The following is a 56312-nucleotide window of genomic DNA, read 5'->3' on the forward strand; positions in this document are numbered from 1 at the left end:
AGGAGCAGGACGTTGGGATCCTCTGCCATGGCTTCGTCCAAGGCGCGATTCAAGGCCTGCCAGTACAGCATGGTCGTCATACCCGCCCCCTTCCAAAGAAATCCTCATGGCGCCGGTTTTTGGTAAAGATCGTTTGCGCATCTGCAAGACTGGGCGCAGGGGCTGCCTGGGCTGCCGCCAGGGCACTCTGCATCTCCGCCGCAACTTCGGCCTGTAACCCCTTCAGATCTTCGTTGCTGAGGTGCCCGGCAGCACAGCAATGCGCCTGGAATTGCCGCACACAATCCCCGGCGGGGCAATTCGCCCGTCCCGCCACTTCTCCTTCGAGGGTGTTGATGGGGTCTTGTTGCTCGTAGGCCTGCACCTCGCTGGTGGGGCGATAGGCACCGGGGTCTGCCATGGAATGACCACGATAACGGTACGTCTCTAATTCGAGAAATTGCGGACCATCACCAGCGCGAATACGTGCTAGTGCCTGGTGGCTGGCCTGCTGTACCGCCAGCACATCCATGCCATTCACCCGCTCCGCAGGGATGTTATAGGCACGAGCGCGGCGGTAGATCTCGACCACGGCGGAATGGCGATGGATTTCCGTACCAATCTGATAATGATTGTTTTCGCAGACGAAAAAGATCGGCAGCCGCCAGAGCGCGGCCATGTTAAGGGATTCGTGAAAGGTCCCCTGATTGGTCGCGCCATCACCAAAAAAGCACAGCACTGCCTCGGGCAACTGACGGTAGGCAACGGCGTAGCCCGCCCCAAGGGCGATGGGAAAGGTCTCGCCAACAATCGCGTAACCGCCTAGGAAGCGCCGCTCCGCATCGAAGAGATGCATGGAACCGCCCATGCCCCCGCTGGCCCCGGTCTTCTTGCCAAAGAGTTCCGCCAGGATCGCGGCGGCGGGAATGCCCCGCAGCAGGGCATGGACATGCTCGCGATAGGTGCTGACGACATAGTCGCCGGGCTCCGCACAACTCAAAACTCCGGCTGCAACCGCTTCTTCGCCCGGATACAGATGTAGAAAACCGGCGATGTTGCCGGCGGCGTACTCCCGCGCGGCGGTTTCCTCCAGCGCGCGGGCGCGCAGCATTTGGCGCAGCAGAAAGATGGGGTCGGCGTTTGTCGTCATGCCTTACTCTCCGGCAGGAATTCGTCCAGGGCGCGGGTCAGAGGAACCAGATACATCAAGGCCGGCCCGCCATGCATGAGCACCGCCTGAAAGCCAGCGCTCATGATTTCATCGCGGCTTGCTCCAGCCTTGACCGCGCCATGCACGTGCAGGGCAATACACCATTCACACTGGGCTGCCACCGCCAAGCCCACATTGATCAGTTCCTTCTGCGCCTTGCTCAGGGCAGGGCTACCTTCCGCCTTGCCCATGAAGGCCAGAAAGCTGTTGATTTCCGCGGGGTACTGCTCCTTCAGCCGCGTGGTCAGTTCCTCAATCTGGGTAATACGATCCTGCATTTCTGACATTACACCCTCCCTTGGCCAGGAATTCCGATCTTGCCCTCGGATTTCAGCCTAGTCCGTAGGGATGAATTCGGCAAGTGTATCGAATATCGAGAAATGCGGCCTTCAATCTTCCAGAGCGGCGGGATTGATTTTGGGTGGCGCTGCTACTGTGGGTCGCTGCCAGTTGTATTCCTGTCTTTGTTCCGAACCCGTGCTTGTGTATTTTGTATACGACCGATATTTTGCCAATTCCCGCTGAAGCTCCTGCTCTGCTTTGATGAAATCAATAGTGTTATGTTTTTTATTTTGCATGACAGCTTCTTTGGCTTTCTCGATACCTTTTTTTATCGCATTTGGATTCAAATCAGGAATGCGCAGGCTGACGTCTGCAAGAACCATTACGCCACTGGGCTGGATCTCTGCAAACCCTCCCTCGATAAACAACACTTCCGCCAGACCATCAGGAAAATGGGCGCGCAGCTCCCCCGCTTGCAATATGGACAGCAGTGGGGCATGACGCGCAAAGATGCCAAGTTCGCCCAGTTCGCCGGGTAAGACGACAAAGGTACAGTCTCCCGAATACACCAACCCATTCACGTCAACTACCGATAATGAAAAGGTACGATTTGCATTCATTATGCAAGCCTTGCTTTTGGCGGATTCAGTTCTGGAATAGTTCGGAGTGCAGCACAATACTCCTCCCGGTCATTTCTTTGGGCTTTGCCAGGCCCAACAAATCCAGGACGGTCGGTGCCACATCGGCGAGCCCGGCGCCGATACTGAGATGCGCGTTCGGTTCTCCCAGAAGTAAAAAGGGTACGGGATACACCGTGTGCTGTGTATGGGGTTCGCCACTCAGCGGATCGACCATCTCGTCGCAATTTCCATGGTCGGCGGTAAGAATGACCCGATAACCCTGGGCCAAGGCGGTCTGTACCACGCGATGAAACTGCAGATCGAGGGTTTCTACCGCCTCGAGAATGGCGGGGATCTTGGCCGTATGGCCCACCATGTCGCCGTTGGCAAAGTTCACCAGCACAAAGGCATAGCAATCTGCCTGTAAGGCGGCAATGATGCGATCGGCCACGGCTGGTGCACTCATCTCCGGTTGTAGATCATAGGTGCTGACCTTGGGGGAGGGGATGATTTCTCGTTCTTCCAGCGGAAAGGGCGTTTCCCGTCCCCCGTTGAAAAAATAGGTCACATGAGCGTATTTCTCGGTTTCGGCGCAGTGGAACTGCGCAAGACCCGCATCGGCAAGGACCTCGGCCAGCACCTTGCGGGGAATCTCGGTCGGAAACAGTACGGGTAGGTCGAATGTTTCATCGTAAGAGGTCATGCAGGTACTATCGTGTGCCCGGTAGTCACCCCGATCGAAAGAGGAAAAACTGGGCAGGGCGATGGCCGCGCAGAGCTGACGCATGCGGTCCGAGCGAAAATTGAAAAAGAATACCGGCTCATCAGCGGCAATATATGCCTTGTCAGGATCACCGATGACGGTAGGCTGAATGAATTCATCGCCTCCATCCCGTTTCCAGCCTTCCCGCACCGCACTTTGGGCATCGGTTGCCTGCTCTCCCTGCCCGTGAATGATGGCTTGCCACGCCTTTTCCGTACGCTCCCAATGTTGGGCGCGATCCATGGCATAGTAGCGGCCGGAGAGAGTGGCAATGTGGCCTTTTCCCAGCTGGGTAAGGGCCTCCTCCAGTTGCGCGATAAAGCGATCGGCACTCCGGGGCGGGGTATCCCTGCCATCCGTGATGCAATGAATAACGGGTTCCATGCCCGCCTTGACCAGTAGTGGCAAGAGGCGCAGGAGATGCTCGATATGGGAGTGCACGCCACCATTCGACGCCATCCCGATCAGATGAATGCGCTTGCCAGCGTGCAAAAGGACCTGCCAGTTGGAAAGCTGTTCCAGACTGCCATCGGCAATGGCGTCGGCAATGCGCAGCAGATCCTGTTTGAGGATGCGCCCCGAACCCAAGGTCAGATGCCCTACCTCGGAATTGCCAAATTGCCCATCAGGAAGACCCACGGCGCGTCCCGAGGCCTGCAGGGCAGTGTGAGGATGACTGGCGAAATAATGATCGAGGTGCGGGGTACGGGCCTGAGCCCATCCATTGAAGGCACGATTGGGATTCAGGCCAAAGCCGTCAAAGATCACCAACAAAACTTTCTTCTTTGTCATCCCGCTGCCCCGATATTCGCCCACGTTTATGATCGTTACGTCTGCAGTGATTTCTCGATATCCAACACCTGTCGGGTGGTGGCGAGAATAGTATCCGGGTTCAAACTAATCGAATCGATACCCAGTCGCACCAGATATTCCGCCATCTCTGGATAGTCGGATGGTGCTTGACCGCAAAGGCCGGAGTGGATGCCGTTACGTCGACAGCCTTCTACCGCTTGGCGGATCAGCTCCTTGACGGCAGGATCGCGCTCATCATAATCAAAAGCAACGATGGCAGAATCGCGATCTACGCCGAGGGTCATCTGCGTCAGATCATTACTCCCGATCGAAAAGCCGTCGAAGCGTTTGGCGAATTCATCAATCAGCACGACATTGCTGGGAATTTCGCACATGGCGTAAATCTGCAAACCATTCTCCCCACGGCGCAAGCCGAACTCCGCCATTTTCGCCAGCACCGCATCGGCTTCCTGCAGGCGCCGGACAAAGGGAATCATCACGATGACATTGTCCAGCCCCATATCCTCGCGCACCCGGCGGATGGCAGCACATTCCAGGCGAAAACCCTCCTCGTAATTGGGGTGCGCATAGCGTGAGGCACCACGGAAACCGAGCATGGGATTGTCTTCCTCTGGCTCGAAATCCCGCCCGCCCATCAGTGCCGCATATTCGTTGCTCTTGAAGTCCGAGGTGCGAAGCACCACCGGCTTGGGGTAGAACGCCGCAGCGATGGTGCCCACCCCTTCCGAGAGCAGGCGCACGAAGTAGTCCTCCGGATTGGCATACTGCGCGGTGCGCCTTTTGATCTCACGGCGCACCTTGTCGTCATGGACGCGCTCCGGATGCAACAGCGCCAGAGGATGGATCTTAATGGCATTGGCAATGATGAACTCCATGCGTGCCAATCCCACGCCATCATTCGGCAGAGCCTGCAGCTGAAAGGCGAGTTCGGGATCGCCAAGATTCATCATGATCTCGGTCTTGGGGCGCTGCAGACCAGAGAGATCGGTTTCGATCATCTCGAAGCGCAACGCACCCGCATACACGTTCCCCACCTCGCCCTCGGCGCAGGAGAGGGTGACCGCTTCACCGTGCGGTATCTTGCTCAAGGCGTCGGCGGCTCCCACCACGGCGGGAATACCAAGCTCCCTGGCGATGATGGCGGCATGGCAAGTGCGTCCACCCCGCTCGGTGATAATACCCGCTGCAAGTTTCATCACCGGTTCCCAATCGGGGGTGGTATTGTCCGCTACCAGGATCTCGCCGGGCTGAAACTCGCTGAGTTCCTCCAAGGTCGCGATGTGATGCGCTGCACCTACGGCAATCTTGCTGCCGACGGCGCGTCCCGAAACCAAGATCGATCCGCGCTCGCGTAAATAGAATTCCTGCAGAACTTGACCTTTGCGCTGGGAAGCCACCGTCTCGGGTCGTGCCTGCACGATGTATACCTGCCCATCATCCCCGTCCTTGGCCCATTCCATGTCCATGGGACGACTTTCCCCTGCCCGCTGACTATAATGTTCCTCGATTTTGATGGCATAGTCGGCAAGGGTAAAAATATCCTCGTCATCGATGGAAAAGCGCTGTTGTTCGGTCGCTGTGGTGGCGATATTGCGCACCCCCTGGCGGGTATCTCCGCCGGCATACACCATTTTCAGCTTCTTGCTACCGAGCACCCGGCGCAGGATGGCGCGTTTACCGCGTTTGAATCCGGATTTGAAGACATAGAATTCATCTGGATTGACCGCACCCTGCACCACATTCTCCCCCAGACCGTAGGAAGAAGTGATGAACACCACGTCACGAAAACCGGTTTCCGTATCCAGAGAAAACATTACGCCGCTACTGGCGAGGTCCGAGCGCACCATTTTCATAACCCCAATGGACAAGGCCACATGAAAATGATCGAAGCCTTCATCCATGCGATAGTGTATCGCGCGATCAGTGAACAGACTGGCGAAGCAGCGTCTGCAGAAATCGAGTAAATCCGCTTCGCCACTCACGTTCAGATAGGTGTCCTGTTGACCGGCGAAGCTCGCGGTGGGCAGATCCTCCGCTGTCGCAGAGGAGCGAACAGCCAGGGACAGATGATCACCATATTCGGCGCGCAGGCGACCATAGGCTGTCAATATTTCTTGTTTTAGCTGGTCTGGCAGCTCGAGTCCGTAGATCAATTCGCGCGCCGCCTTGCCCCGCCGGGCAAGATCCGCCACTTGCTTGGGGAGCAGACCATCCAGGATGCGGTGCAACTCGGGCCAGGCATGATTCCGATCCAGCAAATCGCGATAGGCCTGCGCGGTGATGGCAAAACCATTGGGTACGCGCACCCCCATGGGTCGCAAAGCGCGATACATTTCCCCCAGAGACGCATTCTTGCCGCCAACCAGGGCAATATCCTCGATACCGATTTCCTCGAAAAAGCGGATGTATTCCATGATGATCCATCCTTCATTAGATAAGCTACTATGAAGATAGACCCCGACCAGCGCTACCGCAAGGGCGTCTCGGTCTGCAGGGAATGCTCCTGAGCCTGGGGCGTCGCGAAGGACCCCCAGCTGCGCCGTAATTCCGGCAGAGGACGCTGCAGGAGATTTTCCAGACGCTCGATTTCGGGCTCAAACTGCGCGATTAACCAGATTTTGGCCGATACATCCATGGCCGGCTTAGGTTCTTCTCGGAGAAACAGGTGGCGCCAGATATATTCACCCCAGCGCTGTGGGAATAAATATTCACCGATATAGCGACTGAACGGGTTCCCGGCCAAGCGCCGTGCCCAATTTCCCCGTGGGCTGGCATAATGATTATGCGCCGTACGAAAGTTGATATGCGCAAACGGTGTTGGGGAAATTTCCAGGAATTGAGCGATGTCTTGCAAGATCTGCAAGGGTTTACGCTTCAGATCCTCGAGCAGAAGTACTTTGACGCTCCGGCGGCCAAAAAGGGAAAAATAGCGTTGAATCTGGTCATGATACATCCCCAATTCAACATACAACTGCGAAATTCCCCAGCCCTTATCGACTCTTTCCCAATCTTTATGCAGCGCCGCTGTGAAGTTGAGATCCGTGACTCCCTCATTGAAATCCATCAGATATTGCGCGTAGGCTCGTTGCACAGGATCACGTAGGATGATGATGATCTTTGCCTGCGGAGAATGCAGGGAAATCTCCTGCGCCGCGATCTCTGACCACAGATAGGAGGGGCTGGCGTCGCCGCAATATTTGCTGCCATCGCAGGTGCCATATAAGCGGAGGTAATCGTCCTCTGTGGCAATGTAGCGTATACAGTGGCGTTGTTCTGGCGCTGGATGCGGATGGGTAAAATAATGGGGTTCCTTCATCTCCGGGAAGAAAATATCGGGATGTTGTTTCAAGTACGCCCAGAGTGATGTCGTTCCACTCTTTACCGCACCAACCACAAACAGGTTTGGCCAAAGTTTTTTTTGCATATCAATTCGTTGGTAGCGTATGAAAATCGAATCCAGCGTGTTGGAGTGTCTGTGCCAGAATTGTGGGGGAGAGATTCGCGGGCAATGGACCCAGACGCAGACGGTACGCCCAAGCGCCGTGCTCCAGTCCCAGTACGATGCACAGGCTGGCAATGCCTGCGTGCCGCGCCTCATACAGCGCCGACGCGGCGCTCGTGGCGCGGGAATAGGCAGCTGTCCAGAGATAGTGCGCTGCGTTGTCGTTCGTCTCGAGCTCTGGTGCTGTGGCATTGGTCGCTGCCGGAGCGATATCAGACACCGCAATGGGCGTACTGTGCTCTACGCCGAGCGCAGCAGCGGCCCCTGCACCCAGCTGTAGCAGCCCATAACTGTCTTTGGGACTTTTGCGGTCGATCAACGCAACGATGGAAATCTGGTTGCTGAGGTTCGTGATGCGCGCACAGGAGGGTACAGGAAGCGTCGCGCTGGCCGCCGTGAGTTGGGTGGACGATAGCGCGTTTGTCCCGCTCTCGCTCGCGTTCCAGCCGTACCAAGTGGCTATACCCCGCTGTGGGGCGGTCGCGGAAGCTGGGCCTGGGGCCAATTCGCAAGCGCTCTGCACGATCGGAGGAGGGGGGCTAGCGAAGGCCGTTGCCGAGCAGAGGAGCAGAGCGCCAAACATGGGAGCAGAGGACCTCACGTTGGCAGGTCTCAGGGCAGCATCTCGCGCAAGACTTGCAAGTAGATCTGCGGCAAGCGTTCCAAATCGGCCAGCGCGATGTGTTCGTCAATTTTATGGATCGACGCATTCACCGGGCCCAGTTCCACCACTTCCCCGCCGAGCTGGGCGATGAAGCGCCCATCGGAAGTACCGCCACCGGTAGAAAGGCGGGCGGGCCGTCCCATCACCTGAGTGATGCCGCTCTGTACAGCCTCCAACAACCGTCCTGGCGCAGTATAGAAAGGCGGTCCGGAAAACTGCCAGTTGAGTTCGTAGCGGAGCTCAGCACTATCGAGAATCTCGACTACCGCTGCCTGCAAGCCCTCCACGGTGGAAGCGGGAGAAAAACGGAAATTGAACTGCACGTCCAGGGTGCCGGGGATGACATTGGTGGCACCGGTGCCCGCGTGGATATTGGAAATCTGTAGACGGGTCGGGGGGAAATCCGGACTGCCCGCGTCCCAGCTGCGCTCGACCAGCGCATGTAAGGCGCCAAGGGCGCGGTGGATGGGGTTGTCCGCCTTTTCGGGATAGGCCACGTGACCCTGCACGCCCAAAATGCGCAATTGCGCATTGAGAGAGCCGCGACGTCCATTCTTGACCACATCCGCCAGACTCTCCTCCGAGGAAGGTTCGCCCACCAGACAGTAGTCGATACGCTCGCCACGCGCGCGCAATTGCTCCACCACATGCCGGGTGCCGTGGGTCGCAATGCCCTCTTCATCGGAGGTGATCAGGAAGGCAAGACGTCCCGTGTGACTTCGATTTTCCTGGAGGAAATCCTCCGCTGCCACCAGCATCGCCGCCAGACTGCTTTTCATGTCTGCCGCACCGCGACCGTAGAGCTTCCCGTCGCGGATCGTCGGCAAAAAGGGATCGCTGTGCCAGGCATCCAAGGGGCCTGGTGGTACGACATCCGTATGGCCAGCGAAGCAAAAAATTGGCCCATTGACGCCGTGTACCGCCCAGAAATTATCGACGCCTTCTGCTGGCATCCGCTCAACCGAGAAGCCGAGCTCTTCCAGACGTCCGATCATCCAGTCCTGGCAACCCGCGTCCTCCGGCGTCACCGACGTGCGGGCGATCAGTTCCTGGCTATAGTCCAGAACGCGCATCAGAGATCTCGCAGGATCTCGTTGATCCCGACCTTACTCAGGGTCTTGGCATCGACCTTCTTGACGATGACCGCGCAGTAGAGACTGTAACTGCCGTCTTTGGAAGGGAGATTGCCAGATACCACTACCGAACCTGCGGGTACCCGACCATAGCTGATTTCGCCAGTGCTGCGATCAAAGATGCGGGTACTGGCACCGAGGAAGACGCCCATGGAAATCACCGATCCTTCTTCCACAACCACACCCTCCACGACTTCCGAACGCGCGCCAATGAAGCAATTGTCTTCGATAATCGTCGGATTGGCTTGCAAGGGCTCCAGTACGCCGCCAATCCCCACCCCACCAGAGAGATGGACGTTTTTGCCGATTTGCGCGCAGGAACCTACCGTTGCCCAGGTGTCGACCATAGTGCCTTCGTCGACGTGCGCACCGATGTTGACGAAGGAGGGCATGAGCACGCAGTTGCGCCCGATGAAGGCACCCTTGCGTACCGTCGCTGGTGGTACGACGCGGAAACCGCCAGTACGGAAATCATTGCTGTTGTAATCGCTGAATTTGCCCGGCACCTTGTCATAAAACTGCGTTTCCCCGCCATTCATACGGAAATTATCCTGTAAGCGGAAGGAGAGCAGCACGGCCTTTTTGATCCACTGATGCGTCTGCCACTCGCCCTGGATCTTTTCAGCGACCCGCAGGACACCTTTATCCAGCCCTTCGATGACTTGCTGCACCGCCTCTCGCAGCTCCGCAGGTGCATGTTTTGGGGAGAGTTCGGCGCGCTGTTCCCAAGCCGTATCGATGATGTTCTGTAATCCAGTCACTAGCGATTTCCTGTGTGTTAAGGTTCAAGAAGAGGATTGGAGAAAATGACGGATGCGCAGCAGGCCCTCACGGCAAGTGTCGAACTCGCCAACCAGGGCAATGCGGACGCGATCGGCGCCGGGCTGCTGACCGTGGGCGTGCCGCGATAGGTAGGCTCCGGGCAGGCAGCGGACGTGCTGTGCAGCAAAGAGGTCCTGGGTGAAGGACTCGCCGTCACCGACCTGCAGCCAGAGATAGAAACCTCCGTCCGGTCGCTCGATGGGGAGAAGGTCGCCCAGAATTTCTGCCGCCGCCGCGAACTTATCGGTATAGTCCTGCCGCATGGCAAGCACATGCTTTTCGTCCGCCCACGCCGCCGCAGATGCCGCCTGGATGAAGGGCGGCATGGCGTTACCCAGGTAGGTACGATACAGCCGAAAGGCGGCAAGGAGATGCGCATCGCCAGCGATGAAACCGCTGCGCGCCCCCGGGATACTGGAGCGCTTGGAAAGGCTATGAAACGCCAGCACCCGGTCGAGACTGCCACTGCGTGCGGCGGCGCCGAGTACACCCGCCGGGGGGTGGTCGAAATAGATTTCGCTGTAGCACTCATCCGCTGCCAGAATAAACCCGTGTAGGCGCGCCTGCGCGATCAGAAAATCCCAGTCTGCCGCACTGAGTGCCGCACCGGTGGGATTGTGCGGGCTGTTGACGTAGAGGAGGGAGCAGCGTTGCCAGATTTCTTCAGAAACAGCGCCAAAGTCGGGCTGCCCCGTCGCGGTGCAATTTAGATAGTATGGCTGTGCGCCGGCGAGTAGCGCGGCACCCTCGTAGATCTGGTAGAAAGGATTGGGCAACAGAATCAGATCCTTGCCCGCGCTGCTGTCCACCAGAGCCTGCGCGGCACTGAACAGGGCCTCGCGACTGCCGTTGGCGGGGAGAACATGCCGGTCTGCTTGCAGAAAGTTCTTGGGCAGCGCAAAGCGATGTGTAGCCCAAGCGACAATCGCACTACGTAATGCCTCGGAGCCAAGAACCTTGGGATACTCGGCGAGCCCGTGGAGGTGTTCGATGACGCTTTCCACCACAAAAGCCGGCGCCGGGTGTCGTGGCTCGCCAATGGAAAAATCAATAAGCGGAAGGGATGCGGGGGCCGTGTCCGCCAACAGATCGCGCAAGCGCTCAAAGGGATAGGCCTGCAGTGACGCCAACCGTGGGTTCATTCTACAATCGCCTCCCCACACGGGATGCCACGAGATCAGAGTGCGTAATAGTCATCGACAAAAGTTTGGGCCAAGCGGGCAGCGCTGACAAGTGTCCTTCATTTCTCGTCAGAGGCAACTGCTTCCCGTTCTGAGCCTGGTCCTCGGTGCTGCGCTGTGGGGCACCTATTGGTGGCCTTTACGTTTTTTTACGGTGCATGGCTTTGGTGGGCCTTGGCTCATTGTCGTGACCTATCTTTTCCTTGGTCTCGGCGGCGGCCTCTTGTTATGGTTTCGCGGTGCCGGGATTTGCTGGCGCAGCAGTTGGCGATCGCTCCTGCTTTTGGCCCTCTTTGGTGGTTGGACCAATGTGGCCTTCATGCTTGCTCTCTTCCGGGGTCAGGTCGTCATCGTTCTCCTGCTGTTCTATCTCTCCCCGGTATGGGCCGTATTCCTGGCGCGCCTCATTCTGCATGAGCAGATTGGCTGGCGTGGCGCGCTTGCGGTAGCGCTTGCGGTAAGTGGCACTGCACTGGTTGTGCTACAAGGGCACGGGATTGGGCAGGACGCAGATCTGCTCACGCTGTTCTTTGCCGTCAGCAGCGGTTTTGCTTTTGCGTTGAGCAATATCGTGTTGCGCGGCGCGCAGGAGCTACCAGATCGAACCCGCGCCGTAGCAATTTGGTGGGGTTGCGCCATCATCGCCCTGGCCTTTGCGCTGCCCGAGAAATGGCCCAGCAATGCCCATTGGCCGGTGCTCTTCGTACCACTCTTCGCGTGGTTCTGGGTGGGTTTCGCCACGGTGAGTACCGTCTACGGCGTCAGTCGTCTACCCATTCGGCTCTCGGCCGTGATCATGCCCATCGAAGTCATTGTTGGCGCCGTTTCGGCATGGATTTGGGCCGACGAGGCGATGACGATCATTGAAATCTTTGGCGCGATGCTGATTCTTTCTGCGTCCTTGGTGCAGTTAGGGTAGCAGGAGGCGGGAGCCTAATTTCCGGGAATCGCTGACGATTGCATCGGCCGCCCACGAGTCCGGCGGGTCGCTCTCCGGGCAATAACCCCAGGCAGCAGCCCAGGCGGGGCAGCCCGCTGCATGTGCAGCCTCGACATCGCGCCGATCATCGCCCAGGAATACGGTCTGCTGCGGCTGCGTATCAAGCGCACGTAAGGCGTATTGTACCGGCAAAGGGGAGGGTTTAGGCGCTGCTGTGGTATCACCGCCAACAACAATGGCCGGAGCGAAGGGTAGGGCGAGGGTATTGAGCAAATCCTGCGCCAGTTCTTCGGTTTTGTTGGTCACGATTCCCCAGGGAATGGCGCGCTTCTGCAGTTCCTGTAGAACTGTCAGAATTCCGGGAAAGAGCTTGCTTTGTTGATGCGCGCGCCGACGATAATGATCCAGGAACGCGAGCCGCAACTCCGCATACCCTGGTTCGTCGGTGCGGATGCCAAACGCTGTGCCAAGCAGTCCAGGAGCACCATGGGATGCCATTTGCCGCATCATAGAAAAGGCAGGAATGTTCTGTCCACGTTCTGTGGCCAGGTCCTGAACGGCGCCAACCAAGTCCGGAGCGGTATCCACCAGGGTGCCATCAAGGTCAAAGAGCACTCCCTGCCAGCTTGTCATGTCGGCCTCCGACAGTGGCAGAGGTAATTGACGCTGACATCGTCCGTCAGGCAAGCGTTATGACGCCAAGGATCGTAGTGTAACCCGCGCACATCTTGTATGCGCAGACCAGCAGATCGGACCATCTCGAGTAGTTCGCTGGGGCGCAGGAACTTCTCGTAGTCATGTGTTCCACGCGGTAGCAAACCCAGAATATATTCTGCCCCCACAATGGCATAGAGATAACTTTTCGGGTGTCTGTTCAAGGTCGAGAGGAAGACATTCCCACCGGGTTTGACGAGTTTGCCGCAAGCGGAGACGATGCTCGCGGGGTCCGGAACATGTTCCAACATCTCCATGCAAGTAACGACATCGTAGCTTGCGGGCTCGGCAGCGGCCAACTCCTCCACGGCAATCACGCGATACTGCAGCGTAACGGATTCTTCCTGCGCATGGTGGCGGCCCGCCGCAATGGCGTCTTCGGCTAGGTCGATGCCCAGGACCTCGGCACCTTGCCGTGCCATGGCCTCGCTCAGGATACCAGCACCGCAGCCCACATCCAGTATCCGTTTACCTCGTACACCGCCGGCGACGGATTGCTGCAGATATTCCAGACGCACCGGATTGATCTCGTGCAGCGTATGCAGAGGTCCTTGAATATCCCACCAATCATTGGCTAATGATTGAAATTTTCGTATTTCGCCTGGATCCAGGTTGCTGCTCATCCGTGCCCCCTTGCGATGCGTTCTCCCCACTCCTGCGCTTGCTGCGCAAGATCCTGTTCATCCCAATCCTCGCCCTGGCCGTCGCGTATCTTTTGTATGCCTGCCACCCATACCGAGCGAATCTGGTCGCGGCTCGCACAGTACACCAGCTGCGAAAGAGGATCGTAGACTGGGCGAGTGGCCGGGTGATCCAAGGATACGGCAATACAATCGGCTGCTTTGCCAGGCTCGAGGCTGCCAATTTCCTCATCCCAATGGAGTGCCTTCGCGCCACCCAGCGTCGCCAGATACAAGGCCTGCTCTGCCGGCAGGGCAGTGGGATCGCCTGCATGCCCCTTGGCGAGCAGGGCAGCAGTACGCAGTTCTCCGAGCATGTCGAGGTCGTTATTGCTGGCCGCGCCATCGGTCCCGAGGCCAATGTTTTGTCCCTGTTCCAAAAGCGTTGCGATGGGCGCGATCCCGGAGGCCAACTTGAGGTTGGATTCCGGGCAATGGGCAATTTGTAACCCTGTTTCCTTGCAAAGAGCGAGGTCATTAACATCGAGCTGGGTCATGTGTACGGCAAGAAATTTGTGATCGAGCAGACCCAGATCGTGCAGGCGTCGCAGAGGACGCCGATCATCGCGAACCATGGCATCCTGGACTTCGCTTGCCGTTTCATGGACGTGCATCTGCAGGAAAACGCCTTGTTCCCTGGCCAGGGCGGCTGCCTCGCGCAAAGGGCCATCGCTCACCGTGTAGGGAGCGTGGGGGGCAATACTATGGCGCAGCAGGGGAGACTCACTCCTTGCGGCCAGATGCGACGCCGCTAGACGCAATGCATCTTCGGCGTTGCGGGTGTAAGTGGTAGGAAAGTCGATGATGACATGGCCAAGAACCATGCGCATCCCCATTTGCTGGGCAACATCCGCTGCCTCTTGCGGGAAAAAATACATGTCGTTGAAGCAGGTCGTGCCGCCGCGCAGCATTTCCGCGATCGCCAGACGGGTGCCCATACGCACAAAATCAGGGGCGACGAAGCGCCCCTCTGCCGGCCAGATATGCTCTTGCAGCCAGACCATCAGCGGCAGGTCGTCGGCCAGGCCACGCAGAAGGGTCATGGCGGCGTGGGTGTGAATATTGACAAAACCGGGCAGCAGGATTTGCTGTGGCAGGATATGCAGGAGCGCCTGCGGATAGCGTTCGCGTAAGGCCTTGTGCGTGTCGCGGGCGATGATGCGACCATTTTGGATGGCGATGCCCTGTTGCGGAAAGACCCCTCTGGGCACGATCGGAATAAGCCAGTCCGGTAAGAGAAGTTCTACCTCAGAATGCGAACGTTCCGCCATATGACCTCCCCGCTGAGATTTGCGGGGAGTGTAGCATCAACGAGCGGAAGTCTCAGCCCAGTCGTGCGCGTAGAGCCTCTGCATATGCCCAGACGGTTGCGGAGTAGTTGATGCTGGGGTTGTATCCCATGATGGCGTAAAAATTAGGGTAAGCGATGAAAAAGCGCTCCCCGCGTTCGGTGCGCAGCCGCAATATCCCTACGCGGGTATTGGCAGGAACCGGTGTCGGTTGCAGGGGCCGGATACCGGCCCGCTCGATTTCCTGCAAAGGATAGCGACCTTGCAGTAACTGGTCCGCCTGTACGGTGCTACCGACCACCGCTTCGCGCAGTACCGGCTGACCCGGTTGCCAGCCATGGGCAAGGAAAAAGCGCGAGGTGGAAGCCATGACATCCGGCACCGATCGCCAGAGATTGGGCGGGCTGCCGCCGGGTGGATCGTGCCATACCGCCCCATATTTCAGGTAACTACTGGCAAGGAACTGCGACATTCCCATCGCACCCGCCTCAGAGCCCCGCAGGGAGGATACGGGCACACTCAGTTGGTGTGCCAAACGAATCGTTTCCGCGCTCTGATACAAGAAAAATGCGCGACGAGCCGGCAATCCTAAAGCAAGAGATAAATTCGCGTCTAACACTGGGAAATTACCCTGGAAAGTGCCAAAACCGGTTTCAATGTTGAGAATTCCCAAGAGGATCTCTGGGGATACCCCATACCGGTCAGCAACTTGCGCGATGATATTGCGATGTTCCTGCCAGAATTCCATCCCGCGTTGCAGTCGGTCTGGGCGCAAAAATCGATCTCGGTAACGCCACCAGGGGTAGGGACGGAGGGGCTGCGCTGATGGAGGAGGGGGTGTCATCAACGCCAACGCGCGGGCATTGAACCGCGCATTGTACAGGGCTGGCAACACCCATTTTTCTGGCAAGTGATATTGGAGTTGCAGGGTACAGGCAAATTCCCGCAGTAAAGGCTGGTAGTTTGCTGGAAATCCAGGAAAGGACAGTGTCTGGGAACAGTCCACTTGGCGACGAAGGGAAAGTCGAGGTGCTGGGTTCTGCCGCGCAGTTTGCACTGTAGGGGGCTGAGGTAAGGTCGCCGCTGGCGCTGCCACCGCCACTTGTTCTGGGGGGATTTGCACTTGGTTGGCGCAGGCACCCAAAGCCAGTGTTACGGCCGTCACAAGGAGAATATGCACGCCCTGTCGCGCAGGGTCTATGCGGAGAAAGTTATTGATTGAGCACATGATCATTCAAGGATTGCATGGCAAGGAGTTCCGTAGGCATCGGGCGACGAATGCCGTCGAGTCGTTGCGCCCAGTAGGGGTTGCGCAAACTCTGTACGGTGATGCCGGCATGCCGATTGAGGGCGCTGACAAATTGATCGCCACCAATATAAATACCGACATGCGTAAAGGGTGCGCCCATGGTATCAAAAAAGACGAGGTCCCCTTTGCGAATGTGCGCAAAGCTGACCGAGGGTAGGGCCATCGCTTGAGCGCGCGCGGTACGTGGCACCACAACGCCGGCTTCCTTCAGTACGTACTGAATGAGGCCACTACAGTCGAACCCGTGATGACGACTTTCTCCGCCCCAAACGTAGGGTTTTCCGATTTGCGCAATGGCATTAACCAATACCGCATCCAAGACCGTTGCTTCTCGTGGCGTGTTGTAATACGAGTAATTTTGGTATGGAGTGACCGTCGGTCCTTGTGCCGTCTGTTGCCAACCTCCACCCGTATCATACTCTGCACATCCGCCCAGCATGAGTGCGGAAAGTAAGAGGCCAAATCCAAGCTGCCGAGAGTACCTATCCACAGTTTTATCATTACGCATGCCTTCATCCTGTTATCATCCCGGATCTTTGCTGATATATAGAGGAAAAGAATTTTTTTGGCAACTGTATAGGAGATATTGTTCTGATCGTATTGCCGAGCACCGTAACGAGATACAACAGAATAATAATATTGAAGTTATGGTAGTACTGTAACTTTATTTCTGGTGCAAAGAGATTGAATATTCTTTGCTGCGGGATGGGGTGGCTGCCATGGACACCATAATGGAAGCGCTGAGAGGTGATAGGGGGCGGACCTAGCCTGTCGGTCCGTGCCGCATATATGATTTAACATAATAATTATTATACGACATTATGGCAACTGCTCGCTGCCTAGCCTATCTAGCCTTGTGTCACCGCAACATAAGGCCAACGCATGAGAAATCCACGAATAGAGCTCCGGCAGTACGGAAACAACCTACAAATCATCATCAACATTCCCTGGGCAGAGATTCATAAGCCCGCACCCATCCCTGCAGGAAGAAACCAGATCCTGCCATCTAGGAACATCTCAAGGCCCGAGTATGGGCAGCCTACCAGGACACCGGAAATGTCAGTGCGACCGCCAAGAAATGTCATTTCGTTTATCACATCGCCCATGAGATCTCCGTGCAGAAATTGCACGAGAGCGACGCGAAAAACGGATTAAAACAAAGACTAAGCATTGCAACTTCTCGCCAGAGGAGAATCTGCGCGAAGTGTCGCGGCCGTGGTCGGGAAAAGTGAGCGCACCCTCTATCGATGGATGAGAAATTCTGGCACGGCTCAACAAGCATAGCTTGCAGTCGCAATACTAGGCGAGCAAAGGTAGGGCCTATGGTCTCGTCGGCCTGAGAGAACGCCAAAAGAGATAGTGGCCAGATGCGATGCTCTCGACCGGCTACGCCAAGCCCCTGCCCCGCTAAGGTCTCGCCCGTTTGGGACTTCGTCGCCAACGGGACCGCACATTGAACTGGAGAAGCAACAGAGGAGCGGGCTAGGTTGTCGGGTCTGCCAAACTAAGGGTAGCCTGTCCAGCGGGTGATGGAGCGCCCCTGATAGTGGCAAATCGGACCACCGTCAACCGTCGCACAATCTCGAGCAGGAATCAGGACGGTAACATCCGCAGCCGTCTGTGCGACGTAATCCGGATGCCCCATATTGAATGTACCCACTAGGCGGAGCGTATTCGATGGAGGAAACGCGGCGGACGTGCCAGCAGGATAGTAGGGGTGGACCGGAACTGGATGATATTGCGCGGTGATCTTCTGATCCACTTTGGCTATTTCATGTAAGAAGTACGACGCCAAGGCCAAACGGGCAACGAAAATCACGGCACCCAAAAGCAACAGCGTAAGCAGTACCGGCGCCCACGGAAACGGACGGCGAGAAGGTTGCTGCAAATAGATAGTGATATCGCCGCCAGTCGGAGACGGTGCAGGTTGATCAGACTGCCGCGCAGGTACGAAGAGCTGGTATTTGTCGTCTTCCATCGGTAACTCCCACACGCATCAAGCCATGAGTCGAGATTAGACCCGATTGTCTAATCCTGCAAAATTGCACGCTGAAGGCCTCGACTATCGAGCAGCTACCGCAAGACCCGCAATCGTGGACTGGCCAGGAATGGCGCCCAACCTTAGAAGTTACCCAGCCTTGCGCTGCGTGTCTGGTAAATAATCTGTACTCTGCCGTGGGCACATGCTGCAACTAGCGCAAAAACTGGTGCGCGATCCGCTGGGTAGCAGGCAGAGCGGCAATACCGTCAGACGCTCGGAATCTGAATATTCCTTGGGCACGGCACTCACTTGCTGCTTGATAACGAAGTTCAGGTAGTGCTCGACGGTCTCTACCGACAAATCGGCGACCTCCCCAACGCGCGCTTCAAGCCATTGACGAGCTTTATCTTTTCCAGAAAAGTGAATGATTAGATGCCGAAAAAGATCTGTTCCCAAGGAAATTGCCAAGGCTGGGCCACCCGATTCGCCACGATACTCGAGAAACACTCGAGAATTCTCCTCAGGCAGTGTGGCCTGTACCGTTGCCTCTTGTAATGCACGCTCGACCCCAGGTTCCATGGACTGCCCCTCGCTCTGCTCAGCTTATCTTTCCAGTATAGCACCAGATCAGACGGATGTGTTGTCCATCCAAAAAAATAAATGCTTTTTGCTTCAATATAATAGAGATCCGCATGGCCTCTGCCAGGGACAGATTTGCTACCCAGAAGTGCCTTTCCCACCAGACATCCGTGCCACCCCACATGGGTACAGCCGGATGACCCGCAAGAGCTCGCAACAGGCGATGGTCCCACTTTCGATTCACGATTTCTGATCGTCGCTGCGATGCGGGATTCCAAGCGCTCAGGATAGCGCCGCGCCAGCGGGTTTTTTCATTGATGCGGAATACAATTCCTTTTTTATCAATAAAATAAATAGATCTTCTATATAATTTGTCGAGCGGCTCTGGATCTTGCCCTATGCCTTGAAAAGTCCGTTCTGATCCCCCTGCGCCGCGCGCTGACGGAGGCTTGTTTGGCGCAGCGGAGAGAAAGCGATAGCGTCTGTAGATCAATGGGTTTCGGGCTGATTATTCAGCGGGAAGTGTTGCAGTACGCTGTTCATAACGTGTCCGTTCTCGAGCAAAGAGGCTCGACGGCATAAACCACGCCAGAAACAGGCTGGGTATCGCCGCCGCGAAGCTCAAAAGAAAGAAATGCGCGTAGCCCAGATCTACGACCAGAAAACCACTGTAGCTGCCGGCAACGGTCGCCGCGAGGGACATCAGGGCCGAACCAATGGCAAAGTGTGTCGCTTCAAATCCCTTCTGGCAACGCTGCATCAAAAACACCATCAGCACTGCAGTACCCAGACCGCCGGCAAACTGCTCAAAGGCGGCAACGGCGGCGACGGAGTAGAGTCCTGGCCTGGCGAAGGCGAGCCAAGCGTAGGCGAGAATTGCAAAGGATTGAATGAAGGTCAGGGCAAAAATACTGCGTTGCAAGCTCCAGCGCGCAATGATCAGGCCGCCAAGAATAGAGCCCCCAATTCCAGTAATTGTCCCTACTGCACCCGTAAGAATCCCGCGTGCTACCAAACCATAGCCCAAGCTGTGCAGAAACGGCGTTACCATGGCAAAAAGAAAGGCATCGCCAGCGCGGAACAGCAGAATAAACGCCAATGCCCACCCAATATTGGGTTGTGCAAGGTAGCTGCGTACGGATTCGCGGATGCGTTGCCAACGTTCTCCCTGGCTATGATTTCTTTCCGGTGTGGGCATCACCGACCGGTGCCAGAAAGCCAAGGCCAGCAGCATCAGAGCCGCGAGAGAAAAACAAGCGAACCAGGATACCCACCCGGCAACGATGACCAGAGCACCATTGCCTACCAGCATGGCGACGCGATAGGCCGCAACCCGAAGCCCTGAGTAACCCGCCTGCTCACTTTCTGGCAGAGTCTGAATATAAAAGCCATCCACAGACATATCATGGGTGGCCGACATCACGGCCATGAGGGCGAAAATCTTGAAGGCCAGGCCAAGATTCATGGTTTGGGCGGGCCAGATCAGCAACATGGCCACCCCAGCCAGGATGAGTTCCATGACGAAGATCCAGCGCTTCTTATTGCCGAACAGGTCAATCAAAGGGCTCCAGAACAATTTGAAGTTCCAGGGCAGCCCGAGCAGGGAAAGTAGGCCGATCAGCGGAGTGCCGGCGCCTGCAGCGGTGAAGAACTGTACGGAAACCTGCTGCACGAGGGAGAATGGTAGCCCCTCGGCATAGTAGCTACTGGCAATCCAAAATACCTTTCGCATAAAAAACCCCGCCTGAAGCGGGGTTTGTATCATGAAACTGCCTAAATCATGAAGCCTTGGGTGGCGCAATGGGCTTTTGTGCCAGAACCCATGCGGCAAGTTCCTTGGCTTGTGCTGGGGTAACATTCTGCGCCGGCATGGGCATGCCGCCCCATACTCCATTGACGCCATGCTCGATTGCATGCGCTAAAGTTCCATCCGCCTTGGGATTGCCCTTGTACTTATAGGCTACCCAGGCGAAGGCGGGGCCAACTACCTTGGCTTCAACCTGGTGACAGGCGAAACATCCTTTGGCTTCTGCCAGAGATTTAGCCTTGGCCATTTGATCCGTGCTCATAGCCACTGGCACGAGGTGCCCTGCCTCGGTTGCGGAATGTTGGTATGTTGCAGGCGAACTCGTAGCGGCGCTGTCGCTCGAGGTTGCTGCTGAACTGTCACTGCTGTTGGCTGCAGCGGTGCTGTTCTCGTTTCCCTTGCCGCAAGCTGCTGCCAAACCGACGATGCCGAACAAAAACACCGTTTTGAGCAGCCGTTGTTGAATACGCGTCCCTTTACTGAACATCAGAAACCTCCCTTTGTCACTTCCGTTGGATCTTTCTCGCCCAGACTTTGTATTTTCTGCAGCATAAAACAAAAGCGGCCGATCGAGAAGTTGCGATCGGCCCTTATTTGTGTCGAGGGTACAGGACTCAGTCGCTGGAGCTGCCGGAATCCTCGCTGCTGTTCGCACTACCGGTGTCGTTGGCGGCAGCGCTGTTGTCCGCTGCAGTGCTGCCACTCTCATTGGAGCTGGTAGCGGCGGCGCCGGTATCGGAGCTGACTGCAGCACTGGTGTCGGAACTGGCAGCCGCAGCCGACTCAGTGGTGGAGGAACTGGTGGTCGCGCTGGAGGTAGCAGCAGCGGTGCTGCTCTCCTTCTTGGCACAGGCACTGGCCAAGGCGATGACACCGGCAATCAAGACAATACGGGCTACTGGTTTTACTTTGCTGATATCCAACATGTTTGCAGTTCTCCCTGAAGCAAGGCTGGGTAGTTGATCCCGCGGGAAATCTAGCACCTTCGTCTTCTTTCCTGCAAGCAGAACTCCCATCTGCTTTCTCTGCCACTTGTCCTATCTTCTTAAATACGATATACGTATATTATTACAGGGATTCAGGGGAATTTGCCATGTTTCAAAACCCTCGTTCTGAGCAATGGGCGCAGATACGCCCGATTCGTTTACAGGAACTGCGGGCGGCTATCCGTCCGGAGCGATACCGGCAATCTGTTGTCCGCGCCCTCTCCAGTTATGCCTTTGATGCCGGGTTATACCTTCTTGCCATTGCCGGCATCCTGCTTGCGTCGCAGTGGTGGCTCAAGCTTCTTTTGGGGGTTGTGGCTGGTTCTGCAGTGGCTTTCATGTTTGTCTGGGCGCACGACGCGGCCCATGGTGCCCTGTTCCGAAGTCAGCGCGTCTCCCGTTGGCTCGGAACGGTCTTCATGTTGCCGTCGTTCAATATGTACCGTCTCTGGGCCTTCGGTCATAACCGGGTGCATCATGGTTTCACCAGTCTGAGTTCCGTTGACTGGATCTGGCGGCCCTGGACTCCGGTTGAGTATCGTCAGAAGACTCGGTTACAACGCCTGCTGTATCGTCTCGAAAGAACCCCCTATGCCTGTGCCCTGCACTACATTCTCCGGGTTTGGTGGCCAGGTATGCTGCGTTTTCGTGGGGATGAAAAAAGCCGTTCTGCTTTTCGTCGCGACAAACTGGTTACCCTACTCTTTTTCCTCGCGTTTTCGGCGCTGATATGGGGACTTGGCGGCTTCTTGTCCTGGCTCGCCGCTGTCGCTCTTCCTTTTTTGGTGTTCAACTATTACATCGCCCTCTTCGTCTTTTTGCACCATACCCACCCAGACCTGCCCTTCTTTGAGGATAAGGAAGACTGGTCACCGGCCCTTGGGCAATTATATTGCAGTACCATTGTGCGCTGCTCGCGGCTCAGTGAAATGCTCATTCACAATATTTTGATCCACACCCCGCACCACGTGGATCCGCGCATTCCCTTCTACCATCTGAAGGATGCCTATGCAGATTTGCGGGTGCAGTACGGAGCCTATATCCATGAGATGCGCTTCAGTTTTCGCGAAGTCTGGCGGATTTTTCGGGAGTGTCAGCTCTATGATTACGAACAACAACGCTGGCTGCGCTTCCGTCAATTACCTGCTTGGCTGACGGAACAGGAACGATGTGCTGCCCTCCTGCCGCAGGCGTCCGACGCGAGGCTCACCTGATCTGGTGTAATCCCCCGCATCGCATGCGGTATACGCTGTGCGCTGGAATGGAGGGGTTATGCACCGTAATAGTCACGATACCAGTGCACAAAACGTTGCAAGCCGGTCGCAAGCGCGGTGCGTGGGGCAAAGTCTACAGTCTGCTGAAGTTCCGAAACCTCGGCATAGGTAGCATGCACGTCGCCATCCTGCATAGGGAGGAGTTCCAGATCGGCTTTCTGGCCCAATGCCTCCTCCAGAAGACGCACAAATTCCAGCAGGGCAACGGGCTGGTGATTACCGATATTATAGAGACGGAAGGGTGCCGCGCTGCTAGCTGGGTCGCGCGGCCAGCTCTGTTGGGGCGACGGGGGGAGAGGCAACAGGCGGGTGACTGCTTCGACAATATCATCGATGTAGGTGAAGTCGCGCTGCATCTGACCATGATTGAAGATCGGCAGCTTTTCTCCTGCCAGGATTTTCTGCGTAAAGCTGAAGTAGGCCATGTCGGGCCGACCCCACGGGCCATAGACAGTGAAGAAGCGCAGACCGGTGCAGGGAATACGGTAGAGATGGGCGTAACTATGGGCCATCAGCTCCCCTGCCCGCTTACTCGCCGCGTAAAGGCTGACGGGGTGGTCTACCGGATCGTGCACACTATAGGGCAACTGGCTGTTGGCACCGTACACCGAACTGGAGGAGGCAAAGAGTAAGTGCTGGACCTGCTGTTGTCGGCAGCCCTCGAGGACGTTGAGGAAACCCAGGAGATTGCTGTCGGCATAATCATGCGGGGCCTTCAAGGAATGGCGCACGCCGGCCTGGGCGGCGAGGGTGACCACAGCAGTGAACGGATAGCGGGCAAAGAGTGTGCTCATGCCCTCACGATTAGCCAGGTCAAGGCGCTGAAATTGAAACCCGGGATGGCTCTCCAGCAAGGCCAGACGCGCCTGCTTCAGGGCTGAGTCATAGTAGGCATTGAGATTGTCGATGCCGTACACACTGTAGCCTTCGGCGAGGAGTCGGCGACTCAAATGAAAGCCAATGAATCCTGCTGCCCCAGTTACGAGTATCCTGCCATCCATGCTCAATCCTTATCCTGTAACCATGCGATATAGCGCCTAACCCCAGTCTGCACGTCGAGAAAGGGGGCGTGATAGCCAGCGCTGCGCAGGTTGCGGATATCTGCCTCGGTGAAACTCTGGTATTTGCCGTGCAAGGCCTCAGGCATAGGCACGTATTGCAGGATCCCTTGTGCCTGCAGCTCGGCGCCGCTACGGATCGGGTTGCCCGCATTTTCGTCGATGGCCTGGATGACCGCGACAGCAACCTCGTTGAAGCTCTGCGCCTTTCCTGTCCCCACATTGTAGATACCGGATCGCGGCTGTTCGAGGAAATGCAGATTCACGGCAACGATGTCATCGACGTGAATGAAGTCGCGCCGCTGCTCGCCATCAGCGTAACCATCGCTGCCGGCAAAGAGGCGCACCTGGCCTTCCTGGCGATACTGCCGAGAAAAATGCAACGCCACCGAGGCCATGCGTCCTTTGTGAAATTCCCGCGGTCCATAGACATTGAAAAAGCGAAAGCCATGCACGGGTGCGCGCAGTTCTGACCACTGCGCTCGAAGATATTGGTCAAACTGAAACTTGCTGAAGGCGTAGACATTCAGCGGCTTCTCTGCAGAGCGGTCCTCGCTGAACTGGCCAGTCATGCCATAAACCGAGGCGCTGGAAGCATACAAAAAGGGTACCTGATGTTCCTGGCACCAATGGAACAGCGCCTTGCTGTGGGCAAAGTTGTTCTCCATCACGTAGCGGCCATCGCTGGCCATGGTGTCGGAACAGGCCCCTTGATGGAAAATAGCGTCAATTTTCCCGAAGCGCCCAGCGAGAAGTGCTGGCAGAAAACTCTCCGCCTCAAAATAATCCCGAATGTCCAGATCGGCCAAATTGCGAAACTTGTCTGGCCGCTCTAGATGATCACTGACCAGAATGTCAGATATTCCCCGTTGATTCAGTGCGTGGACGAGATTGGCGCCAATGAATCCCGCGCCGCCGGTGACTATATGCATATCTGTAGGGCCCTCCTTTGCGCTATCATAGCAAAAACCCCCTGGTGAGGAGCTATGCCCGATCAATCCTTATTGACCGTCGTCGTTTTGCTGGCTGCTGCAGTGCTCCTGGTTGCTACCGCCCGCAAGATACGCTTGCCGCCAATCATTTCCTATCTGCTGGTAGGAATGCTGCTGGGTCCGCATGCGTTGGCTTTGGTGCCCGATGAAGAGCGGATGCGCCACCTGGCAGAATTCGGCGTGGTATTCCTCATGTTCAGTATCGGCCTGGAATTCAGCCTGGCGCAATTCGTTCGCATGCGCCGCTTGGTCTTTGGCCTGGGTGGGGTACAGGTCGTTCTGACCGCCCTCGTCTTCCTGGGGGTCGCACTCTCCTTTTCCTTGTCTTGGCAAACCGGTGCTGCCTTGGGTGGCATCCTGGCCATGTCCTCCACGGCGATGGTGGTCCGTGCCCTTGCCGAGCGTCTTGAAACCCAGAGCCGGCACGGGCGGATTGCCATCAGTATCCTGCTTTTTCAGGATTTGGCGGTTATTCCCCTGCTCATCCTCATCCCGGCCTTGGCCGGTTCGACAGAAACCCTCCCCCACGATCTGGCCATAGCGGGTGGCAAGGCGGTTTTAGCGCTGCTGTTGTTGGTGTTGATTGGCAGACCATTGATCAGCCCCTGGTTTGAATGGGTGGCGGCGCGCAAGTCGAATGAGTTGTTCATGCTCAACCTCCTCTTGGTTACCTTGGGCCTGGCCTGGATTACCGAAGCTGCTGGACTCTCCCTGGCCCTCGGCGCCTTCATTGCCGGCATGCTCCTGGCGGAAACCGCGTACCGCTATCAGGTGGAGGCAGATATTGCCTCCTTCCGCGACATTCTGTTGGGGCTCTTTTTTGTCACCATCGGCATGATGGTCAATGTGCCGGTCCTCCTGACCTACCTGCCTTGGGTCCTGTTGGTGCTGGCATTGATCTTTCTGCTCAAGGGGGGCTTGGTCTGGGCCATTTGCCGTCTCACCGGCTTCGAAAATGGCGTATCGGTTCGCAGTGCCGTGGTCCTGGCGCAAGCCGGAGAATTTGGCTTTGTGCTGATTTCTCTCGCGAGTCAGAAAAATCTTTTACCTGCAGACGTGTTGCAGCCAGTGCTCGGTGCCATGCTGCTTTCCATGCTGCTGGCACCGGTATTGGTGCAGTACAACGGACAAATTGCCCGCCTTCTCGCGCCGGCCTATCGCAACCGCCGCCAGCAGGTTCTGGAAGAGGTACGGCAGCAAGATATGCGGGAGCATGTCATCATCTGTGGCTATGGACGCGTGGGTCAGAGCATTGCCCGGGTGTTGGAGGATGAAGGCGTTCCCTATCTCGCCCTGGACCTCGACCCAACGCGTGTCCGTCAGGCACAGGCCGCTGGAGAGTCGATTTTCTATGGTGACGCCAGTCGCCGCGATATGCTGCAGGCCGCCGGGATTTTTCATGCGCGTGCTCTGGTTATTACCTATGGAAATGCGCAGGAATCAGCGCGGGTCTTGGCAGTGGCCAAAGAGTTGCGACCGCAGATTCCGAGTGTAGTGCGCGCTCATGACGACAGTCAGATGGAAGCTCTGGAGGCTGCTGGTGCGGATGAGGTCATCCCTGAGGTGACCGAGGGGGCGCTGATGTTGGCCTCCCAGACCCTGCTGCAGATCGGCTTTCCGTTGAGCACGGTGCTTCGCCGGGTACGGCGTTTTCGGCAAGAGCGCTACAGTCTGTTCCGGGGAAATTTTTGGGGCGGATCAGAGCCTGGTGAGGAGCAATCCTCCCCCCGTCTTTTTTCGATTTCCCTGGGTGAAACGGCGTATGCCGTCGGACGTCGATTGGGAGACTTGCCGTTGGAGAAGCTTGGCGTGCGGATTGCTGCGGTGCGCCGTTTCGGCATTCGTGGGCGGGACCCCTCCCCAGACACGTTGCTGCGCCAGAGGGATGTATTGGTGCTTTTTGGGTCGCCGGAATCCTTGACGGAGGCGGAGCGCTACGTGCTCCATGGTGATCAAGAGGAGAAACCCGCGGCCACGGTCGAGCCAGTCTAAGAATTTTATGCGTAAGGAGAGATTGTTATGCGTTGGAGTTTGATGGAAATCGCCAAAAGGCCGGAAATTGTAGTCTGGCGCGATGAGAACGCTTATCTTCTGAGCGATCTGGGCAAGGATTTTAGCCCTGCCGAGGTATTGCATCCCAGCGCCCGGCTGTTGGACTGCTGGCAACAGGATTGCTGCTGGTCGAATCCGGTGGATCTGCGCGAAGGACGCTATCTGCCACCGATATTGGGGCAAAAAATTCTTTGTGCTGGCCTGAATTACCGCGATCATATCGAGGAAACCAAGAGTAAGGCGCCGGCATTCCCCAACCTCTTCATACGCTACCCGGATTCTCTGGTGGGCCACGAGCAAGCCATCGAAATTCCGTCGCTATCTTCTCAGTTGGACTACGAAGTCGAACTGGCAGTTGTCCTGGGTCGGCCACTATCTGGCGCTCTCAGTCGGGAAGAGGCCTTGGCGGCAGTCGCCGGTTATAGCATTTTCAATGATGGTAGTGTTCGCGACCTTCAGTTTCGCAGCAGTCAGTGGACCTTGGGTAAGAATGTGGCTCATACGGGGGCAATGGGCCCCTGGGTGGTCAGTGCTGACGAATTACCGGAGGCAGGCAGAGGCTTGACGCTGCAGACCTGGATTGAGAAGGAATGTCTTCAGGATGGCAATACGGCAGATCTGATCTTCGACGTAGCCGACCTACTGATCGCCATCGCTGCCGCCATTCCTCTCGGTGCTGGCGATGTGTTAGCCACCGGTACCCCAGCCGGAGTGGGATTCAGCCGGCAGCCTCCACGATTTCTGCAGGCAGGAGAAATCTGCGAGCTGCGCATTGACGGGATCGGTGCTTTGCGGAATCCCATCCGGCAGGCAGGATAAGCTCTCTTTTTACTCCAGGTAGGTATAGCCCTGCAAGCCGTCGCGGAAATCACGCAGAAAGGTTTCCCGTTCCGAGGCCGGGATCTGGCTACTGTGTGCAAGCTTTCTCTCGAATTGGCGCAACAATTCATCTGCCGAAAATTGCACATACTGCAATACCTCGGCCACGGTATCTCCCGGTACGGCACCTTCCAGGCGGACGGCGCCGTTGGGCTCACAAAGCACATTGACGGCATCGGTATCGCCAAAGAGATTATGCATGTCACCGAGTATTTCCTGGTAGGCGCCAACCAGAAATACGGCAAGGTAATACGGCTCTTCGGGCCGCAAGGAATGTACTGGCAGGGTGGGACTCAGACCGTCCGCGGTGACGTAGGCATCGATGCGGCCATCGGAGTCGCAGGTAATGTCCTCCAGTCGGGCACGACGATCCGGACGCTCTGTCAGCCGTTGTATGGGCATGATGGGAAAGACCTGGTCGATGGCCCAAACATCCGGTAAGGATTGGAACAGCGAAAAATTGGCAAAATATTTGTCCAGGAGTTTTTCTTCCAATTCGTCGAGGATCTCCCGGTGGGCGCGCTTGGCCGGATCCAGCAGGGCGCGACAGCGCCACATCAAGTGCGCGTACAGTCGCTCCGCCTGTGCCCTGCCCGCCAAATCGAGCAGACCCAGTTTGAATTCCTGTTGCTCCTCGCCCAGTCGAAAAACGGCCTCTTGGTAGACTTCCAGGGCTGTGCGCGCGTCGGGACTGTGTTGGACGCGTGCGAGCAGTCTGACCCACGGATTACTGTGATCCTTGGGAAGATCATTTTCCGCCAGGGACTCCCCGGCTGCTGCTTCGACATCGATGACATCAAATAAGAGCACGGCATGATGCGCTGTCAGGGCACGTCCTGATTCTGAGATGATCTGAGGCTCGGGTAGTGCCTCCTGGCGACAGATCTCGGCCAGACCGCCCACCACGGCCTGGGCGTAGTCCTCGAGGCGATAATTGGTGGAGCAGTAGGCCCGGGAGTGCGTTCCTTCATAATCGACGCCCAAACCCCCGCCGACGTCAACCACACGCAAATCCGCCCCGAGGCGACGCAATTCTGCATAGAGCCGCGCGCACTCGCGCATACCGCCATGGATGTATTGAATGTTGGGGATTTGCGAGCCCAGGTGAAAATGCAGCAACTGCAGGCAATCCAACGCATCTGCGGCAGCAAGATCGGCGACAAGGCGCAGAATTTCTGTAGACGAGAGACCAAATTTCGATTTTTCGCCGCCGGTGTTCTGCCATTTTCCGGCACCGGCAGAGGCCAGGCGGGCCCGCACACCAATACGCGGCTGCACTTGCATCTCGCGGCTGATCTGCAGGATGCGCGGTAATTCAGCACTCTTTTCGACGACGAGATAGACCTTCAGGCCCAATCGTTCGCCCATCAAGGCCAGACGGATATACTCTGCATCCTTGTAGCCATTGCAGATCACGGTGCCGCCGACCGGCATCAGGGCCAGGACCGTCAGGAGTTCGGGTTTACTGCCTGCCTCGAGGCCCAGACATCCCGCACCGGCATGGAGAATCTCCTCGACGACGCGGCGTTGCTGATTGACCTTGATCGGATAGACCGGCGTGTAGCCGGCGCCATAGTTCTCACGCTGCATGGCCTGCGCAAAGGCCTGTTGCAGTGCCTGTAAACGCTGCTGAAGGATTTGCGGGAAACGCAATAGACAGGGCAAACCCAGGCTTTGGCCGCGTAGCCGCGCGATAATGTCGGCGAGTCCAGCACGCGCCGGATCTGAGGCACCATTGGGCCGTACCCAGAGCTGGCCGTCATTGCCGACCTCGAAAAATCCCTCGCCCCAATGGGCAAGATTATAGAGATTACTCGTATCTTCCGGCGCCCAATCCATCGCACTCCCCTTTTCGGCAGGCCACAGTCTAGGGCCTGCAGGAATAGCGCTCAAGATCAGCTACAGCGCTTCGTTGGCGTAGTCTGCCAGGCGCGAGCGCTCGCCACGACGGAGGGTGATGTGGCCACTGTGCTCCCAGTTCTTGAAACGATCCACCACATAGGTCAGGCCTGAGGTGGTCTCGGTGAGATAGGGGGTATCGATCTGCGCGATATTGCCGAGGCAGACGACCTTGGTGCCAGGCCCGGCGCGGGTGATGAGGGTCTTCATCTCCTTCGAGGTGAGGTTCTGTGCCTCATCGACGATGACAAATTTTTCCAGGAAGGTACGCCCGCGCATGAAGCTCATGGACTTGATCCGCAAGCGCTTGCCGATCAGATCCTGGGTAGCGCTACGGCCCCAAGCCCCTGCCCCCTCGGGACCACGGGAGAGGATTTCCAGATTGTCCTCGATGGCGCCCATCCAGGGCTGCATTTTTTCTTCTTCTGTGCCGGGCAAAAAGCCAATCTCGTCGCCAACGGGCACTGTTGCTCGGGTAATGATAGCCTCGCTATAGCGTTTTTCCTCGAAAATCTGCTGTAACGCTGCTGCCAGGGTGAGCAGGGTCTTCCCAGTGCCCGCTGGCCCGAGGATGCTGACAAAATCAATCTCCGGATCGAGAAGCAAGGCCAGGGCATAATTTTGTTCGCGATTGCGCGCGCGAATACCCCATACCGCATTCCGTTCTGTGCGGTAATCATTGATCCGCTCGATGATGGCGTGATCCGGCGCGACCGTGCGGATGATCGCAGAAAAATCTTCGCGCTGATCTCCTTGCGGGCTGAGCTGAATGAATTGGTTGGGATGCCAGTACTCCACCGCCGGGCCGCGCAGGCGATAGAAACTACGTCCGTTTTCCTGCCACGCGTCGAGATCGCGACTGTGATGGTCCCAGAAATCGGGCGCCAGGTTGTCTACGCCGGTATAGAGCAGATCGGCATCTTCCAGGGCGCGATCGTTCTGGTAGTCTTCAACATGGATTCCCAGGGTGCGACCCTTGATCCGCAGGTTGATGTCCTTGCTGACCAGAATCACTTCGCGGTCGGGGCGTAAATTCTGCAAGGCCAGGGTAACGGCGAGAATCTCGTGGTCGGCCTTGCCGCCGGCCAGATCTTCTGGGAGTTTCTGCTGGTAGGCGGCGGTTTGAAAGAAAAGGCGACCCTGGGCATACGGTAACGGCAGGCCTGCCTCGAGATCACTATCGTTAGCGAGCATTTCGTCCAGGTGCCGACTGACCTGGCGCACATTGCGCGCCTGCTCGCTCAGCCCCTTTTTATGCTGATCGAGCTCCTCCAGGACAATCATCGGCAGGAGGATGTCGTGTTCCTGGAACCGGAACAGCGACGCCGGATCGTGCATCAGGACATTGGTGTCGAGAACGTAGAGGCGCTGCTGTCGCGCAACCGATTCCGCTGTCATTCGGCGAGCTTTTGGACGATGCCCAGAATTTTTTCTGCGTGTCCTGCAGCCTTCACCTTGCGTTCGATATAGGCAAGTCGACCATTGCGATCGATCACGAAGGTGCTGCGCTCGATGCCCAGGTACACCTTGCCATAATTCTTCTTTTCCTGGATCACATCGTATGCGCGACAGAGCGCTTCATCGGGATCGGAGAGCAAGGAGAAGGGAAATTCGTACTTGCAGGCAAATTTCAGATGACTGGCAACACTATCCCGGGAAACTCCAAGGATTTCGGCGCCCGCGGCCTGAAATTGGGGATAAAGCCCGGTAAATTCCTGTCCTTCGGTGGTACAGCCCGGTGTATCGTCCTTGGGATAGAAGTAGAGCACCACGATCTTGCCACGCAGGTTTTTGGAGTCTATGGATTCATCACGCTGATTTTTTGCGTTGAACTCTGGGGCTACTTGACCGAGTTCCAATGGTTCTGCCATTTCTTTGTTCCCCTCAATTGCGTTTTGATGAATCTAACGCGAGCCTCGCGTAGCTGTCCAGTTGCTTTGCTGCAACCCCGCAGCGCGGTACCATGGGCACATGGCACGGGCATTAGACATAACGGCACAAACGACAGAAGCGGAGAACAGAGTCCGGGCGGCGGGGCAGCGGCCAACCCGTGCTCGCCTGCAAATTCTGCAAGCCCTGCTCGATTTGGCGCAGCCGGTCAGTCATACCGAGATTCAGGAGCATATTCAGAGCCGTTGGGCAGAGAATATCGATCGGGTCACCCTCTATCGCGGCTTGGAATGGCTGGTGCAGCATCAGCTCAGCCACCGCATCACCGCCGACGACAGAGTCTGGCGCTTCAGTGCCATCAATCCCGAGCATCCGTCTCATCCGCACTTTCATTGCGTGCGCTGTGGTCAGGTCCTCTGTCTTCCGGAGAGCCAGCTCCCAGCACCACAGCTTCCTGCGGACTATCGGGTAAAAGAAGTCGAGGTCGTGGTCAACGGTATTTGTCCCCATTGCCAGCGTTCGGCCCCGGAATGGCCGGGGCATCATCCATCGGGCGATTGAGAAGATCCATACCGGACAAGTGGCCTCAGCCCCGGGTGAACCAATGTTGCAGCAGGACGAGATCGGTGACGACTTCTCGACCGGCCTCTGGTCCCTCGAGGACTTTTCCTGGTGCACCAGGCTCGCCCAGCTGATCCAGCACCCGGAGGGCACCAGAAAAATCCTGGCCCGCAGTGTAATCCGTCTGGGTGATCAAGACCGGCAACTGAGCACCCAGGGCCGACCGCAAGCCATTCTCGGAATCCTCCAGGGCTAGACATTCACCTGGCAAAAGCTCCAGACGCTGCAGGACGTGCGTGTAGATGTCCGCCGCTGGCTTTTTGTGTGGAACGATGTCCCCGGCACCAATGTAATCAAAGCGGCCCCATCCCTCTTCCCCCAGATTGCTCTGCAATAAGGCCGCGACATTGTCTGGTGTGGTCGTGGTGGCAATCGCCAGGCGTAGTCCAGCTGTCTCTGCTTCTGCGAGGAGGCGGTGGATGCCCGGACGCAGGGGAGCAACCCCCTGGGCGATGATCTCTCCATAAATCAAGGTCTTGCGTTGGTGTATCGCGCGAATGTCGGTGGCGCTCAGTTGTGGATACTGCGGATGATCAGCGAGAAAGCCGCGCAGGCGTTCCTTGCCACCGGTGATCTTGAGGTACTTGCCGTAGGTAGGGACATCCCATTGGAAGGGCAGAGAAAATTCCGCGAAGGCCTGGTTGAAGGCCACGCGATGCGCGTCGCGCTCTGTATCGGCCAGAGTTCCATCGACGTCAAAAATGAGGGCGCGCAGATGAGACATCTTGAATTTTCTCCTATGGTAGTGTGTGTAATCCGCATGCGTGCTGGTAGACGGATCGGCCGGTAGCTTACACCGGAACCGTCTCTGTTTGCCAAAGGGCAGAAACTCTGCTAAACCATGCCGGATTTTTCTTCATACCCAAACAGGAACAGACACCATGACGGATAGCGCTGCGGCAATCACGCCCAAAAACCCGCAAGAGCTTCAGGCCTTCACCCCGTATCAACCGGGAGCCGATGAAGAATACATGAGCGCCGGCCAGATCGCGCACTTTCGTAAGATTCTGGAAGACTGGCGTAGCGAGTTGATGGCGGAAGTCGACCGTACGGTGCAGAACCTGCAGGTGGAAAATGTCAACTATTCCGACCCGAATGACCGGGCTAGTCTGGAAACCGATATGGGGCTGGAACTGCGGGCGCGGGACCGCGAGCGCAAGCTCATTCGCAAGATCAACCAAGCACTCGGGCGCATTGATGCGGGGGAATATGGTTACTGCGAGGCTTGCGGTGTAGAGATCGGCCTGCGGCGTTTGGAAGCACGGCCCACGGCAACCTTGTGCATCGACTGCAAAACCCTCGAAGAGAAACGCGAACGGCAGATGGCCCCGGACTGAGGGCGTTCACCGCATTCACCGCTAGTCGCTGGCCAGCACGACCCACAGAAGCTCCGTGCTGGTCTCCTGCGGCGGCGAGCGCTGGTAGAACCCGGGAATCCAGAGAATCTCTTCAGCAGCCGAAAAAAGAATGGGGATATGGCTACGCAAGAATGGTGGCACCCCCAGTTCCAGGAGTAGCTTTTTGATTGGGCGATGCTGGCCGGCTGGGTTCCGGTAACCCAGCCCCGGCGCGCGCAGGGACCAGGACAGGCGGCTGTTTTTCAGCTCTTCGCCGCCAATCGCCACGGCGTCCCCTCCCATCCCAGGTGGCGGCACCCTGCCCTTTCCCCAGCACCATCGAAATCCCTCCCCCTGCCCCTCCGGATACCCAGGCTGCCAGTCCTGTTCAGTGATACTGTAGGCGGGTAACTGCGGCCAGAGTTGCAACTGCTCGCCCTGTCGCCAAGCATGAACGCCCAGAAATTCGATACTCTTGCCGCCTTGTTGCGCGCCACAGAGTTGCCGCAGGCGTTCCAGCATGGCCTGATCCGGGACGGGCAGATCTTGGTCCCGTAACCAGTGACGGAGAAATACGCGCTGCAAGGCCGGTGCGAGCTGCGTGATCTCGCCCACGCTGAGCTTGTGCGCGACAACGGGACTCTGGGACTGAGGGGGTTGGGTCAGGGATGCATACCAGGCATCTTCTACTGCTAATTGATCGGCAATGTTGGCGGCAGAACGCGCGATGCACTCGGCAGCCTGAGGCCAGCCCAGATCCTCCAGCAAGGGCCAGATGCGACGCCGCAGGCGTACTCGGGCATAGCGTAGGTCGTCATTGGCAGGATCCTCCAGCCAGTGTACGCCGCGCTCCTGCAGATATTGGCGCAACTGGAGGCGAGAAAGGCCCAGAAAGGGGCGAGCCAGTATGCCTGCACCCAGGCGGCGTCGCTCCGGCATGGCGGCTAAACCGGCGATCCCGGCACCGCGCAACAACTGCAAAAAAAGGGTCTCCGCCTGATCGTCACGATGCTGGGCGGTCAGCAAGCAGTCTCCTTTCCCCAACTGTGCGGCGAGTAAGGCATAACGTCCACGTCGCGCGCGATCCTCTGGCCCTTCTCCGTCCTGATCAGCGACAAGGTCCAGCACCTGGCAGGAGTAACCATGGCGCTCAGCCTGTTCCTGCGCGTACGCAGCCCACTTGTTGCTGTCCGCGTGCCAGTGGTGATTGACGTGGAGCAGTCGTAGTTGCAGACCCAGGGCGTGGGCCGCGAGCATCATGGCCGTGGAGTCCGCGCCGCCACTGAAAGCAAGAAAAAACGATTGCTCTGGCGCGTAGCCCCATTCCACAAACAGCTTTTGCCGTAGCTGCGCTTCCGGCTCAGGCTGCGCCGACGACACCATAGTGCATCAGGCGCTCGTAGCGATGACTGAGCAAGCGCGCGCTTTCCATACCCTGCAATGCCTGCAGTTGCTGCGCGAAAGACTCCGCTACTCGACTAAAGACCAACTGGGGATCACGATGGGCGCCCCCCAAGGGTTCGTCGATGACTTCGTCGACCAAAGCCAGGGCCTGCAGGCGCCGCGCCGTGATTCCCAGGGTCTCCGCAGCCTCGGCTGCCTTGCTGGCATCTTTCCAGAGGATGGAGGCGCAGCCCTCAGGAGAAATGACCGAATAGACGCTGTGCTCCAACATGAGCAAGCGGTCGCCGACGCCAATGGCGAGAGCGCCACCGGAGCCTCCTTCGCCAATCACCAGGGAAAGGATGGGTACGGCAAGGTCCGACATAACCGCGAGGTTGCGGGCAATGGCCTCACTCTGACCCCGCTCTTCCGCCCCGATTCCCGGATAAGCGCCGGGGGTGTCGATAAAAGTGAGCACCGGTAAGTGAAAACGCTCCGCCAAGCGCATCAGGCGCAAGGCCTTGCGGTATCCTTCGGGGCGAGGCATGCCGAAATTGCGTTGAATTTTTTCCTTGGTATCGCGCCCTTTTTGCTGACCAATCCAGAGGATCCCCTGTCCCTGAAAACGGGCTAGACCGCCAACAATGGCGGCATCATCCGCGAAACTGCGATCGCCGGCGAGAATTTCTACCTCGGTAAAGAGCGCATTCACGTAATCCAAGGTATAGGGGCGCTGCGGATGGCGCGCCACTTGCACGGTTTGCCAGGCACTGAGCTTGCTGTAGATCCGCTGCAATTCCTTGCGCGCCTTGTTCTCCAGGCGTTTGATGTCATCCTGAATGCCGGGCTGATTAAGGGCCTTCAGTTCTTCCACCTTGCCTTCGAGTTCGGCGATGGGTTGTTCAAAATCGAGATATTGCAGCTTCACCCGTTCTCCTTCTCATGCTGAGCGTTGGCGCCGCTGCCGTTCCTCACTCAGGGAAACGACATTGGCAAGCAAGTTCGTCGGCGGCGCATATTGCCATTCTTGTTGTTTCGGGTCGAGCAAACGGTCGAGGGCTGCGCGAAATTCGGCATTCGCAGCAATTCCCTGGGGGCAGTCCAGCACGGCCAACGCCTGCCCTGCGGCAACGGGCAACAGGATGCGCAAAATTGTCGTGCCTGGATGCGCAGTGACAAGCCCCTGTAGTTCCGCGACGGGAAAATCTGCCTCCGGAATGCGCAACACCAAGAGCCGTGCCAAGCCGATATGCGCTTCTTCCACACTGAGCAGCTGCTGCGCCGTCAGGCGCAGTCCTCCAGCATAACTGTCTTCACTTGCCTCCCCCAAAATCAGTAAGGCCTGTTCATCGCTGATCTGACCCGAGTAGCGCCGCCAGGTCTCGGCAAAGACGACCGCCTCCACGCGTCCGGTCTCATCCTCGAGGGTCAGGAATAACATCCGGTCCCCGCGTTTGGTGCGCATGCTCCGTCGTGCTACCACCATGCCGGCGATCAGGACCTGCTCACCAGCAGCTAGGCGAGCGATTTCGATGACCCCCAGTTGTTGTAGGCCAGGTCGAGCGATGCGCAAAGGATGGTCGCTCAGATAGAAGCCCAGGGTTTCTCGCTCGCCAACGAGTTGGCTGCCCGCTTCTTCCGCAATGGGTGCCAGCTCTGGACTGGCATAGTTCTCAGCGCCCCCCTCCTCAGCAAACAAGGAGGACTGCGCGCTGGCGGCAGCACGCTGTTGCTGCTGCGCCGCTTCCAGAAAATTGTCCAAAGAGGCAAGCAGCTGTGCACGCGGAATTTCGAGGGCATCGAGCGCCCCAGCCTTGATGAGCGCCTCAACACTGCGGCGGTTCAGTCGCTGTCCATCAATACGGCAGAGAAAGTCATAAAAACTGCGAAATTGGCCTTTTTCCATCCGCGTGTCGAGGATCGCCTGCACTGCTCCGCGCCCGAGTCCCTTGATGGCACCGAGCCCATAGCGCAGGCCTTCTCCTTCTGGACGGAAGGCCAGCTCACTGCGCTGGATACAAGGAGGCAGGATTGCCATCCCCATCCGCCGACATTCGCTGATCATGGCGACCACCTTATCAGTGTGATCCATATCTGCAGTCAGGACGGCGGCCATGAAGTGCCGGGGATAATGGGCCTTTAGATACGCCGTTTGATACGAAACCAAGGCATAGGCCGCAGAGTGCGACTTGTTGAAACCATATTCGGCAAATTTTTCCATCAAATCGAAGATCGCCGTCGCCTGATGGACTTCGATGCCGTTCTTTGCCGCACCGGCAAGAAAGATCTCGCGCTGCTTGGCCATCTCTTCTGGTTTTTTCTTGCCCATGGCACGGCGCAGCAGGTCGGCACCGCCGAGAGAATAGTTCGCCAAGATTTGCGCGCACTGCATCACCTGCTCCTGATAGACAATCACTCCGTAGGTGTCCTTCAGGATAGGTTCGAGTAGAGGATGGGGGTATTGCACCTTGGCCTTGCCGTGCTTGCGGGCGATGAAATCATCAACCATTCCCGACTGCAGCGGACCAGGACGAAACAGGGCTACGAGGGCAACGATGTCCTCGAAATTGTCAGGCTGCAGACGACGAATAAGGTCACGCATACCAGAAGATTCGAGCTGGAATACCGCCACCGTATCTGTGGATTTCAGCAGTGCAAAGGTTTCAGAATCGTCCAAAGGCAGACGCGCCATGTCCAGAGTTTCCGCGCCAGCAAGCTGACGTTCGGCATTGATAGCGCGCAAGGCGATGTCGATGATGGTCAGGGTCCGCAAACCGAGAAAATCGAATTTCACCAGTCCCATCTTTTCGACATCATCCTTGTCGAGCTGGGTGACGTTACCGCTGCCCTCGGAGCCGTCGGTGAAGAGCGGCAGGCGATCGGCCAGAGGTTCGGGGGAAATCACCACCCCTCCCGCATGGGTCGAGGCATGACGCGGCAGACCCTCCAGGCGCAGAGCGATGTCGAGCAGTTCGCGCACATCGTCTTCTTCCTGTTGCCGTCGTCGCAGTTCCTCCGATTCTTCCAGCGCCTTAGCCAGGGTCATGCCGAGATCCCTCGGTACCAGCTTGGCCAGCTGATCGACAAAACCATAAGGGAGATTGAGCACTCGCCCTACGTCGCGAACCACCGCCCGCGCTTTCATGGTGCCGAAGGTGATGATCTGGCCCACGCGATCGCGGCCATATTTTTCGGCGACATACTGAATGACGCGATCGCGCTGATCCATGCAGAAATCGACGTCAAAGTCGGGCATGGAGACGCGCTCCGGATTCAGAAAACGCTCAAAGAGCAGGGCATTGGCAATCGGATCCAGGTCAGTGATACGCAGGGCGTAGGCCACCAGTGAGCCCGCACCAGACCCGCGTCCCGGACCTACCGGCACGCCATGGTCCTTGGCCCACTGGATGAAATCGGCAACGATGAGGAAGTAACCCGGAAAACCCATTTGCAGGATGACATCGACCTCCCGCAGCAGCCTTTCCCGATAGGGCAAGGTCTCGCGTTCGGGAAGCGCAAGCGCCTGCAGTCGCTCTTGCAGGCCTTGCTCTGCTGCCTTACGAAAGTAGCTCTCAATGGGACTGCCATCGGGGGTGGGATAGTCCGGCAGGGTGTAATGGCCCAGTTGTAGGGTAACGTTGCAGCGTTTTGCGATCTCTATGGTATTGGCGCAGGCCTCTGGAAGATCTGCAAAGCGCTCGAGCATCTCTTCCGCACTCGACAGACGATGTTCGGGGGTGAAGCGGCGGGGGCGCCGCTCATCCGCCAAGGTGTAGCCAGCGGCGATACATTGGCGGGCATCGAAGGCAGGAAAATCGTCGGCATCCAGAAAGTGGGCATTGTTGGTCGCCACCAGGGGAAGGCTCAGCTCCAAAGCGAGGGCGATGCTGGCCTCGTTCAAGGCATCCTGCTCTACCTCGCCATTGCGTTGTATCTCCAGATAAAGACTGTTTGGAAACAGATCAACGTAACGCTTTGCCAGTTGCCGTGCATGCTCCGGATCGCGCAGTACCGCCTGTCCGATTTCCCCCTGCCCTGCTGCCGAAAGGGCAATCAATCCGCTACGGTCTTCCTGCTGCAACCAGGCACGCCGAATGCGCGGCTTGCCATCCTGCAGGCCCTCCAGAAAGGCGCGCGAGAGAAGATGGCTCAAGGCGCGAAATCCGCTGTGATCCCGACAGAGCAGGACCAGGCTTGCACTAGGATCAGAGGGGCTTTCGCCTTGCAGCCAAAGTTCGGCCCCGATGATGGGTTTGATGCCCACCGCCCGGGCGGCATTATAAAATTTGACGAGGGCGAAGAGATTGCCGTGATCGGTGACGGCCACTGCCGGCATTTGCAACTCCGCACAGCGCTGCACCAGCTTTTTGACGGGAATGATTCCATCCTCGAGGGAATACTCGGAGTGTACATGCAGATGGACAAAACCGGGTGTCATATTCCTTGTTCCAGTATGCGTGCGACCGGCGCAAAACCGCGCCGATGCAGAGGGGTCACCCCAAAACGCTGCAGGGACTGCAGGTGCCGTGCGGTACCGTAGGCCTGGTGCTGCGCGAAACCGTAGAGTGGATAGTGCTGGTCCAGCAGCAGCATTTCCCGATCGCGGGCAACCTTGGCCAGGATGCTGGCCGCAGCGATGGCATCGACCTGATCATCCCCCCCTACCATAGCCTCCGCATTCCAGCTCGGCAAGACGCGATTCCCGTCCACGAGAATGCGTCGCGGCCGTACCGGTAATGCGCGAAGGGCGCGGCCCATGGCCTGCAGGGTGGCGGCAAGGATATTGTCGCGTTCAATCTCCCAGGTGCTGGCGGAGACGATAGCCCAGGCACGTGCCTCGCGACGAATTTGTGCTGCCAGGAACTCGCGTTGCCGTGGGCGCAGTTTTTTGGAGTCGCGCAAGCCCGGTATCGGCCGTGCCAGCATGACCGCCGCTACCAGCACTGGACCCGCCAAGGGTCCGCGGCCCGCCTCATCTACCCCGGCAACCTCTGGCCCGAGGTGCTCCATCACCCGCTGGTTCCCTGCAGGATCCGCCGTAAGGCCGTTGCGATACTTTCCTCATCATCGCCTTGCAGGAGTCCGCGCAGGGGCCGTAAGGCCTCCCGTTGGGCCGCTACAGGCAAATTTTCCAATTCCTGAAGCAGACGTTGCGGGGTGATCTCTTCCTGCAGAATCTCTGGATAGACGCGTTTCCCCAACAAGATATTGGGCAGGGCAATATGGGGCACGCGTACCAAGCGCTTGGCAATAGCGAAGGTCAGTCTCTGCATGGCGTAGAGCACAACGGCTGGCCGCCCCAGCAATGCGGTTTCCAGTGTGGCGGTACCCGAGGCGACGAGTACCCGGTCTGCAGCAGCAAGCAGCGTGGTACTCTGGCCACAGATTTCCTGAATGGTCCCCGCCGCCGTCCCCACCTCCCGCCGCCAGAGTGGGCGGAGTTCCGCACGCGCCAAGGCAACGCTCAACTGCCATTCTGGATGGGATTGTTGCCAGAGTATTGCGGCTTCTGCCATTGGCCGCGCCAAGCGTTGGATCTCGCCCTCTCGACTACCGGGCAACAGTGCCAATATTGGTGCATCGGGCAGCTGCAATTGGGCGCGCGCGCCCGCGGCATCGGGAGCCGCTGCCGTTTGCGCCAGCAATGGGTGGGGCAAGACTTGCGCGGGCACGCCTGCCTGGGTGTAGATCGATCGCTCGAAGGGAAAAAGCAGGAAGATTTCGTCGATCCGCGCTCGAATCTGTCGGATCCGATCCTGGCGCCAAGCCCAAATTTGTGGGCCAACCACATAGAGCACGCGGATCCCGAGGCGCTTTGCCTCACGCGCGATGCGGAGATTAAAGGCGGGATGATCGATCAGCACCACGGCATCCGGGCGCGTCTGCCGCAGATACTCGCGAATCCGATAAAAAAGCCGGCGTAATTGCCCGTACACCCGGGCGACTTCGACGAGACCCATCACCCCGAGCGCGTCGCCAGCGGCAATATTGTGTACGCCAGCGGCTTGTAAACGCGTACCCACGACACCTTCCCATTGCACCTCAATCTCGGCCGCCCGACAGCGCGCCAAGATATCCAGCCCTAGGTTTTCCCCGGAGCGCTCAATGGCAATGAGAAAAGCACGTGTCATCCGTTATGTACATGCGCACGAATGACTCGACCAATCCGCTCCACCTGCGCCTCCTGCAGTTCCGGAAACATCGGCAATGACAGCACGTTTTCTTTCAAGCTTTCCGCGACTGGGCAATGGCTCTGCGGGAGGTCCGCAAAGGCCGTCTGTTGATGACAGGGAATCGGATAATAAACACCGCTGGCGATTCCTTCAGCCTGCAGTTTGGCGCGCAGGGCATCCCGTTTTTCCACCTGGATCGTGTATTGATGGAAGACATGCTCCGCACCCGGACGCCGCGCGGGAATTTGCAGGCGTAAATCGCCGAGCGCGGCATCATACAGCGCAGCAGCCCGCTGCCGACCCGCATTGTAGACATCCATCTGGCGGAACAGTTTGCGCAGAATCAGTGCCTGAATTTCATCGAGGCGACTGTTATACCCCAGCACCTCATGGTGATAAGTCTGCCAAGAACCGTGATTGCGCAGCCCGCGCAGCCGCTTGGCCAAGTCTTCATCCTGGGTGAAGACCATGCCACCATCCCCTGCCCCACCCAGATTTTTGCTAGGGAAAAAGGAAACACAGGCCAGATCGCCAAAGCTGCCCACCCGCTGTCCGTCCAGACGGGCGCCGATTGCTTGCGCCATATCTTCAATGATGGGGATATGGTGTTTTTTGGCCAGCGCCAGTAATTCTGGCATCGGTGCCGCCTGGCCATAGAGGTGGACGGGGATGATGGCTCGCGTACGCTCATTGATTAATGGCTCCACACTGGCAGCGCTTACACAGAAATACGCAGGCTCGACATCGGCAAAGACCGGGGTGGCCCCTACATAGCGTACCGCCTCGGCAGTGGCGATGAAGGTAAAGGTGGGCACAATGACCTCATCTCCGGGGCCAATGTTCAGCGCGCGTAGGGCCAGGAGCAGGGCATCGGTACCGGAGGCGCAACCGACCCCGTGGGTCACGCCCAGATATTCGGCCAGTTCTGCCTCCAACGCGCGTCCTTCGGCACCCAAGATAAAGCTCGATTGATCGAGAATCTGCCCGATGCCGGCCAGAATTTCCGCACGCAGCGGCGCAAAATGGGCGCGCAAATCGACCATAGGGATCGCTTGATCCATTATTGTTCTCCCTTGAACTGTGCGGCATGAGACGATACTGCAAGGAACTCTGCGACCGCGTGGCGTACGGCCAGGGCGGCGGCCAGGGCGTCTCGTCCTTCTTCTGCCTGGCACAGCACTTTGCCGTGTCCGGAGATGGCGTCAAGAAACGCCGATATTTCATGGTCCAGTGCGTCTACGGGTTGCAGATCGATGACTTCCTCTTTGACTCCGGGGATACCCGGGACTTGTCCCGCGCCGCGACGATAAAAGGTCAACCGATTCTGGAGAAAGTCGACAGAGGCATACCGATCGGGCCAAAAAATCCGCATCCGTCGCACGGCCTCGCGCACCACCCGGGACGCCGCCAGATTGGCAACACTGCCATTGCTGAGCGTCACCCAGGCATTGGCCATGTCTGCTTGTTCAGTGACTGCAGCTACACCCACGGCGCGGACTTCCTGCAGGGAGGAGTTGCCTAGCATGAGCACAAGGTCAAGATCATGAATCATGAGATCCATGATCACGTCCACGTCGAGGGAACGCGGCTTGAACGGCGCAAGACGCTCCGCTTCGATATAGCGTGGCGGAGGGAATCCCTGGCTGCGCAGGTGTTGCATCACGATCTGGGCACGTTCGATCTGTCCTACTGCGAGTATGGCGCCCTGCGCTTTTGCCTGTTGAATGAGATCGTCTGCTTCTTCCAACGTGAAGGTAAAGGGTTTCTCTACCAAACAATGTATACCCCGCGCGATTGCCGCTTTGGCGACGCGGTGATGATGGAGAGTAGGCGTGACGATAGAGATCGCATCGACCTCGCCAAGCAGTGTCTCTAGGTCATCGTAGGCACGGCAGCCAAGTTCCTGGGCAACGCTATGGGCGCGCTCGATATCGGTGTCGTAGAGCCCCTGCAATTGGGAAATGCGAGCATATTTCTGGGCGTGAAAGCGGCCGAGATGACCGACGCCGACGACTCCCGTACGCAGTTCCGTCATGGCCGTGTGATCCCCCGTTTGCTGCTCCGGATGAAATCGAGTAAGCGCTGGGTCTCTGCGCCATCCAGGCCCTCTGCCAGGACTTCCTGCATGGCCTCTTCCAGCAATTTTCCGGAGCGGAACAGGATCCGGTAAATCCGTTTCAACGTGTGGATCTGCTCCTTGGAAAAGCCGCGTCGACTGAGGCCACGAACATTGATGCCGTGCAGTTGCGCGTGATTCCCTGCCGCCATCATATAGGGAGGAATATCCAGAGGTGCCATGGTCCCACCCCCAAGAATGGCGTGTGCGCCGACCCGGGCGAACTGATGCACTGCCGACAGTCCACCGAGAATGGCATCATCCTCAACGATCACGTGTCCAGCCAAGGTTGCCGCGTTGGCCATCACTACCCGATCACCGATCTGGCAGTCATGGGCAACATGGCAGTAGGCCATAAAGAGATTGTGCGAGCCGATACGCGTCGTGCCACCGCCTTTCACAGTACCACGATTGATGGTGACAAATTCACGAAAGGTATTGTCGGCACCAATCTCGAGTCGGGTCTCCTCCCCTCGATAGCCCAGATCCTGTGGTGCTGTACCAATGGAAGCAAACGGGAAGATGTGGTTGCGCGGCCCAATCGTACAGGGTCCCTCCAGGACAGCATGCGCATCCACCCGACAATTCTCCCCAAGGGCGACGCCGGCGCCAATGACAGCAAAGGGCCCGATAACACAGCCATCACCAATCCGGGCATGTGGATCAATCGCCGCGCGTGCATCGATCACGGCGCTCACAGTTCACGCTCGCGCAAGGTTGCCATCAACAAGGCCGAAGCGACCACCGCGCCATCAACGGTCGCCACGGTTTCCATCTGCCACATGCCCGACTTGCGCCGTGCCACCTCCGCCGACAAAATCAGCTGATCACCGGGTGTCACCGGCCGTCGAAAACGCGCCTTATCGATACCAGCAAAATAGACTGCCGCATTTTCGCCATACTTGTCTTCCGAGACGAAGGCCAAAATTGCGGCTGCCTGTGCCAGGGATTCGATGATCAAAACCCCTGGCATGACGGGAAAGTCCGGGAAATGTCCCTGAAAGTGAGGCTCGTTCATGGTGACGTTCTTGATCGCACGCAGCCGCTTTCCTATCTCAATTTCGAGAATCCGATCCACCAGCAGGAACGGGTACCGGTGCGGCAAACGACGTAGGATCTGATGAATATCAAAACCTTCCATGAACACTCCTAAGTGGAAGAGGAATTGGGCACGGTGCCGATCGCTCCGCGCAAACGGCGCAGAACGCTATCCAGACGATTCAGCTGCGCGACGGTGCGGCGCCAGCGTCGTGCCTCCTGGGCGGGAATGACACCAGAATAGACTCCCGCCTGACGGATATCATGGGTGATGGCGCTCTGCCCGGCAATCACCGTACCGTCGGCAATAACGATATGGCCGGCGAACCCAACCTGGCCACCAATACGACAATTCCGTCCGATACGGGTGCTACCAGCGATGCCGGTTTGCCCGGCGATCACCGTATCGGCACCGATCTCGACGTTATGCCCCACCTGCACTAGGTTGTCGATCTTCACGCCGTCGCCAATGATGGTATCTGCCAAAGCGCCGCGATCGATACAGCTGTTGGCGCCGATCTCGACCCTTGTTCCCAGTAGAACGCGGCCAATCTGGGGGATTTTTTCATAGCCGGACGCCGTTTGGGCGAAGCCGAAGCCGTCAGCACCAATGACGGCGTTGCTGTGAATGATGCAAGCTTCGCCCAAACGCGATGCGGCCAAAACCTTGACCCCGGGGTAGAGGTGTGAATACGCGCCAATCTCGACATCCGCCCCAATCACCACCCCTGCCTCCAACCACACCCCGGCACCAATCTTCGCTCCGGCTGCAATCTCTACAAAAGCTTCGATGCGCGCGCTAGCATCGATCCTGGCGCTGGCGGCAACGCGCGCATCTGGCGAACGCCAGGGGGTTACGGCTGGCTCGGGATAGAGCAACTGCATGGCGCGCGCGAAACTCGCGTAGGGATTGTCGCTCCACAGTGCAGGACCAGAATAGTGTTCTGCATGCCCCGACGACAGGATCAACGCTCCCACCCTCGTCTCGGCGAGGAGCGGCAGATATTTCCCATCTTGCAGGAAGCTCAGTTCGTCTTCCCGCGCGCTTGCCAAGGGTGCAATGGCGCGCAGTTGCAGGGCTGGATCACCGCGATAGGCAAGTTCCAAGGCTTCAGCCAGTGTCCCGAGGGTATATTCTCGCCGTGCTGGAATGCTCATTTTGCGGATCCCGTCTTCGGTTTTTCCATGGCTGCGACCACTTGCTGGGTGAGATCAATGGCGCCACTGACATAGAGCACGGACTTGTCGTTGAGGATCAGGGTATAGTGTCCCTGCTTCCCGATCCGGGTAACCACGCGAACCAGCCGCGCCTGAATGCTTTCCAGGATCTGATTTCGTTGCAAGTTGATCTGATCTTGCGCTGTTTGTCGCATTTTCTGCAAGTCCATGACCATACCCTGTAGCTGCGCCTCGCGCTTTTGCCGATCGGCGTTATTTAGCTTGGGAAAGTCCTCTTCCAGGGCTTTTTGAGTGCTGACAATCTGTTGCTGTTTCTGTTCGATGGCCTTTTCTTTTTCGGCGATCAGTTGATTGAGGGCCTTGGCCCCAACCTGTGCCTCCGGCAGTTCGCGCAGTGCCTTGTCCAGGTCAACAAACCCAATTTTGGGCGTGTCCGCCAGCGTCCAAGGAGCGACCAAAAGGCCGCAGAACAAAACGACGATGTAGCATTTCCAGCAACCACGCATCAGAAGGCGTTACCCACAGTAAATTGCAGCGGCTGGGTCAAATCGCCCGGCTTTTTATCCAAGGGGATGGCCAGAGACAGACGCAGTGGTCCGAGGGGGCTGATCCACAGCAAGCCGATACCGGCCGTCGTGCGCATTTCGCCCAGGCTGGGAAAATAGCTATTGGAGTACGCATAGTTGGTAGTGCTGCCGTTAACGGGATTGACACCATATACCCAACCACTGGCGACGAAGGCATTCATCCGAAAATTTTTGTTATCCTCGAGGCCCGGGAGGGGAAAATATAAGTTGGCATCAAGCAGTAGTTCGCGCGTACCACCCACCGGATACCCGTCAATCTGCGGGCCTACGGCATAGGTTTGGTACCCGGGCAAAGTGAGCGGGCCACCAAGATAGAAATTATTGAAGAACGGCACCGGTTTACCGGAATAACTGTTGATGAAACCGTAGCGCAGACCCAATCCGCCACTCAACCAAGAAGTGAATGGGTGGTAGTAGTTGGCCTTCATTTCCGCCTTGTACCAGCGCAGGTTACCTGGTGGCACGGCCGCTTTAAGTGAGAGACTACCATAGAGCCCACTGGTCGGAAAAATGGGGGAGTTGGTGGTGTTGTATACGAGATCATTACCAATGGTGATCGAGTTGGTGCTGTTACCATAACTATTAATGTAGTTTTGATACAGCGGAATGGGATTGCTGGTATCGAGTGTGATTCTGGTGTGGGTAAAGCCTACCGACATATAGTCGTAGACGTACTCCAAAACCGGAATTCCGAGGGTAACTGCTCCGCCCAGATCCACTTCCTGATAGGGCGCGACGGCCAAGGTCGAGAGATTAGTGTCATTGCGGAAAACGTTAAACCCTAGGCTAATACCATCCGGGGTGAAGTACGGATCGGTATAAGATAGGTTGAACGCGCTACCAAGACCGCCAACATTTGCCGAAAATGACAGGGCATTACCGGTACCCATGAAATTTTTCTGACTGATGGAGCCGTTGAAAAGAAAACCCTGCGCATTCGAGTAACCCACACCGACACTGAAGGAGCCAGTCGGGCGCTCGTCGACCGCAACATCAAGATCCAGCTGATCTGGATGTCCAGGTACCGGCACCGTCTTGGTCGTGACATTCTGGTAAAAACCCGTTTGCTCGAGACGTAACTTGGATCGATCAATCAGGTTACGGTTATAGAGAGATCCTTCCATCTGGCGGAACTGACGGCGGACGACATAGTCCATACTGCGATTATTGTTGCTGATATCAATACGCCGAATGTACACGCGATGCCCGGGGTCCACCTGAAAATTCAGCGCTACTTCGTGGGTCTTCGGATCCACCGTTGGCACCGGCGTAGTGTTGGCGAAGGCATAGCCATAATCACCAAGCTCATCGGCAATTGCTTTATTGGTATCAAGAATCTTTGATTTTGAAAACCGCTCGCCCGGATGGATCTGGACCAGATCTTCCAATTTCTTTCGAGGAAGAATGAGATCGCCAGTCAAATCCACCTTGCTGACATGATAAACATCGCCCTCATGGACATTTACCGTAAGATAGACGAAGCGACGATTGGGAGTAATTTGTACCTGCGTCGATTCGATCGCGAAATTCAGGTAACCGCGATCGAGATAGAAATTAGTGAGTTTTTCCAGGCTCTTGGAAAATTTCTCCTGCGAATATCTATCATTCTTGCTGAAGAACGAGAAGGCATCCGGCGCGCCAATGGAGAATAGCCCACGCAGACGACTTTCACTGAAAGCATGGTTGCCGATGATATTGACCTGTTTGATGGTGGCCTGCTGCCCCTGCTCTACGGCAATGCGAATGGCAACCCGATTACGTGATAGCTTCTCAACGTGCGGTGTTATTTTCGCATCATAGTAGCCCATGCCCTCGTACTGCTGTTGTAGCCCCTGCACGACCTGATCGAGGGTAGCCTTGTTGAAGATATGGCGCACCTCCAGGCCGATCCCCTTGAGGGTGGACGCCACCTCATCTTTGGAGAAGGCCTTGATACCCTTGGTCTCAATACTGGCGATGATCGGTCGCTCCTTAACCACGATCACCAAATCACTGCCCGATCGGGCCACGCTCACATCCTGGAAGAAACCGGTGGAGTAGAGGTCCTGCACCGCCTTCTGCGCCAAGGCATCGTCGACAGATTCGCCGATATGGATGGGCAAATAATTGTATACCGTACCCGGGGTAATATGCTGCAACCCCTTGATCTCGATATTCTTGACAGTAAAGGGAGAGAAGGCCCAGGCAGGTACCAAAGCAGAGGCACAGAACATCGCTGCCGACAGCGTGATCACCCGGGTGGCTCGGGGAGAAAGGCGCATTTTCTTCACGGTTTCAACATTCTCACAGTGTCGTTGTAAAGGGCTAGGAACAGGAGCATCAGGATCAGCACTATACCGATCATCTGCGCTTTTTGCACCCATTCGGGAGGCAGTGGGCGCCCGCGCAGCATCTCCGCAAAGGCAAAGACGAGATGGCCGCCATCAAGGACAGGCAAGGGAAAGAGATTGATCACGCCCAGGCTGATGCTGAGCAAGGCAAGAAAACTCAGGTAGGGGGCAAAACCCGCAGAAAAGCTTTGTCCAGCGACCTCGGCAATGCCGATCGGCCCGCTGATGTTGCTCGTCGATATGGTTCCTTGCACCATGCGCCAGATCATTTCCAGGGATAGGCTGGTTACCACCCAGGTCTGCTGCGCGCCGTAGCCGATCGCCTCGGCAAGGCCGCGGCGATGCAGCACGATGAGCGATTTCGGCAGAGGGGCCAGGGTGATTCCTAAATAGCCCTCCGGTTTCCCCTGAGAGAGCACGGTTTGCAAGGCGATCTGCCCACTATGCACGATGCCCTGAGGATTCTGCCACTGGATCTGTACAGCCTTCGCCGGTTCCGCCGCGATGAGCTGTGCAAGCTCTTGCCAGCTGAACGTTTTTTGCTGTGCCACGGCAAGGATTTTATCTCCGGGCCGTATGCCAAGCTTGGCCGCTGGACTATGCGGCAGGACCGTTCCCACAACGGGTGGCAAGTAGGGACCCATGCCCAGGACCTGCGACAAAAATCCCGTCCCGACGCTGTCCTGCGGCAACTTTCCCAGGGGTAGGCGCAGTGTCCGTCGCACCCCCGCCGGATCACTAACCACGATCTGCGCATTTTCCTGATTCACCGCTGCCGCCAGGAGACGCACTCGCACATCTTGCCAATTATGAATGGCTACGCCGTTGATTTGTTGTATACGATCACCCAAGCGCAGATCGCTGTGCTGGGCAATGAATCCCTGTGGACTGATACTGCCGATGATCGGCGCAATACCGGGAATGCCCATGAAACCAACGGCGACATAGACCAAGATCGCGAGAAGAAAGTTTGCTCCAGGCCCCGCCACGGCAATCAGCATTCGTCGCGCTGGCGCAAGGGTATTGAAGGCCCGCCCACGGTCCGCATCGGCCAGTGGCTGCTCCGGACTCTCCTCCAGCATTTTTACGTAGCCGCCAAGAGGGATGCTGGCGATACGAAATTCCGTTGCGTCCGCCCCAAACTTCCGTTCCCATAAGGCTGGACCGAAGCCGATGCTGAAACGCAGAATCCGCACACCGAGGGCGCGGGCAACGAGAAAATGGCCGGCTTCGTGAAAGGTCACCAAGATACTGATGGCGACAAGGAAAGCGACCAGGGTTGTCAGAAATTCCACGGTTACGGTCAGGCTGCACCCGCAAGAAGGATCTGTTGTTGCGCCTGCACTCGCGCTTCGGCATCGATGGCCATGACGGCATCGAGATCGGTGGGGCTGGCGGGTTGATAGGCATCCAGAGTAGCAGCGACGACCCGCGCGATGCCGGGAAAGGTCAGTTGTTCGTCCAGAAAGGCTTGCACCGCAACTTCATTGGCGGCGTTGAGCACGGCCGTCGTTGCCGAACCTCCCGCCAGGGCCTGGAATGCCAGAGCTAGGCAAGGGAAGCGCTGTAAGTCCGGCTCCTCAAATTGCAGTGCTGGACCGCGTGCCAGATCCAGAGAGGAGACGCCACTCTCAATCCGCTCGGGGTAGGCCAATGCGTGGGCGATTGGCGTGCGCATGTCAGGATTTCCCAGCTGCGCCAGCACCGAGCCGTCCAGATACTCGACCATGGAATGAATGATACTCTGCGGATGGATGAGTACGCTGATGCGTTCGACCGTGAGGTCAAAGAGCCAGCGGGCTTCAATGACCTCCAAGCCCTTGTTCATCATTGTTGCGGAATCCACCGAGATCTTGCGCCCCATCACCCAGTTGGGATGCGCGCAGGCCTGCGCTGGAGTAACGCGCTGTAGATCTGTGAGGGGAGTTTGCCGGAAGGGTCCACCAGAAGCCGTCAGGATGATGCGCCGCACGCCGCGAGCGTCACCAAAACACTGGAAAATGGCATTATGTTCACTGTCTATGGGCAGTAGCGTGATCTGATGGCGTCGCACTTCCGCCATGAAGAGTTCCCCTGCCATGACTAGACATTCTTTGTTCGCCAGATAGATCTTTTTGCCTGCGCGCACTGCGGCCAAAGTGGGAAGCAGTCCAGCAGCACCGACAATGGCGGCCATGACCTCGTCTACGCCCGGGTATGTCACTGCAGCCTGCAATGCCTCTTCGCCGCCACTGACTTCAATATCCGGCATATCCGCCAGTTGCTCGCGCAAACGGCGCGCCGCTTGTGGGTCGCGCATGACTGCCAGCTTGGGCCGATGACTGCGGCAGAGGGTGGCCATTTCCTCGACACGTTGGTTGGCCGTCAAGACCAGAACGCGAAATTGATCTGGATGTCTGCCGACCACATCCAGGGTGTTCTTGCCGATAGAACCGGTTGCTCCGAGGATGCAAATGCCGCGTGTCATAGTTTCCCCCACCAATACAGCAGAATAACAAAAACAGGTAACCCAGCCGTCATCGCATCGATGCGATCGAGAATTCCCCCGTGACCAGGCAGGATCTGACCACTATCCTTGCGCCCCGCAGCACGCTTGAGCAAGCTTTCGAAGAGATCTCCCACGACACCGGAAGATGCCACCACGAGACCCAGGCCCGCGCCCCGCAGGCAAGTCATTGCCTGCCAAGATATCAACAACCCTGACCCCAGTGTGCCGACAAGCACGCCAGCGAGCAAGCCACCCCAAAGTCCAGCCCAAGTCTTTCCTGGGCTGAGATGTGGCACCAGTCTGGACTTGCCATAGCGTTTTCCCGCCAGCATGGCCAGCACATCGGTCATCATGATGATTGCTAGCCCCCATAACAGCCAAACCGGCTGCCACATTTGCAACCAACCTGTCAGCCAGAAGGCCGGTACCAGCACAGGCCAGGCACTCAGGCGCAGTGCCTGCGATGATGGCGTTGCCCCCGTGCGCGCCACCGTCAGCACCAGCATCAACGCAAGCAGCCAAAAGGCCGAGGCAAAAAGGGCAATATACGCTGGCCAGGTATCGGTTCGTGGCCAAAGCCAGACAAGGAGAAGAAACAAGAAAAGGGTCAGGATCGTCCAGGGAAGCGGTTGCGGTACGCCTGCAAGTGTCCACCACTCCCATGCCCCTAGCCCCAATACTAGCGCCAGAATGGCCCAAAATAGCCAGGAAGTGCTGAACAGCACCAGTGGCACAAAGAGTGCCAAGAGGAGAAATGCCGTAATTAGTCGCTGACGCAAGCATCGTCCTGGATCTGGTCGCCAGTGCGACCAAAACGACGCTGCCGCTGGGCGAAGGATTTCAGCGCCGATTCCAGGGCATTCCCATCAAAATCGGGCCATAGCGTGTCGGTAAAATAAAATTCTGTGTAGGCCAGCTGCCAGACAAGAAAGTTGCTGATCCGCTCTTCGCCGCCGGTGCGGATCAACAGATCCGGCGCTGGACTATCCGCCAGAGAAAGCTCCGCAGCAATGTCCTCTTCGCTCAGCGATTCCAACGCCCTACCCTCGGCCAAGCATTTGGCCAACGCGCGTTGCGCCGCCATCGTCATGTCCCAGCGCCCGCCATAATTGACGGCAAGGTTTAGGGTCAAGAGGCGATTCTCCGCCGTCAGTGTCTCTGCCTCGCGGATCATCGTTTGTAGGTCAGGCGCCAAAGTGCTTCGGTCACCAATAATCCGTAGACGGACCCCATTTTCATGCAACTTTTTTACTTCCCGCCGTAGCATCAGGCGGAACAGATTCATGAGTAGGCGTACTTCCAATGCTGGACGCCGCCAGTTTTCGGTACTGAATGCGAACAGTGTTAAGTGGGGAATTTTCCAATCCACACAGCGTTGCACCATATCGCGCACAACCTCTGCACCCCGGCGGTGTCCGGCAACGCGCGGAAGATGGCGCCGGTAAGCCCAGCGGCCGTTGCCATCCATGATGATGGCAATATGTTGCGGCTGTTTGTTGGCTAGGTCAGTCGCTGGACTCTGAACCAAGTCAGACCTCCATGAGGTCCGATTCCTTTGCCTCGATCACGCCCTCTACCTCGTCGATAAAGCGGTCGGTAAGTTTCTGGAATTCCTCTTCGGCACGCCGCTCTTCGTCTTCTGATATCAGCTTATCTTTGAGTAAATTCTTGATTTGCGTGATGGCATCGCGCCGGATGTTGCGGATGGCGACGCGTGCCCCCTCCCCCTCGGAACGAACGATCTTGGCCATCTCCTTACGCCGTTCTTCCGATAAGGGTGGCAGAGGTACGCGAACATTGTCCGAACCGGCAACCGGATTTAGCCCCAAGCCCGCATCGCGAATCGCCTTGTCGATTTTGGGGATGAGATTCTTCTCCCAGGGGGTGACAATCAGGGAACGGGCATCGGCAACGCTGACTGAGGACACTTGCGATAGTGGTGTAGGACTACCATAGTAATCCACTTCGACGGGGTCCAGGAGGGCCGTATTCGCCCGCCCGGTGCGCAAGCGGGAAAGCTCTCCCTTAAGGGAGTCTATACTCTTCTTCATCCGCGTTTCCGCATCTTTCTTGGTTTCTATCACACTCATGCTACTGCACTCCGTACCGAAGTACCCTCTTCCTCGCCCTGCAGGACGCGAAGCAAGGCCCCGGCCTTGTTCATGGAAAATACGATGATGGGCATATCGTTGTCTCGACACAAGGTAATTGCCGTCGCATCCATCACTTGCAGGCCCTGCTCCAGGACCTGATCAAAGCTGAGATCGCGATAGCGCATTGCGCTGGGATTGCTGACGGGATCATCGGTGTAGATCCCGTCAACCTTGGTGCCTTTGAGTACCAACTCCGCATTGATTTCCACCGCGCGCAGGCTCGCTGCCGTGTCGGTGGTGAAGAACGGATTGCCGGTTCCCGCCGCAAAGATGACCACCCGTCCTTTCTCCAGATGACGAATGGCGCGGCGGCGAATGTAAGGTTCTGCCACCTGTTCAATGTGCAGAGCCGATTGCACCCGCGTGGGTAAGCCAAGGTGTTCCAGGGCATCCTGAACCGCCAGCGCATTCATGACCGTGGCCAGCATACCCATATAGTCCGCCGTAGCTCGATCCATGCCCTCGGCCGCCTTCGCCATGCCACGGAAGATGTTGCCGCCGCCGATGACCAGAGCAACCTGCACCCCGGCGTCGGCCACTTCCTTGATCTCGGCGGCCATCCGCTGCACGACGGCCCGATCGACACCGTACTGCCCCTCCCCCATAAGGGCCTCTCCGCTGAGTTTGAGCAGCACCCTTTGGTAGCGCAGCGGGGCTTCCATCAGTTGCCCCGAACTTGCGCCATGACCTCGGTGGCAAAATCGGCGGTCGGGGCCTTTTCGATCCCCTCCCCTACTTCATACCGGACAAACTCTTGCACACTCACGTTGCCCGCACCCTTGAGCAAATCCCCAACGGTTTGGTCAGGATTTTTCACAAAAGGCTGCCCAGTGAGGGCAATTTCGTTGAGAAACTTGTTCATCCGACCCACGATCATTTTTTCAATGATGTCCCGTGGCTTGCCGGAGTCCGCTGCCTGCGCGATCAGGATTTCCTTTTCCTTCTCGACGCGATCCGCTGAAACATCCTCTGGTTTTACAACTTCCGGGCGAGAGGCTGCTACATGCATGGCAAGATCGCGGCCAAGCTCATCCGTGACCTCTCCCTGCACCGCCACCAACACGCCAATCCGACTGCCGTGCAGATAACTGCCAACGCGCCCGGACTCGGCGGCCATATGCTGAACCCGACGCAACGCAATATTCTCACCCAGCTTGCTGACCAAGCCCTTGCGCTGTTCCTCGACTGCCCCCGTCGCCAGGGCATCAAGCTCCGCACCATTGGCAAGTGCGGTTTCGGCGCACTGTTTGGCAAAGGCTAAAAAGTCTTCATTCTTGGCGACGAAGTCGGTTTCACAATTGAGCTCAAGAATCACGGCACGACGCTGATCCGCGCTCGTGGCAACCATGACCACGCCCTCGGCAGCCACTCGTCCAGCCTTTTTATCTGCCTTGGCAAGACCCCGCTTACGCAGGAGATCGATGGCCGAGTCCATATCGCCATTCGCCTCGCTGAGCACGGTCTTGCATTCCATCATGCCTGCGCCAGTGCGCTCACGCAGCTCCTTGACTTGCTGTGCCGTAATTGCCATTTCTCCCTCCCTCAGTCGGCGTCGATCTCGATCACATCTTCATCCACTTCGACAAATTCGTCGAGCAGATCCGTTGCCACACCCTGTCGGCCCGCCAGAATGGCATCCGCAGCGAGGCTGGCGTAGAGACGAATGGCGCGGCCCGCATCATCGTTGCCGGGGATGGGGTAATCAATAAGGTCGGGATTGCAGTTACTGTCGACGACTCCTACCACCGGGATACCCAGTTTTTTGGCTTCGGCAACGGCGATGTTCTCGTGACCAACGTCGATCACGAAAATGGCGTCCGGCACGCCCGTCATGTCCTGAATACCGCCCAAGCTGCGCTCCAACTTGTCGAGCTCGCGCTGCAAATCCAACGCCTCTTTCTTGGTGAGCTTTTCGATGGTGCCATCGCTGCGCATCTGTTCGAGTTCTTCCATCCGGCGTAAGGACTGACGAATGGTCTTGAAGTTGGTCAATGTTCCGCCCAGCCAGCGCTGGTTGACATAGAAGGCGCCACAGCGCTTTGCTTCCTCGGCAACGACCTCGCGTGCCTGACGCTTGGTGCCGACAAAGAGTACCCGTCCATGCTTGCGCGACAGCTGCTCCAAAAATGTCAAAGCCGTGCGTAGCATCGGCAAGGTGTGCTCGAGGTTGATGATATGAATTCTGTTGCGCTCGCCAAAGATGTAGGGCGCCATTTTGGGATGCCAGTAACGGGATTGATGCCCAAAATGTACACCGGCTTCGAGGAGAGAACGCATGCTCACGGTAGGACTGGTCATAGAAACTCCATAGATTTGGGTTGATAGCCTCCACTCACCCCCTCGCTGCCATCCCGCAGGACACCCGGCAGTAGGTACGGGTCAGTGTGCGAATTTGGCCCGTGTGGGCCTGCGGCGCGTTATAGCAAAAAAGCCGCGCTGCGGCAATCCATCGTGATGGCCCAACCCCCTGCCTGTCGATGATTGCCCTATTTCTTGCGTCCCTTGCCACGACGCGTCCACAGCACGTAGACGCCCACTAGCACCAACAGCACTAGAAAAAGGATCTGTACATAGCGAAGCTCACGCAGGATCAGGGGTAAGGACGCTGCAAGGAGATAACCGGCGGCACTGATCAGCACCGCCCAGAGCAGCGCCGCAATCGGATTCATCCACAGGTAACGGCGCGGATGATAACGGTGGATCCCGAGGAGAATCGGGGTGATGGTACGGGTACCGTAGATGAAGCGAAACAACAGGGTGATGCCATCGCCGAAGCGACGAATCAATCCCTCCGCCCGTGCTATGTGGTGGCGCAGAAAGCGTGGCAGCCAGCGCAACAGGCGTTCGCCGTAGCGGTAGCCCAGAAGGTAGAGAATTTGGTCATTGAGAGTGCTTCCCGCCCAGGCAGCGAGAATGACCCCGGGCCAGGAAAGGATTCCTGCGTGTGCCAAGGCTCCAGCGATGACCACCACGGCTTCTCCCTCGAATAGGGTGCCGAGAAAGAGGAGACCGTAGCCATAGCGTCGCAAAAATTCGCTGACGTCGGCGAGGGTGACGGGGGCAAAGCCCAGATGGGCAAAAAGCCAGTTGAGGATTTCCAAGCAAACGGTCGTTGATTAAAAGAGAAGTTGAAATTCCGGGGACAACAGATCACGCTCATCGTCCAACTCGGCCCGCAAGAGCGGGGCTTGCCGCTGCCAGTCGTGGGCGAAGCGCAGCTCTAGAGTCTTGCCGAGAAGTGATAGTTCCGGTGGGGAAGCGAGTTCGCCAGCTCCCCGCTGCAACAAGATCGCAAGCCGGAGAAGTACGGCCAGTTTGTGCAATGGGCTGACATCGTCGGTGGCGATACCCATGGACTGCAACTGGGTGGCCGTGAGTAGTTTTTTCCGCTGCAAACGGACCAGGGTGGCAATCAGATTCTGTTCTCGTCGGGAAAAACCCGCGATATCGCTATTGCGCCAGATATATTCACCATGCTTATGAAAGCCCGAATGGGCAATGTCCAGACCGATGTCATGGGTCATCACTGCCCAGCGCAGCCAACCGCGATGTCTTTCCGAAAGTTCCCATTCCTGCGCACTGGCGAGGAAAAGGCGTTCGGCCCAATGT

The 56312-nt window shown here is 57.4% G+C and carries 57 protein-coding genes (2 of these 57 only partly in view); 7 read left to right on the forward strand and 50 right to left on the reverse strand.

The features are described from left to right. The 11 genes from M5D89_RS08280 to dapC all read right to left on the reverse strand — a co-directional run. Positions 1-80: the beginning of an alpha-ketoacid dehydrogenase subunit beta gene (locus tag M5D89_RS08280; protein ID WP_248885348.1), read on the reverse strand. 919 nt of this gene lie to the left of the window's left edge; 80 of the gene's 999 nt are visible here — the first part of the coding sequence; the start codon lies at positions 78-80; its stop codon lies beyond the left edge, outside the window. Beyond that, on the reverse strand, positions 77-1129 hold the full coding sequence (locus M5D89_RS08285; RefSeq protein WP_248885349.1) for a thiamine pyrophosphate-dependent enzyme: 1053 nt from the start codon (positions 1127-1129) through the stop codon (positions 77-79). The genes M5D89_RS08280 and M5D89_RS08285 overlap by 4 nt, the downstream gene beginning before the upstream one ends. Next, complete coding sequence (locus M5D89_RS08290) at positions 1126-1476, reverse strand: carboxymuconolactone decarboxylase family protein (RefSeq protein WP_248885350.1); 351 nt, start codon at positions 1474-1476, stop codon at positions 1126-1128. Before M5D89_RS08290 ends, M5D89_RS08285 begins: the two co-directional genes overlap by 4 nt. A gap of 102 nt (positions 1477-1578) precedes the next feature. Further along, positions 1579-2091: an ATP synthase F1 subunit epsilon gene (gene atpC, locus M5D89_RS08295; protein WP_248885351.1), complete on the reverse strand. Its 513-nt coding sequence runs from the start codon at positions 2089-2091 to the stop codon at positions 1579-1581. A 25-nt stretch (positions 2092-2116) separates the two neighbouring features. Next, complete coding sequence (gpmI, locus tag M5D89_RS08300; RefSeq protein ID WP_248885352.1) at positions 2117-3646, reverse strand: 2,3-bisphosphoglycerate-independent phosphoglycerate mutase; 1530 nt, start codon at positions 3644-3646, stop codon at positions 2117-2119. Between the two features lie 35 nt (positions 3647-3681). Beyond that, complete coding sequence (gene ppsA / locus M5D89_RS08305; protein ID WP_248885353.1) at positions 3682-6081, reverse strand: phosphoenolpyruvate synthase; 2400 nt, start codon at positions 6079-6081, stop codon at positions 3682-3684. 53 nt (positions 6082-6134) lie between these two features. Then, on the reverse strand, positions 6135-7091 hold the full coding sequence (locus tag M5D89_RS08310; RefSeq protein ID WP_248885354.1) for a sulfotransferase family protein: 957 nt from the start codon (positions 7089-7091) through the stop codon (positions 6135-6137). 1 nt (position 7092) lies between these two features. Next, positions 7093-7752, reverse strand: a complete 660-nt coding sequence (locus M5D89_RS08315; protein ID WP_248885355.1) for a hypothetical protein — start codon at positions 7750-7752, stop codon at positions 7093-7095. 29 nt (positions 7753-7781) lie between these two features. Beyond that, positions 7782-8906, reverse strand: a complete 1125-nt coding sequence (gene dapE, locus M5D89_RS08320; protein WP_248885356.1) for a succinyl-diaminopimelate desuccinylase — start codon at positions 8904-8906, stop codon at positions 7782-7784. Beyond that, positions 8906-9727: a 2,3,4,5-tetrahydropyridine-2,6-dicarboxylate N-succinyltransferase gene (dapD, locus tag M5D89_RS08325; protein WP_248885357.1), complete on the reverse strand. Its 822-nt coding sequence runs from the start codon at positions 9725-9727 to the stop codon at positions 8906-8908. The genes dapE and dapD overlap by 1 nt, the downstream gene beginning before the upstream one ends. Positions 9728-9751: 24 nt before the next feature. After that, on the reverse strand, positions 9752-10930 hold the full coding sequence (gene dapC / locus M5D89_RS08330; protein WP_248885358.1) for a succinyldiaminopimelate transaminase: 1179 nt from the start codon (positions 10928-10930) through the stop codon (positions 9752-9754). A gap of 91 nt (positions 10931-11021) precedes the next feature. Here dapC and M5D89_RS08335 point away from each other — a divergent pair, with 91 nt between their 5' ends. Further along, entirely contained in the window at positions 11022-11888 is an 867-nt protein-coding gene (locus tag M5D89_RS08335) for a DMT family transporter (RefSeq protein WP_248885359.1), read from the forward strand. Here M5D89_RS08335 and M5D89_RS08340 read toward each other — a convergent pair. From M5D89_RS08340 to M5D89_RS08360, 5 genes are read right to left on the reverse strand one after another with little or no spacing between them, the layout of a single operon-like run. After that, positions 11880-12542 carry an HAD family hydrolase gene (locus M5D89_RS08340; protein ID WP_248885360.1) on the reverse strand — a complete coding sequence of 221 codons (663 nt, stop codon included), beginning with the start codon at positions 12540-12542 and terminating at the stop codon, positions 11880-11882. The genes M5D89_RS08335 and M5D89_RS08340 overlap by 9 nt on opposite strands. Next, positions 12539-13246, reverse strand: coding sequence for a bifunctional 2-polyprenyl-6-hydroxyphenol methylase/3-demethylubiquinol 3-O-methyltransferase UbiG (gene ubiG, locus M5D89_RS08345; protein WP_248885361.1), 708 nt, complete (start codon positions 13244-13246; stop codon positions 12539-12541). The genes M5D89_RS08340 and ubiG overlap by 4 nt, the downstream gene beginning before the upstream one ends. Continuing rightward, positions 13243-14574 carry a TRZ/ATZ family hydrolase gene (locus tag M5D89_RS08350; RefSeq protein WP_248885362.1) on the reverse strand — a complete coding sequence of 444 codons (1332 nt, stop codon included), beginning with the start codon at positions 14572-14574 and terminating at the stop codon, positions 13243-13245. The genes ubiG and M5D89_RS08350 overlap by 4 nt, the downstream gene beginning before the upstream one ends. A 52-nt stretch (positions 14575-14626) precedes the next feature. Further along, the gene (locus M5D89_RS08355; protein WP_248885363.1) at positions 14627-15757 is read right to left on the reverse strand and encodes a lytic murein transglycosylase; all 1131 of its coding nucleotides are present in this window, start codon (positions 15755-15757) and stop codon (positions 14627-14629) included. Positions 15758-15803: 46 nt separating this feature from the next. After that, on the reverse strand, positions 15804-16409 hold the full coding sequence (locus M5D89_RS08360) for a C40 family peptidase (protein WP_248885364.1): 606 nt from the start codon (positions 16407-16409) through the stop codon (positions 15804-15806). 662 nt (positions 16410-17071) lie between these two features. On the opposite strand from M5D89_RS08360, the gene M5D89_RS14430 reads away from it, so the two are divergent. After that, positions 17072-17185: a helix-turn-helix domain-containing protein gene (locus M5D89_RS14430; RefSeq protein ID WP_431307150.1), complete on the forward strand. Its 114-nt coding sequence runs from the start codon at positions 17072-17074 to the stop codon at positions 17183-17185. 220 nt (positions 17186-17405) lie between these two features. Here the strand turns inward: M5D89_RS14430 and M5D89_RS08365 are convergent, their stop codons facing one another. From M5D89_RS08365 to M5D89_RS08390, 6 genes are all read right to left on the reverse strand, one after another. Then, a complete protein-coding gene (locus tag M5D89_RS08365; protein ID WP_248885365.1) occupies positions 17406-17879 on the reverse strand; it encodes a hypothetical protein in 474 nt (157 codons plus the stop codon). 150 nt (positions 17880-18029) lie between these two features. Further along, positions 18030-18461: a hypothetical protein gene (locus tag M5D89_RS08370; protein ID WP_248885366.1), complete on the reverse strand. Its 432-nt coding sequence runs from the start codon at positions 18459-18461 to the stop codon at positions 18030-18032. 19 nt (positions 18462-18480) lie between these two features. Further along, positions 18481-18954 carry a DUF3293 domain-containing protein gene (locus M5D89_RS08375; protein WP_248885367.1) on the reverse strand — a complete coding sequence of 158 codons (474 nt, stop codon included), beginning with the start codon at positions 18952-18954 and terminating at the stop codon, positions 18481-18483. Between the two features lie 15 nt (positions 18955-18969). Beyond that, a complete protein-coding gene (locus M5D89_RS08380; protein ID WP_248885368.1) occupies positions 18970-20193 on the reverse strand; it encodes an MFS transporter in 1224 nt (407 codons plus the stop codon). A 46-nt stretch (positions 20194-20239) separates the two neighbouring features. Beyond that, positions 20240-20755 carry a c-type cytochrome gene (locus tag M5D89_RS08385; protein ID WP_248885369.1) on the reverse strand — a complete coding sequence of 172 codons (516 nt, stop codon included), beginning with the start codon at positions 20753-20755 and terminating at the stop codon, positions 20240-20242. Between the two features lie 127 nt (positions 20756-20882). Continuing rightward, the gene (locus M5D89_RS08390) at positions 20883-21194 is read right to left on the reverse strand and encodes a hypothetical protein (protein WP_248885370.1); all 312 of its coding nucleotides are present in this window, start codon (positions 21192-21194) and stop codon (positions 20883-20885) included. Positions 21195-21361: 167 nt separating this feature from the next. Here M5D89_RS08390 and M5D89_RS08395 point away from each other — a divergent pair, with 167 nt between their 5' ends. Continuing rightward, the gene (locus tag M5D89_RS08395; protein WP_248885371.1) at positions 21362-22468 is read left to right on the forward strand and encodes a fatty acid desaturase; all 1107 of its coding nucleotides are present in this window, start codon (positions 21362-21364) and stop codon (positions 22466-22468) included. A 56-nt stretch (positions 22469-22524) separates the two neighbouring features. Here M5D89_RS08395 and M5D89_RS08400 read toward each other — a convergent pair whose 3' ends face one another. Next, positions 22525-23529, reverse strand: a complete 1005-nt coding sequence (locus M5D89_RS08400; RefSeq protein WP_248885372.1) for an NAD-dependent epimerase — start codon at positions 23527-23529, stop codon at positions 22525-22527. A gap of 2 nt (positions 23530-23531) precedes the next feature. Next, positions 23532-24518 (reverse strand): ADP-glyceromanno-heptose 6-epimerase, encoded by a 987-nt coding sequence (gene rfaD / locus M5D89_RS08405; protein ID WP_248885373.1) that lies wholly within the window; start codon positions 24516-24518, stop codon positions 23532-23534. Positions 24519-24572: 54 nt separating this feature from the next. Here rfaD and M5D89_RS08410 point away from each other — a divergent pair, with 54 nt between their 5' ends. Then, positions 24573-26570 carry a cation:proton antiporter gene (locus M5D89_RS08410; protein ID WP_248885374.1) on the forward strand — a complete coding sequence of 666 codons (1998 nt, stop codon included), beginning with the start codon at positions 24573-24575 and terminating at the stop codon, positions 26568-26570. 27 nt (positions 26571-26597) lie between these two features. After that, entirely contained in the window at positions 26598-27449 is an 852-nt protein-coding gene (locus M5D89_RS08415; RefSeq protein WP_248885375.1) for a fumarylacetoacetate hydrolase family protein, read from the forward strand. A 9-nt stretch (positions 27450-27458) separates the two neighbouring features. On the opposite strand, the gene speA is transcribed toward M5D89_RS08415, so the two are convergent. The 3 genes from speA to M5D89_RS08430 are packed head-to-tail and all read right to left on the reverse strand — an operon-like array spanning position 27459 to position 31279. Continuing rightward, a complete protein-coding gene (gene speA / locus M5D89_RS08420) occupies positions 27459-29348 on the reverse strand; it encodes a biosynthetic arginine decarboxylase (protein WP_248885376.1) in 1890 nt (629 codons plus the stop codon). 60 nt (positions 29349-29408) lie between these two features. Next, positions 29409-30806 carry a PhoH family protein gene (locus tag M5D89_RS08425; protein ID WP_248885377.1) on the reverse strand — a complete coding sequence of 466 codons (1398 nt, stop codon included), beginning with the start codon at positions 30804-30806 and terminating at the stop codon, positions 29409-29411. After that, entirely contained in the window at positions 30803-31279 is a 477-nt protein-coding gene (locus M5D89_RS08430) for a peroxiredoxin (protein ID WP_248885378.1), read from the reverse strand. The genes M5D89_RS08425 and M5D89_RS08430 overlap by 4 nt, the downstream gene beginning before the upstream one ends. A 100-nt stretch (positions 31280-31379) precedes the next feature. Here M5D89_RS08430 and M5D89_RS08435 point away from each other — a divergent pair, with 100 nt between their 5' ends. Then, complete coding sequence (locus M5D89_RS08435) at positions 31380-31859, forward strand: Fur family transcriptional regulator (RefSeq protein WP_248885379.1); 480 nt, start codon at positions 31380-31382, stop codon at positions 31857-31859. 25 nt (positions 31860-31884) lie between these two features. Here the strand turns inward: M5D89_RS08435 and M5D89_RS08440 are convergent, their stop codons facing one another. Further along, entirely contained in the window at positions 31885-32643 is a 759-nt protein-coding gene (locus tag M5D89_RS08440; protein ID WP_248885380.1) for an HAD-IA family hydrolase, read from the reverse strand. A 157-nt stretch (positions 32644-32800) separates the two neighbouring features. Here M5D89_RS08440 and dksA point away from each other — a divergent pair, with 157 nt between their 5' ends. Beyond that, entirely contained in the window at positions 32801-33256 is a 456-nt protein-coding gene (dksA, locus tag M5D89_RS08445; protein WP_248885381.1) for an RNA polymerase-binding protein DksA, read from the forward strand. A 21-nt stretch (positions 33257-33277) separates the two neighbouring features. On the opposite strand, the gene tilS is transcribed toward dksA, so the two are convergent. The 22 genes from tilS to M5D89_RS08555 form a co-directional block, all read right to left on the reverse strand. Then, entirely contained in the window at positions 33278-34639 is a 1362-nt protein-coding gene (tilS, locus tag M5D89_RS08450) for a tRNA lysidine(34) synthetase TilS (RefSeq protein WP_248885382.1), read from the reverse strand. Next, positions 34617-35567 carry an acetyl-CoA carboxylase carboxyltransferase subunit alpha gene (locus M5D89_RS08455; RefSeq protein WP_248885383.1) on the reverse strand — a complete coding sequence of 317 codons (951 nt, stop codon included), beginning with the start codon at positions 35565-35567 and terminating at the stop codon, positions 34617-34619. Before M5D89_RS08455 ends, tilS begins: the two co-directional genes overlap by 23 nt. Before the next feature lie 12 nt (positions 35568-35579). Further along, complete coding sequence (gene dnaE / locus M5D89_RS08460; RefSeq protein ID WP_248885384.1) at positions 35580-39077, reverse strand: DNA polymerase III subunit alpha; 3498 nt, start codon at positions 39075-39077, stop codon at positions 35580-35582. Next, the gene (gene rnhB, locus M5D89_RS08465; RefSeq protein ID WP_248886454.1) at positions 39074-39649 is read right to left on the reverse strand and encodes a ribonuclease HII; all 576 of its coding nucleotides are present in this window, start codon (positions 39647-39649) and stop codon (positions 39074-39076) included. The genes dnaE and rnhB overlap by 4 nt, the downstream gene beginning before the upstream one ends. Then, positions 39649-40770: a lipid-A-disaccharide synthase gene (lpxB, locus tag M5D89_RS08470; protein WP_248885385.1), complete on the reverse strand. Its 1122-nt coding sequence runs from the start codon at positions 40768-40770 to the stop codon at positions 39649-39651. The genes rnhB and lpxB overlap by 1 nt, the downstream gene beginning before the upstream one ends. Then, positions 40767-41873 (reverse strand): DegT/DnrJ/EryC1/StrS family aminotransferase, encoded by a 1107-nt coding sequence (locus tag M5D89_RS08475; RefSeq protein WP_248885386.1) that lies wholly within the window; start codon positions 41871-41873, stop codon positions 40767-40769. The genes lpxB and M5D89_RS08475 overlap by 4 nt, the downstream gene beginning before the upstream one ends. Continuing rightward, positions 41873-42847, reverse strand: coding sequence for a Gfo/Idh/MocA family protein (locus M5D89_RS08480; protein WP_248885387.1), 975 nt, complete (start codon positions 42845-42847; stop codon positions 41873-41875). Before M5D89_RS08480 ends, M5D89_RS08475 begins: the two co-directional genes overlap by 1 nt. Then, complete coding sequence (lpxA, locus tag M5D89_RS08485; protein ID WP_248885388.1) at positions 42844-43626, reverse strand: acyl-ACP--UDP-N-acetylglucosamine O-acyltransferase; 783 nt, start codon at positions 43624-43626, stop codon at positions 42844-42846. Before lpxA ends, M5D89_RS08480 begins: the two co-directional genes overlap by 4 nt. Next, positions 43623-44069, reverse strand: a complete 447-nt coding sequence (gene fabZ, locus M5D89_RS08490; RefSeq protein ID WP_248885389.1) for a 3-hydroxyacyl-ACP dehydratase FabZ — start codon at positions 44067-44069, stop codon at positions 43623-43625. Before fabZ ends, lpxA begins: the two co-directional genes overlap by 4 nt. An 8-nt stretch (positions 44070-44077) precedes the next feature. Next, positions 44078-45124 (reverse strand): UDP-3-O-(3-hydroxymyristoyl)glucosamine N-acyltransferase, encoded by a 1047-nt coding sequence (gene lpxD / locus M5D89_RS08495; protein WP_248885390.1) that lies wholly within the window; start codon positions 45122-45124, stop codon positions 44078-44080. Beyond that, positions 45121-45651 (reverse strand): OmpH/Skp family outer membrane protein, encoded by a 531-nt coding sequence (locus M5D89_RS08500; protein ID WP_248885391.1) that lies wholly within the window; start codon positions 45649-45651, stop codon positions 45121-45123. The genes lpxD and M5D89_RS08500 overlap by 4 nt, the downstream gene beginning before the upstream one ends. Beyond that, the gene (gene bamA, locus M5D89_RS08505) at positions 45651-48095 is read right to left on the reverse strand and encodes an outer membrane protein assembly factor BamA (protein WP_248885392.1); all 2445 of its coding nucleotides are present in this window, start codon (positions 48093-48095) and stop codon (positions 45651-45653) included. Before bamA ends, M5D89_RS08500 begins: the two co-directional genes overlap by 1 nt. Further along, a complete protein-coding gene (gene rseP / locus M5D89_RS08510; protein WP_248885393.1) occupies positions 47999-49357 on the reverse strand; it encodes an RIP metalloprotease RseP in 1359 nt (452 codons plus the stop codon). The genes bamA and rseP overlap by 97 nt, the downstream gene beginning before the upstream one ends. An 8-nt stretch (positions 49358-49365) precedes the next feature. Continuing rightward, the gene (gene ispC / locus M5D89_RS08515; RefSeq protein WP_248885394.1) at positions 49366-50529 is read right to left on the reverse strand and encodes a 1-deoxy-D-xylulose-5-phosphate reductoisomerase; all 1164 of its coding nucleotides are present in this window, start codon (positions 50527-50529) and stop codon (positions 49366-49368) included. Further along, positions 50526-51329: a phosphatidate cytidylyltransferase gene (locus M5D89_RS08520; RefSeq protein ID WP_248885395.1), complete on the reverse strand. Its 804-nt coding sequence runs from the start codon at positions 51327-51329 to the stop codon at positions 50526-50528. Before M5D89_RS08520 ends, ispC begins: the two co-directional genes overlap by 4 nt. Further along, entirely contained in the window at positions 51314-52078 is a 765-nt protein-coding gene (gene uppS / locus M5D89_RS08525) for a polyprenyl diphosphate synthase (protein ID WP_248885396.1), read from the reverse strand. Before uppS ends, M5D89_RS08520 begins: the two co-directional genes overlap by 16 nt. A 1-nt stretch (position 52079) precedes the next feature. After that, a complete protein-coding gene (frr, locus tag M5D89_RS08530; RefSeq protein WP_248885397.1) occupies positions 52080-52640 on the reverse strand; it encodes a ribosome recycling factor in 561 nt (186 codons plus the stop codon). Further along, complete coding sequence (pyrH, locus tag M5D89_RS08535) at positions 52637-53365, reverse strand: UMP kinase (protein ID WP_248885398.1); 729 nt, start codon at positions 53363-53365, stop codon at positions 52637-52639. The genes frr and pyrH overlap by 4 nt, the downstream gene beginning before the upstream one ends. Further along, positions 53365-54234, reverse strand: coding sequence for a translation elongation factor Ts (gene tsf, locus M5D89_RS08540; protein ID WP_248885399.1), 870 nt, complete (start codon positions 54232-54234; stop codon positions 53365-53367). The genes pyrH and tsf overlap by 1 nt, the downstream gene beginning before the upstream one ends. An 11-nt stretch (positions 54235-54245) precedes the next feature. Further along, the gene (gene rpsB, locus M5D89_RS08545) at positions 54246-55001 is read right to left on the reverse strand and encodes a 30S ribosomal protein S2 (protein WP_248885400.1); all 756 of its coding nucleotides are present in this window, start codon (positions 54999-55001) and stop codon (positions 54246-54248) included. A 188-nt stretch (positions 55002-55189) separates the two neighbouring features. Continuing rightward, complete coding sequence (locus M5D89_RS08550; protein ID WP_248885401.1) at positions 55190-55804, reverse strand: DedA family protein; 615 nt, start codon at positions 55802-55804, stop codon at positions 55190-55192. A 15-nt stretch (positions 55805-55819) separates the two neighbouring features. Further along, positions 55820-56312, reverse strand: partial view of a Ppx/GppA phosphatase family protein gene (locus M5D89_RS08555; RefSeq protein ID WP_248885402.1) — the final stretch only. 1016 nt of this gene lie beyond the right edge of the window; 493 of the gene's 1509 nt are visible here — the last part of the coding sequence; its start codon lies beyond the right edge, outside the window — the gene reads right to left on this strand; the stop codon is at positions 55820-55822.

The sequence above is a fragment of the Acidithiobacillus acidisediminis genome, from assembly GCF_023277115.1.
GTDB lineage: Bacteria > Pseudomonadota > Gammaproteobacteria > Acidithiobacillales > Acidithiobacillaceae > Igneacidithiobacillus > Igneacidithiobacillus acidisediminis.

What these genes read in the sequence shown, in the direction of transcription:
- M5D89_RS08385 (WP_248885369.1), bottom strand. Translation starts at nt 20,755, where the DNA reads ATGTTCAGTAAAGGGACGCGTATTCAACAACGGCTGCTCAAAACGGTG.
- fabZ (WP_248885389.1), bottom strand. Translation starts at nt 44,069, where the DNA reads ATGGAAGGTTTTGATATTCATCAGATCCTACGTCGTTTGCCGCACCGG.
- M5D89_RS08480 (WP_248885387.1), bottom strand. Translation starts at nt 42,847, where the DNA reads ATGACGGAACTGCGTACGGGAGTCGTCGGCGTCGGTCATCTCGGCCGC.
- M5D89_RS08310 (WP_248885354.1), bottom strand. Translation starts at nt 7,091, where the DNA reads ATGCAAAAAAAACTTTGGCCAAACCTGTTTGTGGTTGGTGCGGTAAAG.
- ispC (WP_248885394.1), bottom strand. Translation starts at nt 50,529, where the DNA reads ATGACACGCGGCATTTGCATCCTCGGAGCAACCGGTTCTATCGGCAAG.
- dnaE (WP_248885384.1), bottom strand. Translation starts at nt 39,077, where the DNA reads ATGACACCCGGTTTTGTCCATCTGCATGTACACTCCGAGTATTCCCTC.
- pyrH (WP_248885398.1), bottom strand. Translation starts at nt 53,365, where the DNA reads ATGGAAGCCCCGCTGCGCTACCAAAGGGTGCTGCTCAAACTCAGCGGA.
- M5D89_RS08340 (WP_248885360.1), bottom strand. Translation starts at nt 12,542, where the DNA reads ATGACAAGCTGGCAGGGAGTGCTCTTTGACCTTGATGGCACCCTGGTG.
- rfaD (WP_248885373.1), bottom strand. Translation starts at nt 24,518, where the DNA reads ATGCATATAGTCACCGGCGGCGCGGGATTCATTGGCGCCAATCTCGTC.
- M5D89_RS08390 (WP_248885370.1), bottom strand. Translation starts at nt 21,194, where the DNA reads ATGTTGGATATCAGCAAAGTAAAACCAGTAGCCCGTATTGTCTTGATT.
- bamA (WP_248885392.1), bottom strand. Translation starts at nt 48,095, where the DNA reads ATGGGTGCAAAAAGCGCAGATGATCGGTATAGTGCTGATCCTGATGCT.
- atpC (WP_248885351.1), bottom strand. Translation starts at nt 2,091, where the DNA reads ATGAATGCAAATCGTACCTTTTCATTATCGGTAGTTGACGTGAATGGG.
- dapE (WP_248885356.1), bottom strand. Translation starts at nt 8,906, where the DNA reads ATGCGCGTTCTGGACTATAGCCAGGAACTGATCGCCCGCACGTCGGTG.
- dksA (WP_248885381.1), top strand. Translation starts at nt 32,801, where the DNA reads ATGACGGATAGCGCTGCGGCAATCACGCCCAAAAACCCGCAAGAGCTT.
- tilS (WP_248885382.1), bottom strand. Translation starts at nt 34,639, where the DNA reads ATGGTGTCGTCGGCGCAGCCTGAGCCGGAAGCGCAGCTACGGCAAAAG.
- M5D89_RS08430 (WP_248885378.1), bottom strand. Translation starts at nt 31,279, where the DNA reads ATGGCAGAACCATTGGAACTCGGTCAAGTAGCCCCAGAGTTCAACGCA.
- M5D89_RS08290 (WP_248885350.1), bottom strand. Translation starts at nt 1,476, where the DNA reads ATGTCAGAAATGCAGGATCGTATTACCCAGATTGAGGAACTGACCACG.
- M5D89_RS08425 (WP_248885377.1), bottom strand. Translation starts at nt 30,806, where the DNA reads ATGACAGCGGAATCGGTTGCGCGACAGCAGCGCCTCTACGTTCTCGAC.
- M5D89_RS08435 (WP_248885379.1), top strand. Translation starts at nt 31,380, where the DNA reads ATGGCACGGGCATTAGACATAACGGCACAAACGACAGAAGCGGAGAAC.
- lpxB (WP_248885385.1), bottom strand. Translation starts at nt 40,770, where the DNA reads ATGACACGTGCTTTTCTCATTGCCATTGAGCGCTCCGGGGAAAACCTA.
- dapC (WP_248885358.1), bottom strand. Translation starts at nt 10,930, where the DNA reads ATGAACCCACGGTTGGCGTCACTGCAGGCCTATCCCTTTGAGCGCTTG.
- tsf (WP_248885399.1), bottom strand. Translation starts at nt 54,234, where the DNA reads ATGGCAATTACGGCACAGCAAGTCAAGGAGCTGCGTGAGCGCACTGGC.
- gpmI (WP_248885352.1), bottom strand. Translation starts at nt 3,646, where the DNA reads ATGACAAAGAAGAAAGTTTTGTTGGTGATCTTTGACGGCTTTGGCCTG.
- M5D89_RS08380 (WP_248885368.1), bottom strand. Translation starts at nt 20,193, where the DNA reads ATGCGAAAGGTATTTTGGATTGCCAGTAGCTACTATGCCGAGGGGCTA.
- speA (WP_248885376.1), bottom strand. Translation starts at nt 29,348, where the DNA reads ATGGATTGGGCGCCGGAAGATACGAGTAATCTCTATAATCTTGCCCAT.
- rpsB (WP_248885400.1), bottom strand. Translation starts at nt 55,001, where the DNA reads ATGACCAGTCCTACCGTGAGCATGCGTTCTCTCCTCGAAGCCGGTGTA.
- M5D89_RS08360 (WP_248885364.1), bottom strand. Translation starts at nt 16,409, where the DNA reads ATGCGTAATGATAAAACTGTGGATAGGTACTCTCGGCAGCTTGGATTT.
- M5D89_RS08400 (WP_248885372.1), bottom strand. Translation starts at nt 23,529, where the DNA reads ATGGATGGCAGGATACTCGTAACTGGGGCAGCAGGATTCATTGGCTTT.
- M5D89_RS08365 (WP_248885365.1), bottom strand. Translation starts at nt 17,879, where the DNA reads ATGGAAGACGACAAATACCAGCTCTTCGTACCTGCGCGGCAGTCTGAT.
- M5D89_RS08475 (WP_248885386.1), bottom strand. Translation starts at nt 41,873, where the DNA reads ATGGATCAAGCGATCCCTATGGTCGATTTGCGCGCCCATTTTGCGCCG.
- lpxD (WP_248885390.1), bottom strand. Translation starts at nt 45,124, where the DNA reads ATGAGCATTCCAGCACGGCGAGAATATACCCTCGGGACACTGGCTGAA.
- ppsA (WP_248885353.1), bottom strand. Translation starts at nt 6,081, where the DNA reads ATGGAATACATCCGCTTTTTCGAGGAAATCGGTATCGAGGATATTGCC.
- M5D89_RS08350 (WP_248885362.1), bottom strand. Translation starts at nt 14,574, where the DNA reads ATGGCGGAACGTTCGCATTCTGAGGTAGAACTTCTCTTACCGGACTGG.
- M5D89_RS08410 (WP_248885374.1), top strand. Translation starts at nt 24,573, where the DNA reads ATGCCCGATCAATCCTTATTGACCGTCGTCGTTTTGCTGGCTGCTGCA.
- M5D89_RS08395 (WP_248885371.1), top strand. Translation starts at nt 21,362, where the DNA reads ATGTTTCAAAACCCTCGTTCTGAGCAATGGGCGCAGATACGCCCGATT.
- M5D89_RS08440 (WP_248885380.1), bottom strand. Translation starts at nt 32,643, where the DNA reads ATGTCTCATCTGCGCGCCCTCATTTTTGACGTCGATGGAACTCTGGCC.
- M5D89_RS08315 (WP_248885355.1), bottom strand. Translation starts at nt 7,752, where the DNA reads ATGTTTGGCGCTCTGCTCCTCTGCTCGGCAACGGCCTTCGCTAGCCCC.
- M5D89_RS08370 (WP_248885366.1), bottom strand. Translation starts at nt 18,461, where the DNA reads ATGGAACCTGGGGTCGAGCGTGCATTACAAGAGGCAACGGTACAGGCC.
- M5D89_RS08415 (WP_248885375.1), top strand. Translation starts at nt 26,598, where the DNA reads ATGCGTTGGAGTTTGATGGAAATCGCCAAAAGGCCGGAAATTGTAGTC.
- ubiG (WP_248885361.1), bottom strand. Translation starts at nt 13,246, where the DNA reads ATGAGCAGCAACCTGGATCCAGGCGAAATACGAAAATTTCAATCATTA.
- rnhB (WP_248886454.1), bottom strand. Translation starts at nt 39,649, where the DNA reads ATGGAGCACCTCGGGCCAGAGGTTGCCGGGGTAGATGAGGCGGGCCGC.
- frr (WP_248885397.1), bottom strand. Translation starts at nt 52,640, where the DNA reads ATGAGTGTGATAGAAACCAAGAAAGATGCGGAAACGCGGATGAAGAAG.
- M5D89_RS08500 (WP_248885391.1), bottom strand. Translation starts at nt 45,651, where the DNA reads ATGCGTGGTTGCTGGAAATGCTACATCGTCGTTTTGTTCTGCGGCCTT.
- M5D89_RS08285 (WP_248885349.1), bottom strand. Translation starts at nt 1,129, where the DNA reads ATGACGACAAACGCCGACCCCATCTTTCTGCTGCGCCAAATGCTGCGC.